A 56,209-nucleotide genomic window follows, 5' to 3' on the forward strand; every position below is an offset into this window, starting at 1 on the left:
GAGCCCCGGACGCACGGGGCGACGGACGTCCCCGCGGGCGGGGAAGCCGCGGCCGCCGCTCCTGCCCCGGACGAGACCGCCGCGGACGCCGCTGCCCCCAAGGAGCCCACGGCCGCGACCGCCACGACCACCGCCAGCCCCACGGACAGCCACACCTCGTCCACCGAGTCGCCCCCGGCCACCGGCTCCCTCTCGGGCGAAGACACCGGCTCCCGTGTCGGTGGTGGGGAAGCCGGCGCCGGGTCCTCACCGGGCGAGGGCACCGACGCTCCCGGAGGCGGGGACGTCGCCGGGGCCGCGGCAGGCGGGCCGGCCGGGGCACCCGCCCGCACGGCCCTCGCGCGCCGGGCCGGCGCCCTGCGGCTGCCGCCCGTCCGGCGGGCCTGGCGACGATGGCGGGGTGGCCATCCCGTGGCCGCCCGGTACGTCTCGCACGGGGTGACCGTCCTCGCCGTCGCCCTGCTCCTCGCCGCCCTGCTGCTGCCGAACAAGAGCGGGCAGTTCCGTCTCGCGGCGTTCACCCGCCTCCCGGTGGAGGGGCTGCTCCTCGCGGCCGTGCTGACGGCGCTGCCGCGCCGGCCGCGGGTGGCCGCAGCGGTCCTCGGCGGGATGGCGATCGGCGTGCTCACCGTGCTGAACCTGACCGACATCGGCTTCAACGAGTACCTGGGCCGCAGCTTCAACGTCGTCCTGGACTGGCAGTTGCTGGACGACGCCCAGTCGTACGTCGGGGACACGATGGGCCGGACGACGGCCCGGCTCGCCCCCGTCGGTGTCGTCCTCCTCGTGCTCGCGCTGTGCGCGGTGACGGCCCTGGCGGCGGTCCGCCTCGGCACCGTCCTCGGCCGCGACACCGGCCGTTCGACCCGTGTGCTGCTCGTCGCCAGCGTGGTCTGGATGACCTGCGCGGCGCTGGACCTGCGGGTCTCCGGCATACCGGTGGCCTCCGAGCACGCCGTGGCGATGGCCAGGTACCGCGCGGTGGCGGTGCGCACGACGATCCGGGACGAGCGGGCGTTCGCCAAGGAGGTCAAGGCCGACGCCTTCGGCGCGACCCCCGGCAGCCAGCTGGTGCCCGACCTGCGCGGCAAGGACATGATCTTCACGTTCATCGAGAGCTACGGCCGCAGCGCGATCGAGGACCCGGTCATGGCCCCCGGTGTCGACAGGACGCTCGCGACGAGCACCGAGGCCCTGGCGAAGGCGGGCTTCCACGCGAAGAGCGGCTGGCTGACGTCGGCCACCTACGGCGGCAGCAGCTGGCTCGGTCACTCCACCTTCCTGTCGGGCCTGTGGGTCGACAACCAGAACCGCTACCGCACGGTGACCGCGGGCGATCACCTCACGCTGACCAAGGCGTTCCGGAAGACCGGCGCCTGGGACACGGTCGGCATCATGCCGGGCGTGCAGAAGGGCTGGCCGGAGGCGAAGTTCCACGGCCTCGACAAGGTCTACAACGCCTTCCAGATGGGCTACCGGGGCCCGAAGTTCAGCTGGTCGACCATGCCCGACCAGTACGCGCTGGAGGCCTTCCAGCGTCTGGAGCACGGCCGGCAGCGCGACAAGCCGCTGATGTCGGAGATCATCCTGACCTCCAGCCACCAGCCCTGGGCGCCGGTCCCGAAGATGGTCGACTGGGACCGGATCGGGGACGGCTCGGTGTTCAAGGGGATCGAGGCGGCGGGCACCAGGCCGGAGGAGGTGCTGACGAACCCGACCCGTTCGCGGCAGGAGTACGGCAGGTCGATCCAGTACTCGGTGACCGCGCTGACCCAGTGGCTGGAGCGTTACGGGACCGACGACACCGTGCTGGTGTTCCTCGGCGACCACCAGCCCATCGCGCGGGTCAGCGGCGACCACGCCAGCCGGGACGTGCCGTGCGCGATCGTCGCGAAGGACCCGAAGGTGCTGGACCGGATCGCCGGCTGGGGCTGGTCGGACGGGCTGCGGCCCGCCCACGACGCGCCGGTGTGGAAGATGAGCTCCTTCCGCGACCGCTTCCTGACGGCGTACGGCTCGACCCCCCACCCGTCGGGCCGCTGACCGGCCCGGCGCGCCCCCGGACGGCGGCCGGCGTCCCCCGTCGCCCGGGGGACGCCGGCCGAGTGCCGGCGGGGACGGCCGCCGTGGAGCAGGTGCGCCGGCGGGACGGCCGCAGTACCGCTGCGGAGCCCATGCGCCGGCGGAACGGCCGCTGTACCACTGTGGAGCGGGTGCGGCGGCGGGACTCCGGGACGAGCGCAGTGCGATCCGGGGCGAGCGCGGAGGCGCGGCGGGCTCAGCCTCCCGAGGTGTCCAGCTCGGCGTCCTCGCCGATGCCCGCGCAGTCGTAGGGGTCCTTCAGCCAGCCGTCCGGCAGGACCACGCGGTTGTTGCCGGACGTGCGGCCGCGCGGCCCGTCGGCGCCCGCGGCCGGCCAGGGCTGGTCGAGGTCCAGCTCGTCCAGGCCGGACCGCAGCTCGGCCGGCGAGGACGTGATCGCGAGCCGCTTGCGCATCTCGGAGCCGACCGAGAAGCCCTTCAGGTACCAGGCGACGTGCTTGCGGAAGTCCACCACGCCCCGGGACTCGTCGCCGAGCCACTCGCCGAGCAGCCCGGCGTGCCGGACCATCACGTCCGCGACCTCGCGCAGCGACGGCCGGGCGACGTCGGCGTCGCGGCCCTCGAAGGCGGCCACCAGGTCCGCGAACAGCCACGGCCGTCCGAGGCAGCCGCGGCCGACGACCACGCCGTCGCAACCGGTCTCGCGCACCATGCGCACGGCGTCCTGGGCCGACCAGATGTCGCCGTTGCCGAGCACCGGGATCTCCGGCACGTGCTCCTTCAGGCGGGCGATCGCCTCCCAGTCCGCCGTGCCGCCGTAGTGCTGGGCGGCCGTGCGGCCGTGCAGCGCGATCGCCGTCACGCCCTCCTCGACGGCGATCCGGCCGGCGTCGAGGTAGGTGATGTGGTCGTCGTCGATGCCCTTGCGCATCTTCATCGTGACCGGCAGATCGCCGGCCCCGGCGACCGCCTCGCGCAGGATCGCGCGCAGCAGGTTCCGCTTGTACGGCAGCGCGGAGCCGCCGCCCTTGCGGGTGACCTTCGGCACCGGGCAGCCGAAGTTGAGGTCGATGTGGTCGGCGAGGTCCTCCTCCGCGATCATGCGGACGGCCTTGCCGACGGTCGCCGGGTCGACGCCGTACAGCTGGATCGAGCGCGGTTTCTCGGTCGCGTCGAAGTGGATCAGCTGCATGGTCTTCTCGTTGCGCTCGACCAGGGCGCGGGTGGTGATCATCTCGCTGACGAACAGTCCCTTGCCGCCGCTGAACTCCCGGCACAGGGTGCGGAAGGGTGCGTTGGTGATCCCGGCCATCGGTGCGAGCACGACGGGCGGCTGCACCGTGTGGGGGCCGATCTGCAACGGGGACACGGGCGTGGAGGACGGCGTGGACATGGCTCCATTGTCCCGTACGCGCGACCGTGCTCGCCCCGCCTGTGGACAAACCCGGGGCGGTGCTCGCCCCGGCCTGTGGACGAACCCGCGGGACCACCGGGCGACGGCCGGGGCGACATCCCGTGACCGCCCGGACCACCACGGCCACCCGCCAGATCCGCCAGATCATGTATTGGTCATTAGTTAGCCGCACTATCGATGAGCGCTAGCATGGAGGGCATGCCCGAGCTCAGTCACCGCCGGCGTCTGCTGGTGCTCGCGATCTGCTGCATGAGCCTGCTGATCGTGAGCCTCGACAACACCGCCCTGAACGTCGCCCTGCCGTCGATGCAGCACGACCTGCACGCCAGTACGTCCGGTCTGCAGTGGGCGGTCGACGCCTACACGCTGGTGCTGGCCTCGCTGCTGATGCTCTCGGGGTCCACGGCCGACCGGATCGGCCGCAAGCGGGTCTTCATGACAGGCCTGGTGATCTTCACCCTGGGCTCGCTGCTGTGCTCCCTGGCGCCCAGCCTGGAACTGCTGGTGGTCTTCCGCATGGTGCAGGCCGTCGGCGGCTCCATGCTGAACCCGGTCGCCATGTCGATCATCACCAACACCTTCACCGAACCCCGCGAACGCGCCCGCGCGATCGGCGCGTGGGGAGCCGTGGTCGGCATATCGATGGCCGCGGGGCCGCTGGTCGGCGGGCTGCTCGTGGAGGCCGTGGACTGGCGCGCGATCTTCTGGGTCAACCTCCCGGTCGGCCTGGCCGCCCTCCTGCTGACCCTGCGGTTCGTCCCCGAGTCCCGGGCGCCCCGGGCCCGCCGCCCCGACCCGGTCGGCCAGGTGCTGGTGATCGCCCTGTTCGGCTCGCTGACGTACGCGATCATCGAGGCGCCGGACGCCGGCCTGACCACCGTCCTGCCGTTCGCGGCCATCGCTCTGGCCGCCCTGCTCGCCCTCCTGCGGTACGAGCCGCGCCGCGCCGAACCCCTGATCGACCTGCGCTTCTTCCGGTCGGCGCCGTTCAGCGGGGCCACGGTCATCGCGGTCAGCGCGTTCGCGGCGCTGGGCGGATTCCTGTTCCTGTCGACCCTGTACCTGCAGAACGTGCGCGGACTGAGCGCCCTGCACGCGGGTCTGTGGATGCTGCCGATGGCGGTGCCGGCGTTTCTGTTCGCGCCGCTGTCCGGCCGCCTGGTCGGCAGCCGGGGGCCGCGTCTGCCGCTCGTTCTCGCGGGCTGCGCGATGACCCTGAGCGGGGTGCTCTTCGCGGCCTTCGAGGCGGAGACGTCGAACGTCACCCTCTTCATCGGGTACCTGCTGTTCGGTGTCGGCTTCGGCTTCGTCAACGCCCCGATCACGAACACGGCGGTGTCCGGCATGCCGCGCGCCCAGGCCGGCGTGGCCGCCGCCGTCGCCTCGACCAGCCGGCAGCTCGGTCAGACGCTCGGCGTCGCGGTCATCGGCGCGCTGCTCGCCTCCGGCGTGGGCTCGTCGCCGTACCGGGACGCGTTCGTCTCGGCGGCGCGGCCGGGCTGGTGGGTCCTCACGGCGTGCGGCGCCGCGGTGCTGACGCTGGGCGCGGTCACCTCCGGCCGGTGGGCCCGGCGCACCGCCGAGCGGACCGCCGAGCGGCTGGAGGAGAAGGAGGCCCGGCCGACCGCGAACGTCACCGCCGCCTGACGCCCACCGGGCGGGCCGCGCCCCACGACCGGCCGCCTGCACACGACCGGCCTTCCGCCCGCAGCCGACCGGCCGGCCGGCACGGCCCCGCGCACGACCGGCAGCCCTGACCCGGCCGGGCCGCTCCCTGCCCAGGACCGGCCCGCGCCCGGCCGACCCCCGCGCACGGCCGGTGGCCCAGCGGCGCCCTGCCGTCCCCTGCCTCCTGTGCCCGCCCTGCCGTAACCGGCCGACGACCGGCCGGCCCCCGCGCACGACCGGGCCCGTCCCAACACCCCGGGCGCCCCCCCGGCGCGCCCGACCCCCCGGTCCGACGGCCTACGACGGACCGGTCCCGGCGCGGCTCCCGCCGGCCCCGGCCCCCGGTCGGCTCACGGCCGGGCGGCATGGTCGGCTCACGGCCGCCGGTCGGCGCCGGGCCCGTCAGGTCCGCCGCTCCAGCGCGATCGCGTGCAGCTTCTCCAGCCGTGCCCGGGTCTCCTCGTCCGCCGGGACGTACGTCACCATCCGGGGACCCAGTCCGGGGCTCAGCCACAGGTCGGTGTGATCGACCACGAGGCGGCCGACGTGGCGGTTGATGATCTCCTTGCGCTTGGTGCGGTGGGCGACCACCTCGTGCCGGTCCCAGTCCTCGCAGAACGCCGGGGACTCCGTGCGCAGCCGCTTCAGCAGCGTCTTCCACGCGGGTTCGGCGAGGTGGCCGGCCATCGCGGCGCGGAAGCGGGCGGCCATCGTCCGCGTGGCCTCCTCCAGGTGCACGATCGAGGAGCGCCACTCCTCGTGCGTGTACGACAGCAGCAGGCAGTTGCGGTCCCCGGGCGGCACCGCGTCCAGGTCGCACAGCAGCAGGGAGTAGGCGCTGTTGTAGGCGAGGATGTCGTACCGGCTGTTCTGCAGGGCGGCGGGGAACGGCTCGACCTGCTCCAGCAGCGCCCGCAGCGCCGGGGTCACCGACGGGCAGACCGTGGCCGGGGAGGGGTCGGGGGCGCCCGCCAGCTGGAACAGGTGGGCCCGCTCGCTGGGGTCGAGCAGCAGCGTACGGGCGAGGGCGTCGAGCACCTGCCCGGAGACCTGGATGTCCCGGGCCTGTTCGAGCCACGTGTACCAGGTGACGCCGACCGCGGAGAGCTGAGCGACCTCCTCGCGGCGCAGACCCGGCGTGCGCCGCCGGTGCCCGCGGGGCAGGCCCACCTGCTCGGGGGCGATGTGCTCACGGCGGTGGCGCAGGAAGGCGGCGAGTTCGTGCCGCCGGATCTCGGCTTCCGCCGTCCGGGGCGGGGGCGGCGGCGTCGCGGGGACCGGGGTTCGACGGGCCAGGGTCGTCATGTCTCCAGCCTGCCGCCGCCGGCAGCCTGTTTCCAGGTGGTTCCACTACCAGGACAAGGGCTCTCTGGTACCCGTCTCGGCGCGGGCGCAGGCTCGGTGCCGTGACGACCGAAACCACCCCTTCCCCTACCGCCCGCCCCCTGGGCGCCGCCCCGGCCCCAACCGGGGGACCGCCCGCGCTCGGCGGCCCCGGCCTGTTCACGGTGCTGCTGGGCGCGGCACTGCCCCTGGTCGACTTCTTCATCGTCAACGTCGCCCTGCCCACCATCGGCCGGGACCTGCACGCGGGCGCGGCCGTCCTGGAACTCGTCGTCGCCGGCTACGGAGTGGCGTACGCCGTGCTGCTGGTCCTCGGCGGCCGCCTCGGCGACCTATTCGGCCGGCGCCGTCTCTTCCTCGGCGGTATGGCCGCCTTCGGCCTGACGTCGCTGGCGTGCGGGCTCGCGCCGGGCGCCTGGCCGCTGGTCGCGGCACGCGTGGCGCAGGGCGCCTCCGCCGCGGCGATGCTGCCGCAGGTGCTCGCGACGATCCAGGCGGCCACGTCGGGACCGCGCCGGGCGCGGGCGATGGGCCTGTACGGCGCGACCGCGGGCCTGTCCATGGTGGCCGGCCAGATCCTCGGCGGCGTCCTGGTCGCCGCGGACGTCGCGGGCACCGGCTGGCGCTCGGTGTTCCTGGTGAACGTGCCCGTCGTGGTCGCCGGCCTGGTGCTGGGGACGCGGACCGTTCCCGAGACCCGCTCCCCGCGTCCCGAGCCGGTGGACGGCGCCGGCACGGTGCTGCTCGCGGCGTCCCTGCTGGCGCTGCTGGTCCCGCTCACCGAGGGCCGCTCGGCGGGCCGGCCGGTGTGGATGCGGCTGTCGCTGGCCGCGTTCCCGTTCCTGGCGGCCTGGTTCTGGGCGGTGGAGCGGCGGGCGGACCGGCGGGGCCGTACGCCGCTGGTGCCGCCGAGCCTGTTCGCGCTGACCTCGCTGCGGCGCGGGCTGGTGCTGATCGTGCCGTTCTCCGTCGGCTTCAGCGGCTTCATGTTCGTCATCGCCGTGGCGCTGCAGCGCGGCGCCGGTCTCGGCCCGGTCCCGGCGGGTCTGGCGCTGGCGCCCATGGCCGTCGCCTTCTTCGCCGTGTCGCTCGCCGGGCCGCGGCTGGTCGCCCGGTGGGGCACGCGCGTGGTGACGGCGGGCGCGCTGGTGCAGGCGGTGGGCGTGGGGCTGCTGGCGCTGACCGCGTGGCGGGCCTGGCCCGGTCTGGGCGTCGTGGACCTGCTGCCCGGGACCGCGATCGCCGGTGCGGGTCAGGCCCTCCAGCTCCCCGTCCTCTTCCGGATCGTCCTGTCCGAGGTGCCGGCGGCGCGCGGCGGGGTGGGCAGCGGCGTCATGATCACCACCCAGCAGTCGTCGCTGGCGCTGGGCGTGGCGACGCTCGGCACGCTGTTCCTGTCCCTGGTGCCCGGCCTGGGGATGGGGGACGCGCTGGTGGTGACCCTGCTGGTCCAGCTGGCGGGCGTGGCGCTGACCGGGCTGCTGAGCCTGCGGCTGCCGCGCGTGATCGGCTAGGTCCTGGCGTGCGGATCGCCCGGCGCCGCGCAGACAGGCACCGCACCGGCAACCGGACCGCTCCGGACGGCCGGACCCGGCCACCGGCGCGTTCGGGCCGGCCGACGGTCCGGCCGCCGGGCCACCGGCGCGTTCGGGCCGCCCGTCGTGCCTGCACCCGGTCGCACGGGGCGGCCGGGTTTCAGGCCCGCAGCCCGCGCAGCACGAGCTCCACGACCGCGTCGAACTCCGCCTCGGCGTCCGGGCGCTGCCACTCGGCGGCGTGGCACGGGTCGTGGAAGCGGGTCGTGGCGTGGAAGAGGGCACCGGCGGTGGCGGCCGGGTCGGACGCGGCGAAGACGCCGGCGTCGGCGCCCGCCCGCACGATGCCGGTCAGCTGGGTGGTCAGCTCGGCGAGGTGCTCGCTCACCGCCGCGCCGCTCTCCTCGGTCAGCACCGAGTAGGTGGCGAACAGTTCGGGGTCCAGGCCCGCCTTGCGGCGCTTGGCGTGGAACAGCGCCCGGAGCCAGTCCCGCAGCCGTGCCTCCGGGTCGCGGTCCTCGGCGGCGATGCCGGCCAGCGCCTGAGACGTACGGTCCAGCCAGCGCTTGGTCACCGCCTCGCGCAGCGCCGCCTTGGTGCGGAAGTGGCGGTAGACACTGCCGTGGCTGACGCCGAGTGCGCGGGCCACGTCGACCACGGTCGCCTTCGCCGGGCCGTGGCGGCGCAGCACCTCCTCGGTCGCCTCGAGGATGCGCTCGGCGGTCAGGGTCTCGGTGCTCGGTGCCATGCCCTAGACCGTACCCGTGGCCGCCGGCGCCGGGACCGAAAGGTCCGGCGGGGTGCTCGCGGCGGCCGCTGCCGGCCGGCCGGAGGCGCGGACGCGGCACCGGCGCCGGCCGCGGCCGGACGGGCGGGAGCCGGACCGGCGGTCGGCCGAGGTGCGCGGCGATAGGCACCGCACGATCCCCGGCCTCCCCGAACCGGAACCGCCGTTGAGGATGATCATCCGAGTCGTCACCGCGCCACGGCAGGGCGCCTCGCCCGCGGTGCGGAACCGGATGTCGGCACCCGGCGCGCCGCCGCTAACGGCGTTCGCTGTCGAGGTGGGCCATCTGGGCCTGCGGGTAGCGCTCGCCCGCGGCGGCGTCCGCCGGGACCGCCTTCTCGATCGCCGCGAGCTCGGCCTCGTCCAGCGTCACGTCGAGCGCCGCCAGCGACTCCGCGAGCCGCTCCCGGGTGCGCGCCCCGATCAGCGGCACGATGTCCTCGCCCCGGGAGAGGACCCAGGCGATCGCGGTCTGCGCGACCGTGACGCCCTTGGCCTCGGCGATGGTGCGCAGCGCGTCGACGAGGTCGAGGTTGCGCTGGAGGTTGTCGCCCTGGAAGCGCGGCGAGTGGGCCCGGAAGTCGTTCGTGGCGAGCTGTCGGTCCCGGGCGAAGTGGCCGGAGATCAGGCCGCGGGAGAGCACGCCGTACGCGGTGATCGCGATGCCCAGTTCCCGGGTGGTCGGCAGGATCTCGTCCTCGATGCCGCGCGAGATCAGCGAGTACTCGATCTGCAGGTCCGAGATGGGCGCCGTCGCGGCGGCCCGGCGGACGGTGGCGGCGCCGGCCTCGCTCAGGCCGATGTGCCGCACGTGCCCCTTCTCCACCAGTTCGGCGATCGCGCCGACGGTCTCCTCGATCGGCACGTCGGGGTCGACCCGGGCGATGCGGTAGACGTCGATGTGGTCGACGCCGAGGCGCTGGAGCGAGTAGGCGGCGAAGTTCTTCACGGCGGCGGGGCGGCCGTCGTAGCCGTTCCAGTTGCCGTCCGGGTCGCGCAGGGCGCCGAACTTCACGCTGACCAGGGCCTGTTCGCGCCGGGCGGCGGGCGCGGTGCGCAGCGCCTCGCCGATCAGCATCTCGTTGTGGCCCATGGCGTAGAAGTCGCCGGTGTCGAGCAGGGTCACGCCGGCCTCCAGGGCGGCGTGGACGGTGGCGATCGACTCGGCCCGGTCCGCGTCGCCGTACAGCGCGGACATGCCCATGCAGCCGAGGCCGAGGGCGGAGACCTGGGGGCCGGTGGCGCCGAGGGTGCGGGTGTCCATGAGGGCTCCTTCATAGGGGTGCCTGACGGGTACCCACCCTTCCATGACAACTGACAGATTTCAATATCTGTCATTTGTCATCTGTCAGCCCACCCCGCGCACCCGGAACCCGGCACCTGCGCGCGCCCGTCGCGGCGCCCGCTCCCGCCGGTCCGGGCACGAACGCGACCCGGTCGGCCCGCCGCGGCACCCGGCGGACGGGTCCGGAAACGCCGAACGCCGGGCGGGCTGATTCGCTCAGCCCGCCCGGCGTTTCACCGACGGTGCCGCCCGGCCGGAGCCGGGGCCGGGAGCGCCGGCCTCGTGGACGGCGCTCCCCGGAGAGGACCTAGCAGCCGACCAGACGGGAGGCCAGGTAGCCCTCGATCTGGTCCAGCGACACGCGCTCCTGCTTCATCGAGTCACGCTCGCGGACGGTGACCGCGTTGTCCTCGAGCGTGTCGAAGTCGACGGTCACGCAGTACGGCGTGCCGATCTCGTCCTGGCGGCGGTAGCGGCGGCCGATGGCGCCGGCGTCGTCGAACTCGATGTTCCAGTGCTGGCGCAGCGCCTGGGCGAGGCCCTTGGCCTTCGGCGACAGCTCCGGGTTGCGGGACAGCGGGAGCACCGCGACCTTCACCGGGGCGAGGCGGTGGTCCAGGCGCAGCACGGTGCGCTTCTCCATCTTGCCCTTGGCGTTGGGCGCCTCGTCCTCGACGTAGGCGTCGAGCAGGAAGGCGAGCATCGCCCGGCCGACACCGGCCGCGGGCTCGATGACGTACGGCGTCCAGCGCTCGCCGGCCTCCTGGTCGAAGTAGGACAGGTCCTGGCCGGAGGCCTTGGCGTGGGCGCCGAGGTCGTAGTCGGTGCGGTTGGCGACACCCTCGAGCTCGCCCCACTCGCTGCCGCCGAAGTTGAAGCGGTACTCGATGTCGGCGGTGCGCTTGGAGTAGTGGGAGAGCTTCTCCTTCGGGTGCTCGTACCAGCGCATGTTCTCCTCACGCAGGCCCAGGCCGGTGTACCAGTTCCAGCGCTGCTCCATCCAGTACTCCTGCCACTTCTCGTCCTCGCCCGGCTTGACGAAGAACTCCATCTCCATCTGCTCGAACTCGCGGGTGCGGAAGATGAAGTTGCCGGGCGTGATCTCGTTGCGGAAGGACTTGCCCATCTGGGCGATGCCGAACGGGGGCTTGCGGCGCGAGGTGGTCTGCACCTGGGCGAAGTTGGTGAAGATGCCCTGGGCGGTCTCGGGGCGCAGGTAGGCGACGGAGCCGGAGTCCTGCGTCGGGCCGAGGTGGGTGGAGAGCAGGCCCGAGAACTGCTTGGGCTCGGTGAACTGGCCCTTGTTGCCGCAGTTGGGGCAGTTGACGTCGGCGAGGCCGTGCTCCGGGAGGCGGCCGTGCTTGGCCTCGTAGGCCTCCTCGAGGTGGTCGGCACGGAACCGCTTGTGGCAGGCGGTGCACTCGGTGAGCGGGTCCGTGAAGGTGGCGACGTGGCCGGAGGCGACCCAGACCTCGGGGGCCAGGATCACGGACGAGTCGATACCGACCACGTCCTCGCGCGACGTCACCATGTAGCGCCACCACTGGCGCTTGAGGTTCTCCTTGAGCTCGACACCCAGGGGGCCGTAGTCCCAGGCGGCACGCTGGCCGCCGTAGATCTCACTGCAGGGGAATACGAAGCCACGGCGCTTGCTCAGGCTGACGATGGTGTCGATCTTGTCGGCGGCCACGGTGCTCTCTTCATTACGACGACGGGCGAGGAAGCGAGACGCTTCAGAGCGAATGCTTCAGGGTACCGGCGGGGGCTCCCTCTCAATCAAATCGGTGCCGGTTAAGAGCCTCTTCGCCGCCGGTCGCGGGCCCCTGACCCCAGCTTGTTGACAACGGTTTCCATCTTCGCTGAAAATGACTGTCATGAACGTACGACGACGCCTCATGCCCGGGGCCGCGGTGGCGGTGGCCGCCGCCCTCGGACTCGGAGCCCTGTCCGCCTGCTCGGCCGGCCGGCCGGCGGACGGTGCGGGCGGCAGCGGCAGGTTCGACGTCGTCGCGTCGTTCTATCCGATGGCCTTCCTCGCCGAGCGGATCGGCGGGAGCCACGTCCACGTCACCAGTCTCACCGAACCCGGCCAGGAGCCGCACGACCTGGAGATGAGCGTCCAGCGGACGATCGAGCTGGAGAAGGCCGACGCGGTCCTCTACCTCAAGGGCCTGCAGCCCTCCGTCGACGACGCCGTCGCCCAGTCCGGGGTGCGGACGAAGATCGACGCCACCACCCTGACCTCGCTGGAGAAGCACGGCAACGAGGTCGGCGGCCACGCCGCCGAGCACGACGCCCACGACGGCGAGGAGACGCACGAGGACCCCGGCGGCCACCGGCACGAGGAGTCCGGCGCCGCGGACCCGCACCTCTGGCTCGACCCGGTGCGCTACGCCGAGGTCGCCCGGGGCGTCGGCGCGGCCTTCGAGAAGGCCGACCCACGGCACGCGGCCGACTACCGCAGGAACACCGCCGCGCTGACCGGGGAACTGGGCGCCCTGGACGACCGGTTCGAGACGGGTCTGGAGAACACGAGGACCAGGGTCTTCATCACCACCCACGCCGCCTTCGGCTACCTCGCCGAGCGCTACGGGCTGACCGAGGAGGCCGTCAACGGCCTGGACCCCGAGTCCGAGCCCAGCGCGGCGCGCGTGAAGGACCTGCAGGAGATCGCGAAGGCCGACGGTGTGACGACCGTCTTCTACGAGACGCTCGTCAGCGACCGGACCGCGCGGACCATCGCCGGCGACGCGCACCTGCGCACCGACGTCCTCGACCCGGTCGAGGGCATCACCGACCGATCCCGCGGCAGCGACTACTTCCAGGTCATGGAGGCCAACCTCCGGGCGCTGCGGAAGGCCCTGGGAGCCAAGTGACCGACACGCGAGTGACCGACACGGAGGACGCCATGGGCGAGCCCGTCATATCCCTGCGCGGCGTACGGGCCGAACTCGGCTCACGCCCCGTCCTGCGCGGCATCGACCTGGCCGTGCACCGCGGCGAGGTGGTCGCGCTGCTCGGCGCGAACGGCTCGGGCAAGTCGACGGCCGTGCGCAGCGTCATCGGCCAGGTGCCGGTCAGCGCCGGCGAGATCGAGCTGTTCGGCACCCCGCGGCGCCGCTTCCGCGACTGGGCGCGCGTGGGATACGTCCCGCAGCGCACGACCGCCGCCGCCGGGGTGCCGGCGACGGTGACCGAGATCGTCTCCTCGGGCCGCCTGTCACGCACCCGTTTCGGCCTCTTCCGCAAGGCCGACCGCGAGGCCGTGCGGCACGCGCTGGAACTGGTCGGGATGGCGGACCGGGCCAAGGACGCGGCGAACGCCCTCTCCGGCGGCCAGCAGCAGCGGGTGCTGATCGCCCGCGCGCTCGCCGCCCGGCCCGACCTGCTGATCATGGACGAGCCGATGGCGGGCGTCGACCTCGCCAGCCAGGAGGTGCTGGCGGGAACCCTGCGCGAGCAGGTGGCGGCCGGGACGACCGTGCTGCTGGTGCTGCACGAGCTGGGCCCCCTGGAGCCGCTGATCGACCGGGCCGTGGTCCTGCGCGACGGCTGCGTGGTGCACGACGGTCCGCCGCCGAAGGCCGTGGGCCAGCACGCCCTGCCCGGTCACGACCACGTCCACCCGCACGACGCCACGGGCGCCGCGCCGATCCGCACGGGACTGCTGAGCTGATGGAGTACCTGGACTATCCCTTCATGCAGCGGGCGTTGCTGGCCGCCGTCCTGGTCGGCATCACCGCGCCCGCCGTCGGCATCTACCTCGTGCAGCGCCGCCAGGCCCTGATGGGCGACGGCATCGGCCACGTGGCGATGACGGGCGTCGGCCTCGGCTTCCTGCTGTCCACCTCCCCGGTGTGGATGGCGACGGCCGTGTCCGTCCTCGGCTCGGTGCTCATGGAGCTGATCCGCTGGTACGGCAGGACGCGCGGCGACATAGCCCTGGCGATGCTCTTCTACGGCGGCATGGCCGGCGGCGTCATGTTCACCAACCTCGCGCCGGGCGGCTCGAACGCCAACCTGACGTCGTACCTCTTCGGGTCGCTGTCGACCGTGTCGGCGTCCGACGTGACGGCCATCTGCCTGCTGGCGGCCTTCGTCGTCCTGATCACCCTGGGGCTGCGCCGCCAGCTGTTCGCGGTCAGCCAGGACGAGGAGTTCGCCCGGGTGACGGGCCTGCCGGTGCGCGCCCTGAACCTGCTCACCGCCGTCACGGCCGCGGTGACCGTCACCGTCGCCATGCGCGTCGTCGGTCTGCTGCTGGTCAGCGCGCTGATGGTGGTCCCGGTGGCGGCCGCGCAGCAGCTGACGCGCAGCTTCGCGGCCACCTTCGCGATCGCCGTGGCCATCGGCGTGACCGTGACGATCGGCGGCACGATCACGTCGTACTACCAGTACGTGCCGCCCGGCGCGACGATCGTGCTGCTGACCATCGCGGCGTTCATCGCGCTCACCGCGCTGGCCACGCCGCTGGCCCGGCGGCGCGCCCGGGCGCTCGCCGCGGCACGGCCCGACGCCGACCCCACGGAGTGCGCGATTCCGGCCACGCGGGGGGCCGATGGGGACGTCGGCGTCTGACCGCGTGCGGTCCGGACTGGCACAATGGCCCGGCAGGCGCGAACGCTGAGGAGGCATCCGGTGACGACCGCAGGACCGCCCGTGAAGGGCCGCGCCACCCGGCAGCGTGCCGCTGTCGCGGCGGCCCTCGACGAGGTCGACGAGTTCCGCAGCGCGCAGGAACTCCACGACATGCTGAAGCACAAGGGCGACTCGGTCGGTCTCACCACCGTCTACCGCACCCTGCAGTCGCTCGCCGAGGCCGGCGAGGTCGACGTCCTGCGCACCTCCGAGGGCGAGTCGGTCTACCGCCGGTGCTCCACGGGCGAGCACCACCACCACCTGGTGTGCCGTGTGTGCGGCCGGGCGGTCGAGGTCGGAGGCCCGGCCGTGGAGAAGTGGGCGGAGGCCATCGCCGCCGAGCACGGCTACGTCAACGTGGCCCACACGGTGGAGATCTTCGGCACGTGCGCGGAGTGCGCGGCGGTCAAGGACTGAGGGCGGCCGCGAAGCTCGGCGGGCCCGCGCGGGCCCGCCCGGCCGGCGGCTCGGGCCGGGCACCGGCCGCGGCGGCCTCGTCCGGCGGGCCGTCCGGGCGGAGGCGCCGGCTGTAGCCGCATGGGCCGCCGGCGGCGGCTTCCCGTGCCAGGTTTCAGGGGGCGGCGTCGTGTCGGCGGGCGAGGACGGCCGGCGTGCCACGGACCGGCACACGCACCCGGACCCGGGGGCCGTCCGCGTGCGACGCGGACGGCCCCCGGGCCCGGGTTTCCTTCTTCCGGCAGTGGTCCCCGCGCACCCCGTGCGGTGAGCGGAGCGGATCTCCCGCAAGGTGCCGCCGCCCACGCGGACCGGTACCCCGTCCCCTGCCCGGCCCCTTCCGGCCGGAAGGGGGGTGGCTCCTCGTCAGCCGGTGCCCGACTGCTGCCGGGCCTCCTGGGCGACCTGCCGGCCCGACTCACGGGCCTGTTCGCCCACCTGGCCGCTCTGGCGGCGCGCCTCCTCCTGGGTGGTGCCGGCAGCCCCCGCGGCGGTGTCCTTGACCTCCTCGGCCGCCTGCTGCGCGACCTCCTTCACGCCCTCCTTCAGGTTCTGCGCGGACTCGACGGCGGCCTGCTTCACCGGCTCCAGCGCCTCGCCGCCGCGGTCCATCAGGCCGGCGGCCGCGTCCTGCTCGGCCCGGGTCGCCGGCAGCAGCGAGGACGCCAGGACTCCGATGCCGAACGCGACCAGGCCCGCGGCCAGCGGGCTGCCCTGGGTCTGACGCACTGCCTGCTCGGGAGCCTGCCTGACCATCTCACCCACCTGTCCCGCCGCGTCGCGCGCGGCGCCGGCCGCCTGCCCGACACCTTCCTGCACCGAGCCGGCCGTCGACTGCGCCCCGCCGGCGACCCCGTGGGCGGTCTGCGCGGCGGAGCCCATGAGCCGATCCCGGACGCCCGAGACCGCGCCACGCACCTGTTCGGTGCGGCGGCGCACCATCTGCCGCGGGCTGGCCTGGTAGGCGAGCTGGTCCACGTCCGCGGTCAGCTGCTCCCGCGTGGCTTCGATGTCAGCCCTTATCCGGTCGGGTGACGTGCCCATTCCGCGTTCTCCTTCATCGTCTCGACGGTCTGCTCGGGCTTGGGGGACACGGCGCGCATCCGGGCGCGGCCCCGCTGGTACAGCACGGCCGCGACCACGGCCCACACGGCGGTGACGATCAGGGCCGCCCATCCGCCGTCCATCACGTTGGCCAGGCCCAGTACGGCGGCCAGCGACAGGAAGAGGAGGGTCATGTGGCCGGCGACTCCGGCGCCGCCGTACATGCCGGCCGCCTTGCCCGCCTTGGTCGCCTCCTGGCCGATCTCGGCCTTGGCCAGCTCCACCTCCTGGCGGAACAGCGTCTGGAGGTCCTTGGTCACACGGGACAGCAGCTCACCCACCGACCTGTCCGCACCATGGGGATCCGCCGGGCCCGGCGGGGGAATGGCGGACACCTCACACCTCCGGGAACGGGCGGGTCGCCGGGCCGGCCGGCGGCGGGGAGACGGGCGGCGGCACCTGCGGCGGCGCGGCGGGCGGCGGGGGCGTCTGCACCTGCGGCGGCGCGGCGGGCGGCGGGGGCGTCGGAGGCGTCGGCAGCGCGGGCGGCTGCAGCTCGTACACCGCGCCGGACGCGGGAGCCGACGTGGCCGCCTCGTCCAGTGCCTGCGGCCGCGAGGGGCGCGAGGCCGTCTGGGACTGGCCCGCCTTGCCCGCCGCCTTCGCCAGGCGCCCAGCCGCCAGCCCCGCCAGCAGCGCGCCGCCCAGGAACGCGCCGGGGCGCCGCCGGGCGAAGCCCCGCAGATCGGAGACCATGCCCTCCACGCCCTGCTTCTCCAGGTAGTCCGCGGCCCGGTGGCCGCTCTCGGCCACCTGGGTGGCGAGACTGCGGGCGGGCGAGTCGCTCTGGGCGTTCTCCGCCAGACCGGCGACGTCGTCCGACCACTGGCGCAGCGCTCCTGCCGCCCTCCTGGTCTGGCCCTCCACCTCGCTCATCGCGCGGCCGCGCACCTCGTCGAGGACCGTGCCGGCCTGCTGCCGGACCTCACCGGCCACCGCCCTGGCCTGTTCCGCGGCGGTCTGTGCCACCTGCCCCGCGGCCTGCTTGGCCTGGCCGGCCGTAGCCGACGCCTGCTCCTTGGCCGTCTCGCCGGTGTGCTGCAACCTGCCTCCACCGCTGTGCAGGGGCTCACTCATCAGCCACTCCCTCGGCATCGAAAGTCCTGCCGAACGGGCGTGCGCCACCGGGTCTTTCCGACATACCGGGGATCACCGCAGGTAACTCACGGACCGTTCGTTTCTCCACGAGTGGCTGCTCCGGCGACATTTACACCTGAAGGAGCGAAAAAAAATTGCGTGCTCATGCCACCGCCCTTTCGGGGTAGACGGCGATGTCACGCTGATGGCGATCGGGCGCGCCCGGAACACCGGCGCCCCGCGAACGGCCCGCCCCCGGGGCACCGGTGACGGTCCTTCGGTGCCCCGGGCCGGCGGTCCGGGCTATTCCTGCCTGCCCTCCATGGCCAGCAGCTCCTCGTTCGGAACCGCCCCGCCGAAGCGGCGGTCGCGCGAGGCGAACTCGAGGCAGGCGCGCCACAGGTCGCGCCGGTCGAAGTCCGGCCACAGCACGTCCTGGAAGACCATCTCGGCGTACGCGCTCTGCCAGAGCAGGTAGTTGGACGTGCGCTGCTCGCCGCTCGGACGCAGGAACAGGTCCACGTCCGGCATGTCCGGGTAGTACAGGTACTTCTGAATGGTCTTCTCGGTCACCTTCGACGGGTCCAGCCGGCCCGCCCGCACGTCCTCCGCGAGGGCCTTCGCCGCGTCGGCGAGCTCGGCCCGGCCGCCGTAGTTCATGCAGAAGTACAGCGTCAGCCGGTCGTTGTCCTTCGTCTGTTCCTGGGCGATCTGGAGCTCCTTGGCCACCGACTTCCACAGCCTGGGCATGCGGCCCACCCAGCGCACGCGGATGCCGAGCTCGTCGAGCCGGTCACGGGTCTTGCGGATGAAGTCGCGGTTGAAGTTCATCAGGAAGCGCACCTCGTCGGGCGAGCGCTTCCAGTTCTCGGTGGAGAAGGCGTACAGCGAGATGTTCCCGACGCCGATCTCGACCGCGCCCTGCAGCACGTCCAGCACGCGCTCGGCGCCGACCTTGTGCCCCTCGGTGCGGGGCAGGCCGCGCTCCTTGGCCCAGCGGCCGTTGCCGTCCATGACGATCGCCACGTGCTCCGGGACCAGCTCGCTGGGCAGCTTCGGCGGGCGGGCGCCGGACGGGTGCGGCTCCGGCGTCCTGTACTCGCGGCGCTGGCGCCCCAGGAACCCGCGTACGGCCATGTGCTTCTCGTCTCCTCGAGTCGTGGATGTGCTGGTCGGGGGTGGTACTTGTGGTCGGTCGTGGATCTGCCCGCATCGTGGGCCCCGCCCGGGTCGCGGCTCGTGTCGTGGCGCTACTTCTCGACGTACCGCAGGGAGCGCAGCCCGCGCTCCAGGTGCCAGTGCAGGTAGGCGGACACCAGCCCGCTCCCCTCCCGGACGTAGCGGGACTCGCACGCGTCCGCCGTCTCCCAGTCTCCCGTGAGCAGCGCGCCGAGCAGCGTGAGGGCCTGCGGCGAGGGTACGACGCTGCCGGGGACCCGGCAGTCGACGCAGACCGAACCGCCGGACGCGACCGAGAAGAAGCGGTTCGGTCCGGGCATGCCGCACCGGGCGCAGTCGCCGAAGCTCGGGGCGTAGCCGTTGACGGCCAGCGACCGCAGCAGGAAGGCGTCGAGCACGAGGTGCGGGGCGTGCTCGCCGCGGGCGAGGGTGCGCAACGCGCCGACGAGCAGCAGGTACTGCTGGACGGCCGGCTCGCCCTCGTGGTCGGTGAACCGCTCGGCGGTCTCCAGCATGGCGGTGCCGGCGGTGTAGCGGGCGTAGTCGGTGACGATCCCGCCGCCGTACGCGGCGATCGTCTCGCTCTGCGTGCACAGCGGCAGCCCGCGCCCCACCAGCTCGCTGCCCCGCGCGAAGAACTGCACGTCGACGTGCGAGAACGGCTCCAGGCGTGCCCCGAACTTCGACTTGGTCCGGCGCACCCCGCGGGCCACGGCCCGTACGCGTCCGTGACCGCGGGTGAGCAACGTGATGATCCGGTCCGCCTCGCCCAGCTTCTGGGTGCGCAGCACGATGCCGTCGTCGCGGAACAGACTCATGCGGTCCATTCTCGCCTACCGCCGGGGCGTCCGGGCCGGGCGGGCCGTCACCCCTCCGTCAGGGCACCTCGCCGCGGCTGCGGGCGTTGGCGTACGCGGTTGCCGCGCGCAGCCGCTCCCCCTGGGTCGCCCCCCGCACGGCGTCCGGCTCCACGTCCCACTCCCGGCCCCCGCCGTGGGGCCTGAGCTGCACGTACGGTCCCTCGTGGCCCATCACCACGCCCACCCTCCCTGTGCGGACGTCGACGGCGTACGAGCCGATCGGCGGTCTCATGCCGCCTCCACGGCCCGCTGGGGACACCGGACGGCCGCGAGCCGGGCGGCGGCGCGGCCGCCGCTTCCCGCGACCGGGACGGGCGTCCCGCGCGCGGGGCCCGCCGCGGCCGGCCGGGGCGACGGCGAACGGGGTCCGGCGTCCTCGCGCGCCGGCCGTAACTGCCTCACTGCGTCCTCCGCCTCTCCGGCGCGGTGCGCCGGGTGTCGTCCCCGGGTGTTACCTCTACCGCAGCCACGTGCTCCCCTCGCTCTCCCGGGTTGTACCCTCGCGCCGCCGCGGTGACGCAGCGCATCCGCTCCCGGCAGGTGTCGTGCGCCGCAACGGGGCGGCGAGGAAAGGGCGTTGGGCCGCTGCCGGCGGCCCCGGCGGCCGGCGCGGGACCTCTTCGGCGCGGCGCGGGGGCGCCGCGGGAGAACACCGGATTCACCCGGGTGGAGCCGCGGGGCGGGCTCTTTCGGCCACAGGCGGCCGCACCGCCCGGGGGAGGCGGGGCCCGTGTCGTACGGCAGGGGTCCACCGGGCGGCGGTGGAAACGCCGGGGGTTCCCGGCCGCGGCCGCGCACGGACGCCGCTACGGTGGTCACCGTCCCGTGGAGGAGGACCGGCCGACCGCGCCCTCGTACGCCAGAGCGACCCCAGGGAGCCCTCATGACCTTCCCCGCCCCGCTGACCGGTGTCGTCCCGCCCGTCTGCACGCCCCTCACGCCGGACGGCGAGGTGGACGTCCCCTCGCTCCTCAGGCTGGTCGACCACCTGGTGGAGGGCGGGGTCCACGGGCTGTTCCTGCTCGGCTCGACCTCCGAGGCCGCCTTCCTGACGGACCGGCAGCGCCGGCGGGTCGTGGAGGCCGTCGCCGGCCATGTCGCCGGGCAGCTGCCGGTCCTGGCCGGGGCGATCGACATGACGACGCCCCGCGTCCTCGACCACGTCGCGTCCGTGACGGCGGCGGGCGCGCAGGCGGTCGTCGTCACCGCGCCCTTCTACACCCGCACCCACCCGGCGGAGATCGCCCGCCACTACCGCCGGGTCGCCGCCGGGAGCCCGGTCCCCGTCCTCGCCTACGACATCCCGCTCGCCGTGCACGCGAAACTCCCCGCCGAGCTGGTGCTGGAGCTCGCCGCCGACGGCGTGCTGGCCGGGCTGAAGGACTCCAGCGGCGACCTCGGCGGCTTCCGGGACCTCGTCACGGGCACCCGGCTGCGCCCCGAGACCACCGGCTTCAGCCTGCTCACCGGCTCCGAACTGATCGTCGACTCGGCGCTCGCGCTCGGCGCCGACGGGGCGGTGCCCGGCCTCGCCAACGTCGACCCGCACGGCTACGTCCGCCTCTACCGCTGCGGCCGGGCGGGCGACTGGGACGGCGCCCGGGCCGAGCAGGAGCGGCTGTGCGCCCTGTTCGGCATGGTGCGCGCCGGCGACCCGGGCCGGATGGGCGGCGGCTCCTCCGCGCTGGGGGCGTTCAAGGCGGCGCTGCACCTGCGGGGGGTCATCGACTGCCCGGCCACGGCGGAGCCGCAGGTGCCGCTGTCGCCGGAGGAGACCGAACGGGTGGGCAAGTTCCTGGCCGGGGCCGGGCTGCTCTGAGCCCTGCCGTTCGGATCCTCCGGCGTCGCGGGAGCCGGCAGAGAGGCACCGCACCTCACCCGGCCCCGGTCCCCGGTCCGGCCGGGACGGCTCCGGCTCCGGCTCCGGCTCCGGCTGGCGGCGCCCTCCCCCCGGCGGCCGGGTGCTGAAGGCCCACGCTGCCCTGCCCGTGCCTCCCGGTGACGCCGTCCGCCACGCGACGTCCGCACGGCGGGCCACGTCCGGCACCGATCGGCGTATCCGCACCGCCATGAACCTGCCGCAGCCGCTGAAACTGCTCGCCGTCTCCTCAGCCCTCTACGTGCTCTCCGTGCTCTTCTTCCGGTACGGGCGCAGCGAGATGGCGTGGACCCACGCCTTCCTCGTCGCCCTGGCCGCGGTGCCCGCCATGCTGCTGCTGAGCTGGGTCAGGGACCACTGGAACGACCGGGCCCGCGAGACCGGCAGGCGGTGGCGGGAGCGGCGCCACAGCTGACCGGCCGGTACGGGCCTCCGGTGGGCGCCCCGACGGCCGGTACGGTCCTCCGGGCGGCGCCCCGCGGCACCTGTGCGCATCCCGCCCTTCCCCGGACGGCGGGCCGACCGCCCGCCCGGGGACCCCTGCCTCGGGGCGTCAGGACGGCGTGCGGGCCGCCGCCAGCAGGCGCGAGACGTCGTCCGCGCAGATCGTCAGGGCCGCGCCGACGGTGGCGAGGGCGTCCCGCTCGGCGGGGGTGTACGGCCCGTCGGCCAGCGCGATACGGGCCGCCTGCAGAAGGATCGACTCGCGGCCGGCGGGGGCGAGGTGCGGGGCGAGCGGGTCGAGGGCCTCATGGAGCTCTATGGCCAGGCCCGCGCCGCACGGCTGCTCGTAGAAGCGTCCCGTGTCCGCCGCCAGTGCCTCGACGAGGGCGGCCAGCTGCTCCTCGGTGCACCCGTCGAAGCCGGCCGCGCGGACCGCGGCCGCGGCGGTCTCCAGGGACGTGCGCGAGCAGGTGCCGCCGGCCGCGAGCACGGCCAGCGCGACGGTGTGCACGGCGTCGCGCAGCATCGCGGCGAAGCGGGTGGTGGTGGGGTGGTCGAGGACGTCGGTGCCGAAGTGCCCCTCGCACGAGGCGCAGGCGACGACCGGCGCGGTCGCCCCGCGGGGCAGCAGCGGCACCCCGAGGACGGTGAAGCGCCGGCGGCCGGTCAGGCGCTGGTAGTTGCGGTCGCCGCCGCAGCCGGGGCAGAAGAACTCGCCGTCGGCGACGGCCGTCCACGCGGTCCGGGTGCCCAGCACGCGCGCACCCCGGGCAGCACGGCCGTTTCGTCCCCGTCCAGGCAGCACGTCGCACCTCCGTAACTCCCCCGTGGCGTCAGCGGCACGGGAGGCACCTGCCCGCAGGCGTCATCGCCGTACTGGCGTGATGTTAGCCACATCGCGGGCCGGAGTCAGCACCCCGGACGAGACCTGATCGTGACCTTCACGGGCCACTGGCCGGTATGCGACCGGGTCCCGCCCCCCGTCGGACGGCGGACGGGACCCGAAATGCCCGGTGGGAGTGGTCAGCGAGCGGCGCGGTTGACGGCCGAGACGACCGCCTTCAGGGACGCACGTGTCGTGTTCGCGTCGATGCCGATGCCCCACAGCACCTTGTCGTCGATGGCGCACTCGATGTACGAGGCGGCCTGCGCGGAGGCGCCCTCGCTCATCGTGTGCTCCTGGTAGTCCAGCAGGCGTACGTCGACGCCTACGGACTGCAGGGCGTCGAAGAAGGCCGAGATCGGACCGTTGCCGGAGCCGGTCAGGACGGTGTCCTCGCCGTCCACCGTGGCCTCGACGGTGAGCGTGTCCACGCCGTCGGTGTCGGTCGTCGACTGGCCGGTCCTGACCTGGATGCGGCCCCAGGGGTTCTCCGGGTTCGGCAGGTACTCGTCCTGGAAGATCGCCCAGATGTCCTTGGGCGTGACCTCGCCGCCGTCGGCGTCCGTCTTCGTCTGAATGATCTTCGAGAACTCGATCTGCATCCGGCGCGGCAGGTCCAGCTTGTGCTCGTTCTTCAGGACGTAGGCGACACCGCCCTTGCCGGACTGCGAGTTGACGCGGATGACCGCCTCGTAGGAGCGGCCGACGTCCTTGGGGTCGATCGGCAGGTACGGGACGGCCCACTCGATGTCGTCGACCGTGACGCCCCTGGCCTTCGCGTCGGCCTCCATGGCGTCGAAGCCCTTCTTGATGGCGTCCTGGTGGGAGCCGGAGAAGGAGGTGTAGACCAGGTCGCCCACGTACGGGTGGCGCGGGTGGACCTCCATCTGGTTGCAGTACTCCCACGTACGGCGGATCTCGTCGATGTCGGAGAAGTCGATCTGCGGGTCGACGCCCTGCGAGAACAGGTTCATGCCCAGGGTGACCAGGTCGACGTTGCCGGTGCGCTCGCCCTGGCCGAACAGGCAGCCCTCGACGCGGTCGGCGCCGGCCATCACGGCCAGCTCGGCCGCGGCCACGGCGGTGCCGCGGTCGTTGTGCGGGTGGGTGGACAGGCAGACGAACTCGCGCCGCGACAGGTTGCGGTGCATCCACTCGAAGCGGTCCGCGTGCGTGGACGGCGCCGAACGCTCCACCGTGGCCGGCAGGTTGAGGATGATCTCGCGGTCCGGACCGGGCTGCCAGACGTCCATGACCGCCTCGCAGACCTCCAGCGCGAAGTCCAGCTCGGTGTCGGTGAAGATCTCGGGGCTGTACTGGTAGCCGAACTCCGTCTCGCCGGCCGGGCCGAGCAGCTTCTCGGCGTACTCCATCACCAGCCGGGTGCCGTCGACGGCGATCTGCTTGACGTCGCCCCTGGAGCCGCGGAAGACCACCCGGCGGAAGACGGGCGCCGTGGCGTTGTACAGGTGGACGGTGGCGCGCCGGGCGCCCTTGAGCGACTCGACGGTCCGCTCGATCAGGTCCTCGCGGGCCTGGGTCAGCACGGAGATCGTCACGTCGTCCGGGATCGCGCCCTCCTCCTCGATGATGGAGCGCACGAAGTCGTAGTCCGTCTGGCCGGAGGCCGGGAAGCCGACCTCGATCTCCTTGTAGCCCAGCTTGACCAGCAGGTCGAACATGGCGCGCTTGCGGGCCGGGGACATCGGGTCGATCAGGGCCTGGTTGCCGTCGCGCAGGTCGGTGGAGAGCCAGCGGGGGGCGGCGGTGATCCGCTTGTCCGGCCAGGTGCGGTCGGGGATGTCGACCTGCTCGTACTGGCCGTACTTGTGGATCGGCAGAGAACTGGGCTGCTGACGGTTGACCATAGTGGCGTGGGCTCCTCGAAGACTTCCGCGGGTGGCGCGGTCCGGAAGGACGGCCGACGGCGCAACGCCGAACTCCGCGGGGAGGGGGTCGGCCTCGACTACAGGCCCTCGCCGCGGCAGCTAAGAAGAAGCAGCCCGAAACTCATGATGCCCCGCAGCCTAGCCGAGCCGCGCCCGGTCGCGCGGGGCCGTCCAGCATGCGGAACCGGCGGGACGAAGCGGAGCGACAGCCACCCCTTCGCCGGCCGGCCGTCCTTCACAGCGAGTGACACCTTTACCACTCGGCCCTGAACCAATGACCCACTTGCCCTTATATTTCCCTCATCGTGGTTGCGAGTAGTGACTTTGCCGCCACGGAGTGCGAAGGTGCCGGGCATGACGACCAACGGGGGCTTCGAGCCCGTCTTCTGCACCATCGTGCCGCCCCACGTCCTCGACCGGCTCGCCCGGCAGGAGGACCCCGCGCTCGCCGGTCCCGCGCGCCGCACCCTGGAACACGACGCCTACGAGCGCACCCACCGCCGCCTGACCACGGTCATCGGCGCCCCGAGCGTGGCCCCGCCGGCGGGCGCGGAGGCCGGCAGACCGCACCGGACCATCCACGACCTCAGGCACCACATGGAGCTGCCCGGCCGGAAGGTCAGGGGCGAGGGCGACGGGGAGACCGGGGACGCCACCGTCAACCGCGCCTACGACGGCCTCGGCGCCACCTTCGAGCTGTACCTGACGGCGTTCGAGCGGGACTCGATCGACGGCGGCGGCCTGCCGCTGACTGCCAGCGTCCACTACGGCGAGCAGTACAACAACGCCTTCTGGAACGGCGAGCAGATGGTGTTCGGCGACGGTGACGGCGAGATCTTCCTCGACTTCACCCTGCCGATCGACGTCATCGGCCACGAGCTGACCCACGGCGTCACCCAGTACACGGCGAACCTGACCTACTTCGGCCAGCCCGGTGCCCTCAACGAGTCGCTCTCCGACGTCTTCGGCTCGCTGATCAAGCAGTACGCGCTCGGTCAGACCGCCGCGGAGGCCGACTGGCTGATCGGCGCGGGCCTGCTCGCCCCGCGCGTCACCGGCGCGGGGCTGCGCTCGATGAAGGCGCCGGGCACCGCCTACGACGACGACGTCCTCGGCAAGGACCCGCAGCCGGCCACGATGGACGACTTCGTCCGCACCGGCCGCGACAACGGCGGGGTCCACATCAACTCCGGCATCCCCAACCACGCCTTCTACCTGGCCGCCACCGCCCTCGGCGGCAACGCCTGGGAGCGGGCCGGTCAGATCTGGTACGACGTGCTGACGGGCGGCCGGCTGAAGCACGACGCGCTCTTCGCGGACTTCGCCACCCTCACGGTCCAGGCGGCCCGCGAGCGCTTCGGCGACGGCGAGGAACTGGACGCCGTGAACAAGGCCTGGGAGCAGGTCGGGGTGCGCACGCTGTAGTTCCGTACTAGAAGTGACCCATGCGTATTGAGGTGAGGCGCACGGGCGGATTCGCGGGCATCGAACGGCACGCCGAGGTGGACACCTCGGGGCTGCCCGACGCCCCCGAGTGGCAGGCCCTGGCCGAGAAGGTGCTGGCCACCGGCCAGGGCACGCCGCCCGCCGGCGTCCCGGACGGCTTCAGCTACGAGATCACCGTGAACGGCAGGACGGTGTACGCGGCGGACCCGCGGCTGACGCCGGAGCAGCGGCAGCTGGTCACGAAGGTGCTGAAGGAGGGCGCCTGAGCCCTGCCCCCGGCCCCGCCGCCCCCTGGCCGTCCGGCATTCCTTCGGGAGAACAACTGCCTTTCGCCGCAGGGACGTTGACGCGCACGACCGACGGTACGGATGATCCGCGCATGGCGACGAACCCGATACCCCAGTTCCCGCCCGGCTTCCTGTGGGGCGTGTCGACGTCGGCCCATCAGATCGAGGGGGCGGCCGACAAGCGGACGCCCTCCGTCTGGGACGCGTTCACGGCCGAGCCGGGACGGGTGCGGGACGGCTCGACCGCCGCGGTGGCCTGCGACCACTACCACCGCCACCGCGAGGACGTGGCGCTCCTGGCCGGCCTCGGCGTGGACGCCTACCGCTTCTCGGTCTCCTGGCCCCGCGTGGACTCCCCCGGCGGCCTGGACTTCTACGACCGGCTGGTGGACGACCTGTGCGCGGCGGGCGTACGGCCCGTGCCGACGCTGTTCCACTGGGACCTGCCCGCGCGGCTGGACTGGCTGGACCGGGACACGGCCGCACGCTTCGCCGCGTACGTGTCGGTGGTGGCCGACCGGCTCGGCGACCGCGTCTCCCGCTGGATCACCCTCAACGAACCCGCCGAGCACACCCTGCTGGGCCACGCGCTGGGCGTGCACGCGCCCGGCAGGCGGCTGCTGTTCGACGCGCTGCCGGCCGCCCACCACCAGCTGCTCGCCCACGGGCTGGCGGTGCGGGCGCTGCGCGCGGCCGGGGCCGCGGACATCGGGATCGCCAACTCGCACGGGCCGACCTGGCCGGCGTCGGACGAGGCGGCCGACCGGGAGGCGGCGGAGTTCTACGACGTCCTGCTGAACCGCCTGTTCGCGGACCCCCTGCTGCTGGGCCGCTACCCGGACGGCGTCGGCGAGCTGATGCCGGGGACCGCGGAGCGGGTCGCGTCCGACCTGGAGGTCATCGCGGAACCGGTCGACTGGTACGGCGTCAACTACTACGCGCCCGCGCGGGTGGGTGCCCCGCAGGAGGCCGCGACCGACGCCGGCGGCGTGCACCTGCCCTCCGGACTGCCCTTCTCCCTGCGGCCGGTCGAGGGCCGCCCGCTGACCGACTCCGGCTGGCCGGTGGTGCCGGAGGGCCTGACGGAACTGCTCACGGGCCTGAGCGACCACTACGGCGACCGGCTCCCCCCGGTGATCGTCACCGAGAACGGCTGCTCGTACGAGGGACTCGACGACCAGCACCGCATCGCCTACCTCGACGGCCACATCCGGGCGCTGCACCGGGCGATGGAGGCGGGCGTCGACGTGCGCGGCTACTTCGTGTGGTCGCTGCTGGACAACTTCGAGTGGGCGGAGGGGTACACGCGCCGCTTCGGCCTGGTGCACGTGGACTTCGCGGACCCCGCGAGACTGACCCGGACCCCGAAGGCGTCGTACGGCTGGTTCCGGGACGTCCTGCGGGCGCAGCGCGCCTGACGGCGCCGCCCGGCACAGGTGCGGCGCGTGCCGCCCCGCGCACGTACGCCCGGGCAGCCGCGGGACGAGGCCGCGGCCCGCCCGGGAGGCGGGCCGGGGAACCTCAGAAGCCGAGCCGCCGCAGCTGCTTGGGGTCCCGCTGCCAGTCCTTGGCGACCTTGACGTGCAGGTCGAGGAAGACCGGCGTCCCCAGCAGCGCCTCGATCTGCTTGCGGGACTTGATCCCGACCTCCTTCAGCCGCTTGCCCTTGGGGCCGATGACGATCCCCTTCTGGCTCGGCCGTTCGATGAAGACGTTGGCGTGGATGTCCAGCAGCGGCTTGTCCGCCGGCCGGTCCTCCCGCGGCAGCATCTCCTCCACCACCACCGCGATCGAGTGCGGCAGCTCGTCCCGGACGCCCTCCAGCGCCGCCTCACGGATCAGCTCGGCGACCATGACCTGCTCGGGCTCGTCCGTGAGGTCGCCCTCCGGGTAGAGCGCCGGGCCCTCGGGCAGCAGCGGGATCAGCAGGTCCGCCAGCAGGTCCACCTGCCGGCCCGCGGTGGCGGACACCGGCACGATCTCGGCCCAGGTGATGCCCAGCTCCTCGCCCAGCCGGTCGATCGCGATCAGCTGCTCGGCGAGCGCCTTGGAGTCCACCAGGTCGGTCTTGGTGACGACGGCGACCTTCGGCGTCTTCCTGATCCCCGCCAGCTCCTTGGCGATGAAGCGGTCGCCGGGGCCGAGCTTCTGGTCGGCCGGCAGGCAGAAGCCGATCACGTCGACCTCCGCCCACGTCGTCCGCACGACGTCGTTGAGCCGCTCCCCGAGCAGCGTGCGCGGCTTGTGCAGCCCCGGCGTGTCCACCAGGATCAGCTGCGCCTCCTCGCGGTGCACGATGCCCCGCACCGTGTGCCGCGTGGTCTGGGGGCGGTTGGAGGTGATCGCCACCTTCTGCCCGACCAGAGCGTTCGTGAGGGTGGACTTGCCCGCGTTGGGGCGGCCCACGAAACACGCGAAGCCGGCCCGGTGGGCAGCCTCGGCCGGCTGCTCGGATGACTGGGTACGAACGCTCATGCCGCCCATTGTCCCTGATCCGGAAAGCCCCGCCGCACCACCGGCCGCACCGATCCCACCGGGCCGCCGCGGCGTGGCCCCGGCAGGCCCCCGCCGACACGGAAAGTCACCGCCTCCTTCCCCGGCGTGGTGTCCGCGCGAGCCGCCCCTCGGCCTGACGGCGCGCGGAGGGACCGCCTACGATCACGGAGTGCTGGGCCGGGCGCGCCGAACGGCTCGCCGCCCACCGTCTCCTCCGCCCGGAAGGCCGGCACCCAGGCATGAAGCTCATCACCGCGGTGGTCAAGCCGCACCGCCTCGACGAGGTCAGGACCGCGCTGCGGGAGCTCGGCGTCCGGGGTCTGACGGTGACCGAGGCGAGCGGCTGCGGCCGCCAGGGCGGCCACACGGAGGTCTACCGCGGCGCCGAGTACCGGGTCGACCTCGTGCCCAAGGTCCGCATCGAGGTCGTCGTCGAGGACGCCGACGCGGAAGCCGTCGTCGACGCGGTCGTCGGGGCCGCGCGGACGGGGAGGATCGGCGACGGCAAGGTGTGGACCGTGCCCGTCGACACGGTCGTCCGCGTCCGCACGGGCGAGCGCGGACCGGACGCCCTGTAGGGACCGGCCCGGCGCGGGCGGGACCCGGCCCGTGCGGGCACCGTTCCGGGGGCCGCCCGGCAGCCCCGGTCCGTCGTCCCCGTGCGCGCGCTACTGCCCGGACCCCGCCGGGACGGTCAGCCGGACGGCGCCGTCGGGGCCGGCCAGCAGCACCGGCGTCTCCGGTCCGCCGAGGTCGCCCACGGCCGCGCGGTCCTCGGGCGCGACGCCCTCGGCCTCGCTGACGACCGCCGCCGCCTCCAGCGACGTCGCCCCGGACGCCACCGCCATCGCCACCGCCGTCTGCAGGGCGCTCAGCCGGAGCGACGGGAGATGCACCGATCCGGCGGCGTACGTACGGCCGGTCTCGTCCCGCACGGCCGCGCCCTCCGGCACGCCGTTGCGGGCCCGCACCGAGCGGGCCAGGGTGACGATCTTGCGGTCCTCGGCGGTGAGCGCGTTGCTGTCGGTCATGTCCCGAGCATACGGAGGCCCGCCCCACGCGCACCGCCACGGGTCGGTCGCCCCGCACGCGACCCCCCGGGGCCGGCGGCACGGACCCTCGGGCCGCGACGGGACGGGACCGTCCGGGGAGGCCGCCGCCCCCGGGCGGCTCATCGGGACCGGCGCGGGCGGCCGTCCCTCACGGCCGGTCGAGACGGAGGCGCTCGGCACGGGGCAGCTTCGCCACCACCAGGTCGTAGGAGTCCTCGACCAGCTCCCGGACCAGGCGGTCGGGGAGGGTGCCGTCGGCCGTGACGGTGTTCCAGTGGCGCTTGTTCATGTGCCAGCCCGGGACGATCAGGCCCGCGTACTCGGCGCGCAGCCGGACCGCGTCCTCCGGGTCGCACTTGAGGTTGACCCTCAGCGGGCGGGTGCCGAGGTTCGTCAGGGCGAACAGCCTGCCCCCCACCTTGAAGACGGACGTCTCCGCGTCGAAGGGGAAGTCCTCCACCGCCGCGTCGAAGGACAGGCAGAGCGCGCGCAGCTCCTCCGGGCTCATGCCCGCTGCCCGCCCCCGGCCCCGCCCGGCCGCCTCATTCCGCCTTCTCCTCCTCGTCCCCGGCCGGGCCGGCCGCGGCCACCGGCTCCACCAGGACCGTCACGATCTTGTTCCGCCGGCCGGCCGCCGCCTCCGCCGTCAGCCGCAGCTTCCGGCTGTCGGGGAGCTCCACCGAGGACGACGCCCCGGCGATCGGCACCCGGCCCAGGGCCTTGGCCAGCAGGCCGCCGACGGTCTCCACGTCCTCGTCGTCGTACTCCTCCAGGCCGTACAGCTCGCCGAGGTCGGTGATGTCGAGGCGGGCCGTCACCCGGTACCGGTCGCCGCCGAGGTCCTCCACCGGCGGCAGCTCGCGGTCGTACTCGTCGGTGATCTCGCCGACGATCTCCTCGACGATGTCCTCGATGGTGACGATGCCGGCCGTGCCGCCGTACTCGTCGATGACGACGGCGACGTGGTTGCGCTCCTTCTGCATCTCGCGCAGCAGGTCGCCGGCGTTCTTGGTGTCGGGCACGAAGACGGCCGGGCGCATCGCGGTGGACACCAGCTCGCTCTCGGCGTCCCGGCTGATGTGCGTCTTGCGGGCGAGGTCCTTCAGGTACACGATCCCGACGATGTCGTCCTCGCTCTCCCCGGTGACCGGGATGCGCGAGAAACCGGAGCGCAGGGCGAGGGTGAGGGCCTGGCGGATCGTCTTGTAGCGCTCGATCACCACCAGGTCGGTGCGCGGGACCATGACCTCGCGGACGAGGGTGTCGCCGAGCTCGAACACCGAGTGCACCATCCGGCGCTCCTCGTCCTCGATCAGCGACTCCTGCTCGGCGAGGTCGACCAGCGCGCGCAGTTCCGCCTCGGAGGCGAACGGACCGCGGCGGAAGCCCTTGCCGGGCGTGAGCGCGTTGCCGATGAGGATCAGCAGCGACGGGACCGGCCCCATGATCCGGGCGAGCGGCAGCAGCACGTACGCCGCCGCCGTGGCCGTGTTCAGCGGGTGCTGGCGCCCGATGGTGCGCGGGGAGACCCCGACGGCGACGTACGACACCAGGACCATGACGGCGATGGCGACGGCGAGGGCCTCGCCCGTGCTGGGGAACTCCCGCAGGCAGGCGTACGTGACCAGCGCCGCCGCGGCCATCTCACAGGTGACGCGGACCAGCAGCGCCACGTTGAGGTAGCGCGTCGGGTCCGCGGCGACCTGGGCGAGCCCGGCGCTGCCGCGGCGGCCGGACTTGACGGCCTCCTCGGCGCGGAAGCTGGAGACGCGGGCCAGGCCCGCCTCCGCGCAGGCGGCGAGCCAGGCGACGACCACCAGGGCGATCGCGCCGACGACGATCTGGGGGCTCATGACACGGTGGGAGCCGGGGACGGGCCGGTCAGGCCCCTCTCCGCGCGCCAGCCGTCCACGATGGCGGCCTGCAGGCCGAACATCTCGGCCTTCTCGTCCGGTTCCTCGTGGTCGTAGCCGAGCAGGTGCAGCACACCGTGGACGGTGAGCAGCTGGAGCTCCTCGTCCATGGTGTGCCCCGTGGGTGCCTCGGCGCCCTGCCTCGCGGCGACCTCGGGGCAGAGCACGATGTCGCCGAGGAGGCCCTGCGGGGGCTCGTCGTCGTCCTTCGACGGCGGACGCAGCTCGTCCATCGGGAAGGACATGACGTCCGTCGGCCCCGGCAGGTCCATCCACTGGATGTGCAGCTGCTCCATGGCGTCGGCGTCCACGACGATCACCGAGAGCTCGGAGAGCGGGTGGATGCGCATCCGCGCGAGTGCGTAGCGGGCGATGTCGAGGATCGCCTGCTCGTCGACCTCGGTTCCGGACTCGTTGTTGACGTCGATCGACATGGTCGTGCTGGTCTACTTCCCCTTGTGCCCGTGTGCGGCGGCCCTGCCGTGGGCGCCGCCCTTGGGGGCGCCGTCCTGCGTGCCGTGCCTGCTGTCGTACTGCTCGTAGGCGTCGACAATACGGCCCACCAGCTTGTGCCGTACGACGTCCCGCGAGGACAGCCGGGAGAAGTGGACGTCCTCGACGCCCTCCAGGATCTCCTGGACCTGGCGCAGACCGGACTTGGTGCCGGTGGGCAGGTCCACCTGGGTCACGTCACCCGTGATGACGATCTTCGAGTCGAAGCCGAGCCGGGTGAGGAACATCTTCATCTGCTCGGGGCTCGTGTTCTGGGCCTCGTCCAGGATGATGAAGGCGTCGTTGAGCGTCCGGCCGCGCATGTACGCCAGCGGGGCGACCTCGATCGTGCCCGCGGCCATCAGCCGGGGGATCGAGTCGGGGTCGATCATGTCGTGCAGCGCGTCGTAGAGCGGGCGCAGGTAGGGGTCGATCTTCTCGTAGAGGGTGCCCGGGAGGAAGCCCAGGCGCTCGCCCGCCTCCACCGCCGGACGGGTGAGGATGATGCGGTTGACCTGCTTGGACTGCAGGGCCTGCACCGCCTTGGCCATGGCGAGGTAGGTCTTGCCGGTGCCCGCCGGGCCGATGCCGAAGACGACGGTGTGCCTGTCGATGGCGTCGACGTACCGCTTCTGGTTGAGCGTCTTGGGGCGGATGGTCCGGCCGCGCGAGGACAGGATGTTCTGCGTCAGGACCTCGGCCGGGGTCTCCAGGCCGTCGTGCTCTCCGCTCTCGCTCGCCTTGAGCATGGCGATCGAGCGTTCCACTGCGTCCTCCGTCATCGGCTGTCCGGTGCGGAGCACCAGCATCATCTCGTCGAACACGCGCTGGATCAGGGCGACGTCCGCCGGCGCGCCCACCGCGCTGATCTCGTTGCCCCGGACATGGATGTCGGCCCCCGGGAAGGCCCTCTCGATGACACGCAGCAGGGAGTCGCCGGACCCCAGGACGGTCACCATGGGGTGCTGGGCGGGGACGGTGAACTGTGCTCTCGCCTGTCCCTGCGCGGGGGTGCTGGTCATGGGTGTCTGAGTCATGGGCCGGCGCTTAAGGCCTGCGGTTCCTCCTCGTCACGGCCGCGTAGCTGAGGGCGGCCTCGCGGTTCCCAGGGTACGCCCAGGGGGCTGACGGGGCCGAAGGAGTTTTCGGGGCCGGGATGGCCCGGCCGCCGCCCTCCGGGTGGTCCTGCCGGGGGCCGGCGGCGCCCGGACACCGGTTCCGGCCCGGCCGGACGTCCCCCGGACCGCGGCCCCGTCCCCGGAACTGGTGGATGCCCCCGAACGGGCGGTTCATGCCGTGCGGGGTGCTCCGTCCGGGCGCCGGGCCGGGACGGCGCCCCGGGTGCGGGAGGAGGCCCGCGGACACCGCGCCGGCGTCATCCCTCCCGCAGGGCGCGCAGCGCCTTGTCGGCGCCCGGGGCGCCGCTCCTGACGAAGACCGGCGTGACGCCCAGCGGGGTGGCGTAGCCGGTGAGGGTCCTCGGGCCGCGGACCACCGTGCCGCGGTGCACGTCGTGCCACCTGCCCGCGGGCAGGTGGACCGTGCGGGCCGTGCGGTCGGCGAGCTGCGGGGCCGCCAGGACCGCCGGGCCGAGCATCCACTCGTCGGCGACCGTGTAGGCCGCCGTGTCCCGCGGGAAGTCGAAGAACAGCGGCCGCATGACGGGGTCGCCGGTCCTGAGCGTCCGTTGGACCTGGTCCCAGATGTAGGGGGCGAGCCGTTCGTGGCGGGCGGCGGCCGCGCGGTAGAGGTCGGCGGTCTCCTGGTCGTAGGTGACCTTCCGGCCGGTCGTCACGTCGACGGTGTCGACGGGTGACGTGGAGGAGTACATCAGCGGCTGGAGGGCGGCCGACTGCGCCCAGCGCACCAGCACCTGCTTGGTGGGCGCGGGCTGGGTGCTCGAGCCGCCGATCATGTCGGTGGTCACGAACGGGTAGCCGATCGTGGACAGGGCGAGGTTCTGGGTGACGGAGGCGCGCAGCGAGTCCCAGCCGGTGCCCTTGTCCACCTGGCGGGTGACGAACCCGGCCCGGTGCGCGGCGGCGTCCCAGTGGACGCGGATGCCGACGCCCTGCAGGTCGAACTCGTCGGCGAGTTCGGCGCCGAGCCGCTGGTAGTCGGTGGGCCGGTAGCCCTCGTGCGGGGCGCACTTGTCGTCGAAGAAGCGGGTGTCGAACTTCAGGCCGTCGATGCCGTAGTCGCCCATCAGGGTCCGCAGCCGGCCGGTGTACCAGGCCCGGGCGTCCGGGTCGGCGAGGTCGACGATGCCGGCCGTGCCGTTCCACCAGGTGACGGTGCAGGGCCTGCCGGTGCCGGCCGCGTCCTGGAGCAGGTAGCCGTGGTCCGCGGCGTACTGGTAGGAGTCGGAGGTCAGGTTGATCCACAGGGTCACCCACAGCCCGAAGTCGAAGCCGAGGCCGTGGATCGTGCGGGACATCGCGCGGGGGTCCGGGTACGCCGCCGCGTCGAAGGTCATGTTCCCGTAGTCGGACTCCCACTTGTCGTCGAGCTGGAGCGTGTGCCCGGTCAGGCCGGCCGCGTGCAGGTCCCGCGCGTAGTCGACCAGCCCGGCCTGGTCGACGCGGGTGTAGAACTGCGCCCAGGAGTTCCAGACGGGTCGCGCGTACTGCTCGTACGTGGCGTCGCTCCGGGCCGGCTTCCCCATGATGCCGACGTAGTCGCGGTAGACCTCCAGCGGCGCGGACTCCACGAAGACGGTCGCCCGGTACGGGTCGGCGGAGCGGACGTCGAAGCGGCCGAGGCCGTCTCCGCCCTCGTTGAGGGCCACGTCCATGAGCTGCCCGGTGTCGACGCGCAGTCCGGCCGCGCTCGCCGTGAACCAGAACGGGTCGATCATGTGGTACGACGCCGGGCCGAAGGCCGGGTGCGTGACCTCTCCGCTGTCCAGCGGCCAGGGCTGGTCGGTGTACGGGCCGCCCTTGGGCGTCTGGGCCTCGCCGTGTCCGTACCAGTGCCCGGCGGAGGCGAGGTCGTAGGCGAGCCCGAGCCGGTCGGGGGTGGCCCCCTCGACCTGCCAGTCGAGCTGGTAGCGGTCGGCGGACGGGGTGACCCGGGCCCGCACGGTGGCGCCGGCGGCGGTCGTGTCGGCGGTCAGCGCGAGGACGCCGTCCTTCCAGGACCAGCCGGTGACCCGGGTGGCGTGCTGCCAGGCGCCGTCCGCCCGGAAGCGCAGGGCGCCGGTGCCGCCGCCCGCGGTGGCCAGGACGCCGGCCCCCGAACGGCTGGTGGTCAGCCGCAGTTGAGCGGTCGTCACGTCCACGGCATAGCCCGGGGCGCCGGCGCTCGGCGGGACCGTCAGGGTGAGGCCGTCGGCGGAGGCGGTGACCCGGGGAGCCCGGACGGCGGCGGGCGCGGCTGCGGCCGCCTGCACCGGTGCGGTGAGGACGGCGGGCAGGGCGAGGGTCGGCAAGTAGGCGGCGAGCAGCGCTGTGAGGCCGCGTGTTCGTCTGCGCACGACGCATTTCCTTCGACGGAGGGATCCTGAGGGTCCTGCGGGATGCGATGCGGGGCGTGCCGGTCCGTGCCTGGCGGTACCTGTCGGCGCTTGTCCGTGCCTGGCGGTACCTGTCCGTGCCTGCCGACGGCGGCCGGGGCGGGCGGGGGCCGGGCCGTCGGGCGTCGATGCAAGAACGTGCTTGATTCCGTACGTGCTTGATTCCGTCGATGCTTGAGCAGGAAACGTCACGTGTCCATGGGCGCGGTCGGGTCCCGGACACGCGTTCGGGGACGCGTCCCGGGCGGCGGGCAGGGATGGTGGGGCGGACGGGGACCGGATCCGGCTACGGGTCGCCCGGGCCGGTCGGGCCGGTCGGGCCGGTCGGACCGACCCGGTCAGGGCTGGTCCGGTCGAGCCGGTCGGACCGGTCGGACCCACCCGGTTGGCCGAGCCGGTCAGGGCTGGTCCGGTCGGTCGGGCCGGTAGCCGGGGCCCGGTCGGTCAGGCCGGTATGAGGAGGCGCACCGGTACGGCGGTGGCGGCCGGACGGGACGCGGGCGTACGGGCGCACGCACCCGGCGAGCGCGGCAGGACGACCGGCTGCCCCGGCCCCGGCGAGCGCTCCGTGTCCCGCGCGTACGGCGGGCGGGCCGGGCCCGGGGACGCGGCCCCGTGGCGCCGGCTCACGACGACCTGCGGGGGAAGCCGATGGTCGGCACGGCCCGCCGCCGCGGCCACGCCTCGGCGCACCCGTCGGGGAGCAGCTCCTGAAGGAACGCGTACCGCCGCAGGGCCGCCGGGTCCTGGCCCGGCACGGACTGCACCCTGCGCCACCACGCGGCGACTTCGGACCAGCCGGGGGCCGACAGGGAACCGCCGAACTCCTGGACGGACAGCGCGGCGGTGAGACCCGCGAAGGCGAGCCGGTCGGCCAGCGGCCAGCCGGCCAGGGTGCCGGTGACGAAGCCGGCGACGAAGACGTCCCCCGCCCCCGTGGGGTCCAGGGCCTCCACCGCGATCGCCGGGACCTCGGCGGACTCCCCCGTGCGCCGGTCGACGGCGTAGGCGCCCTCCGCGCCGAGGGTGACCACGGCCACGGGCACGTACTCCGTGAGGGCGTGCGCGGCGGCCCGCGGACAGCCGGCGCCCGTGTAGCGCATCGCCTCCTCGGCGTTGGGCAGGAACGCCTCGCAGTGCTCCAGGTCGGCGAGGCCCGCCAGGTCCCACACCCCCGTTTCGTCCCAGCCGACGTCCGCGAAGACGCGGGTGCCCTCGCGGGCGGCCTCCGCGATCCAGGGGGCGCGCTTGCCCGGCGTCAGCGAGGCGACGGCGGCCCGCGCGCGGGGCGGGCGGTCGGGCACGGGCTCGTCCGGGGGCGGCTCGTGACCGTGGGAGACCATCGTGCGCTCGCCCTCGTAGGCCATGGAGACGGTGACCGGCGAGTGCCAGCCGGGCACGACCCGCGAAGGGGACAGGTCGATGCCCTCGCCCTGCTCCAGCGCGTCCCAGCAGTACTCGCCGTAGTGGTCGTCGCCGAAGGGCGCCGCCAGCGACGTGCGCAGGCCGAGGCGGGCCAGCGCGGTCGCCATGTTCGCCACGCCGCCGGGACTGGACCCCATGCCCCGCGCCCAGGACTCGGTCCCGCGCACGGGGGCGGTGTCGAGTCCGGTGAAGATGATGTCGAGGAAGACGGGGCCCGTGAGATAGACGTCCCAGGGCGGGTCGTCCGGCGTGCGCACGGCCGCCAGGGGGTCGACCTGGGCGTGGCCGTGCGGTGTTCCGACGATGTACTCCTGGTACTGCGGTCCCTCTCCGGTGGACGCGTTGGACGCGGTCACGGTGTGCTCCCTGACGTGGTGCGGTCCGGCCAGTGTGCACCACACCGCCGGGCCGGGGCCCCGTTCGGTCCCGGGACCGGGGGCCTGTGTCGGCGGACCCGCCCCCGCCGCCCCCCGCGCGGCGCGCCGGCCGGGTCCTGCCAGCGGGGCACCGAGGGGGTCACCCGGGCCGGGTCGGCGACCCGCAGGGCGGCGGCGTCGTCCCGGTCCCTGTACGAGCCGTCGTCCTCGACCCACCTGCGGTGCAGCGCCGCCAGCCGGTCGCGGTCCAGCTCGACGCCGAGGCCGGGGGCGTCCGGCACGGCGACCCTGCCGCCGTCGAAGGCGAGGCGCTGGGTGAGCGCGTCCTCGGACTGCCCAGATCGACGAACGGACCCCGTCAACGGGCGTCCGCCGGAACAGCGGCCGTCGGCCGGGACGGCGCGGACGCGCGGCGGAAAACGGAAGGACGGAGCGGGCGTGCGGCGGAAAACGGAAGGACGGAGCGGGCGAAGGGGGCGGACCGGAAGGGGCGGTCGGGAAGGGGCGGTTCGCGTGCCGGCTCCGCCGGGACGTGACGGGCGAAGCGCTCGCTCTTACCCCTCGACACGGTCGGCAAACAGAACGTGCTGGAGATCACATTTCCCCGGTGCGTTCGCCCAGGTAGCTGCTTGATACAAATGGCTTGCGCGTTCCTGTCAGTCGACGGTCGGCGCCCCTTCCCCCTCATTTTCCAAGCCGCTCCTTTCGCACGCCCTGGGAACGCCCGTGTCCGCCCCCCGCACCATCCTCTGGCCCCTCGTCGCCCTCTTCACCGCCGGGTACCTCGCGTCCTACCTGCTGCCGACGACCGTCGGACGGCTCGACGGAGCACTGCCCCTGTCCGCCACGCAGGCCGGGGCCGTCGGCAGCGCGCTGCTGCTGAGTTCCGCCTCCGCCGGTTTCCTGCTGGCCTCCCGGGTCGAGCGGATCGGGGCCCGCACCCTCGCCCGCGCCGGACTCGCGCTCGCCGTCCTCGGGTACGGCGGGGCCGCGCTCACCGGCACCGTGCCACTGGTGATCGCCGGGCTGGTCGTCGGCGGGTTCGGTTCCGGTACGGCCACCACGGTCGCCGCCACCGGGATCGCCGCGCAGCCGGACCCGCACCGCGTCTCCACGCTCGGTCTGCTGAGCGTCTCCGGGCTGGCGGGCGTCGTGTACCTGGCGGTGCCGCACCTCGGCGCGGGCCACGGGCTGCCACCCGCCGCGATCGCGCTCACCGCGCTCGCCGTCTGGCCGCTCACCGGCCGGCTGCCCGCGCGGAAGGCCGCGCCGGCCCACGCCATCGGCACCGGCCGGCCCGCGGCCGCTCCCGCCGGCACCGCGCGGCTGCTGCCGCACCGGCGCTCCGGGATCCTCCTCGCCGCCGCCATGCTGTGCTGGTCCCTCGCCCAGAACTCCCTGTGGGGCGTCAGCGGCCGCATCGGCCTCGACCAGGCGCACCTCTCCGAGGTGACCGTCGGTCAGGTCTTCGCGGCGGCGCTCGGCGCCGGGCTGCTCGGCGTGGTCGGCGCCGGCGCGCTCGGCCCACGGCTCGGGCGGGCCCTGCCCATCGGGGTGGGCACGGCGTTCATCGCGGCCTTCATCGCGCTGAGCGCGTCGGCGACCGACCTCACCACCTTCGCCGCGGGCGAGATCGCCTGGAACACCGTCTACCCGGTCGTCCTGTCCTACCTGATCGGCCTCGCCGCCTCCCTCGACCCGCGCGGGCGCTGGGCGGTGCTCGTCGGCTCGGCGTCGTCGCTGGGCACGGCGGCGGGCCCGCTGACCGGGAGCGTCCTGTCCGCGCAGGCCGGCTTCCCGGTCATGGGCGCGGTGCTGGCCGCCGGGCTGCTGGTGGTCGCCCTGCCGATGACCGCCGTCGCGCTGCACACCGGCGGACGCCCGCTGCTGGCCGGCACGGTCCGCCGCCGCGGGGGCACCCCGGCCGCCGTGCTCGCCGCCTCCGCCGGCACCCCGACGGGCGCGGTCCCGCAGGTGGGCGCGCCGGAGCAGCCGGTGGTGGAGATCCCGGTGGACGGCTTCGCCGTGCCCGAGCAGCCGGCCTACGACACGGCCGGCCCGCGGCACGCGGCCGCCGCACCGGCGGCCGCCACCGTCTGACACGAGGGCGGCCCGGACGCCCGGCGGCACCGGTCCGCCGTCGTCCGGCCCGCCCTCCGACGGCTACGGGAACTCGTACGCCTCGACCTCCGCCAGGTACCGCGCCCGCCGCTCCTCGTCGTGCTCCAGGAAGGCGGCGAGGAAGGAGTTGCGGGCCAGTTCCCGCAGGCGGTCCTCGGTCAGGGCGAGGGTGTCGCGCACGGCGTCGAAGGTGTCGCCGACGTAGCCGCCGAAGTACGCCGGGTCGTCGGAGTTGACCGTGCACAGCAGGCCGGCGTCCAGCATGGCGGGCAGGGGGTGGTCGGCGAGGGTGCCGACCGCGCGCAGCCGGACGTTGGACAGGGGGCAGAGGGTCAGCGGGATCCGCCCGCGCACGAGGCGGTCGACCAGCGCCGGGTCCTCCAGGCAGCGCAGCCCGTGGTCGACGCGTTCCACGCCGAGCACGTCCAGCGCCTCGGTGATGTACTCCGGCGGGCCCTCCTCGCCCGCGTGCGCGACCCGCCGCAGACCGAGCGCGGCGGCGGCCTCGTACACCTCGCGGAACGCCCCCGGCGGGTGCCCGACCTCCGCCGAGTCCAGGCCGACGCCCGTGATCCGGCCCAGGTGGGGCCGGGCGGCCCGCAGGGTCTCCATCGCCGACTCGGCGCTCTGGTCCCGCAGGAAGCACATGATCAGCCGGGTGGAGACGCCGTGGTTCTGCTCGCTGCGGCCCAGCGCCCGCCACAGCCCCTCGACGACCGTGCCCATCGCGACGCCCCGGGCCGTGTGGGCCTGCGGGTCGAAGAAGATCTCCGCGTGCCGCACGCCCTGCGCGGCGGCGCGGGCGAGGTAGGCGTTCGCCAGGTCCTCGAAGTCCCGCTCGGTGCGCAGCACGGCCATGAGTTCGTAGTACAGGTTCAGGAAGGACTGCAGGTCCTCGAACCGGTAGGCCTTGCGCAGTTCGTCGGTGTCGGCGTACGGCAGCGCCACGCCGTTGCGCGCGGCCAGCTCGAAGGCCAGCTCCGGCTCCAGGGTGCCTTCGACGTGCAGGTGCAGTTCGGCTTTCGGAAGGGGCATCGAAGCATCGTACGGCCGCGTCGCGAGCGAACCGGAATGTGGGGTTCAGCGACGCTCCGGCACGGAACCGCATCAGGCCTCGGATCGCGCGCCACGGTCCGCGCGGTTCGACAGCGCTCCGGCACGGAGCCCACGTCAGACGGCAGGTCGCGCGCCACGGTCCGCGGGGTTCAGCGGCGCTTCGGCACCGGGACCCGCAGCAGGTCCTGCGCCACGGTCAGCTCCCCGTCGAACCCGGCGGCCCTGGCCTGCCGCTCGAACTCGTCGGGCTCCGGGTAGCGCTGGCTGAAGTGGGTGAGGACGAGGTGCCGCACGCCGCAGTCCCGGGCCACGCGCGCCGCCTGACCGGCCGTCAGATGGCCGTGCTCCACGGCCAGCGCCTCGTCCCCGTCGAGGAAGGTGGCCTCGATGACGAGCATGTCGCAGCCCTCGGCGAGCGCGAGGACCCCCTCGCACAGCCGGGTGTCCATCACGAACGCGAACCGCTGCCCGCGCCGCACCTCGCTGACGGCCTCCAGCGGCACTCCCCCGAGGGAGCCCTCCCGCTGGATGCGGCCCACGTCCGGGCCCTTGATGCCGTGCGCCGCGAGCCGTTCGGGCAGCATCCGGCGCCCGTCGGGCTCGACGAGGCGGTAGCCGAACGACTCCACGGGGTGGGACAGCCGGCGGGTCTCGAGCCGGTACGCGCCGGTCGTCGCGACGACGCCGTCCGCGGCGACGGGCGCCTCGGTCAGCCGGACCGTCTCCCGGTAGGCGGTCGCGTACCTCAGGCGGTCGAAGAACCGCTGCCCGGAGCGCGGGTAGTGCGCGGTGACCTCGTGCGGCACCTGGTCGAGGTTGATCCGCTGGATGACGCCGGGCAGGCCCAGCGAGTGGTCCCCGTGGAAGTGGGTGACGCAGATCCGGTTCAGGTCGTGCGCGGCGACCCCGGCGCGCAGCATCTGCCGCTGCGTGCCCTCGCCGGGGTCGAACAGGAGCCCCTCGCCGTCCCACCGCAGCAGGTAGCCGTTGTGGTTGCGGTGCCGGGTCGGGACCTGGCTCGCGGTGCCGAGGACCACCAGTTCGCGTACGGACATGACCGCCTATCCGGGGGGCCACTCGAGGCCGCGGCCGCCGAGGACGTGCGCGTGGGCGTGCCAGACCGTCTGCCCGGCGCCGTGGCCGGTGTTGAAGACGATGCGGTAGCTGTCCAGCTTGTCCTCCTCGGCGACGGCCCGCGTCTCGCGCAGCACGTCGGCGGCGAGGGCCGGGTCGTCGGCGGCGAGCGCAGCGGCGTCCCGGTGGTGCGCCTTCGGGATCACCAGGACGTGGGTGGGCGCCTGGGGGTTTATGTCGCGGAAGGCGAGGGTCGTCGCCGTCTCGCGGACGACCGTCGCCGGCACGTGACCTGCGACGATCTTGCAGAACAGGCAGTCGTCCTGGGGCTCCCCTGCCATACGGGCCTCCTGTGGCGTCGATCGGGTACGGGGGCATGCTATCGAGCGGCGCCACCGGGCTGCGCGGCACGGAGCCCGGCGGACGGGACGCGCACCCCGGCGCACGTGTCACCGGGGTGCGACGCCCCTGGGCGGTGTCCACGAAAGTCCCGCCTGCCCCGCGACGCCCGGCACGTCCTCCGGGCGGACGACGGGACATTGGCGGACACGACCTAGGGCAGCGACGGCGGTGTCTTCGCGGGTGTCTCCTCCAGCGCGGCCAGTGCCAGCCGGACCGCCTCGTCCAGCTGTGCGTCCCGGCCGGCCGCCCAGTCCTGCGGGCGCTGCACGACCTCCACGTCCGGGTCGACGCCGTGGTTCTCCACGCCCCAGCCGTAGCCCTCCAGCCAGAACGCGTACTTGGGCTGCGTGATCAGCGTGCCGTCGACCAGGCGGTAGCGCATGTCGATGCCGACGACGCCGCCCCAGGTGCGGGTGCCGACCACCGGGCCGATGCCGAGCGCCTTGACCGCCGCGTTGACGATGTCGCCGTCGGAGCCGGAGAACTCGTTGGCGACGGCGACGACGGGGCCGCGGGGCGCGTCCATGGGATAGCTGTACGGCCGCATGCCGCGCGGCACGCCCCAGCCGACGATCCGCCGGGCCAGCTTCTCCACCACGAGCTGGGAGGTGTGACCGCCGCGGTTCTCGCGCACGTCGACGACGAGTCCGTCGCGCGCCAGCTCGACGCGCAGGTCGCGGTGGATCTGCGCCCAGCCGGGCGCCTGCATGTCGGGCACGTGCAGGTAGCCCAGCCGGCCGCCGGACTTCTCGTGCACGTAGGCGCGACGGTCGGCGACCCAGGCGTGGTACCGCAGCGGCTCCTCGTCCTCGACGGGCACGACCACGGCGTGCCGCAGCTCGCCGCCGCCGGACGGGGAGACCGTCAGCTCGACCGGCTTGCCGGCCGTGCCGACCAGCAGCGGACCGGGCCCGGTCACCGGGTCGACCGGCTGTCCGCCGACGGCGACGATCGCGTCGCCGGCGCGCACCGCCACGCCGGGGGCGGCGAGCGGGCTGCGCGCGTCCGGGTCGGAGGTCTCCGAGGGCAGGACGCGGTCGACGCGCCAGGTACCGTCCTCGTGGCGGGAGATGTCGGCGCCGAGCAGGCCCTGCCCGGGGCCGCCGCCGTTGCCGCGCGGCGTGACGTAGGCGTGCGAGGTGCCGAGTTCGCCGTGCACCTCCCACAGCAGGTCCGTCAGGTCGTCGTGGGTGGCGACGCGGTCCAGGACGGGCCGGTAGCGCTCCAGCACGCCGTCCCAGTCGACACCGCCCATGTCGGGCCGCCAGAAGTTGTCCCGCATGATGCGGCCGGTCTCGGCGAACATCTGCCGCCACTCGGCGGCCGGGTCGACCGTCTGCCGGATCCGGCCGAGGTCGACGGTGATGTTCGCGTCGCTGTCGTCGTCGTGGGGAGCGCGCCGGTCGCTGGGCACGACCTTGAGCCGTCCGTCGGTCCACAGCAGGACCCGTTTGCCGTCGCCGCTGACCTCGAAGTGGTCGGCGTCGGCGGCGAGGTGCTCCAGCCGCTGCTGGGCGAGGTCGTACCGCTCCAGCTCGGTCTTCGGGTCGGGGTCGTCCGGCGTGGCGCGGGAGGAGCCGAGGACGCCGCGCACCGGGTGGCGCAGCCACAGCACGCCGTCCTTCGCGGCGCGCAGGTTGGAGTAGCGGGCGGCCTCGACCGGGAAGGGGACGATGCGGTCGGCGAGGCCGTCGAGGTCGACGCGGGTGGTGGGGACGCCCTCGCTGTCGGGTGTCTCCTCCCGGTCGGCGGTCTCGAAGGGCCGGCCGTGCCGCTGCGGGCCGAACGGCGACGGGGTCGTCGCGGCCAGGGTGATCAGGTGCGGCCGGGCCCCCTCCACGAACGCCAGGTCGAAGACGTGCTCGTCGTAGACCGGGTCGAAGGAGCGGTTGGAGAGGAAGGCGAGGTGCTTGCCGTCGAGGGTGAACGCCGGTGCGTAGTCCCGGAAGCGCAGCGGCGTCGCCTCGCTGACCGACAGGTCGGTGGTGTTGGCGAGCTTGAGCTGGCTGAGGGGGCGCGGGCCGGGGTGCGACCAGGCCAGCCAGGCGGAGTCGGGCGAGAAGACGAGGTCGGAGACGTCGCCGTCCTCACTGCGGTCGACCTCGCGGACCTCGCCGGTCTCCCGTTCCACGAGGAGCAGCCGCCCGTCGTGCGAGGCGACCGCGGCGACGGTGCCGTCGGGCGCCATGGCGACTTCGAGCACGCGGCCGAGCCGCCCGGCCGCGAGCCGCCTCGGGGTGGCGCCGACGGGGACGCCGGTGGCGGGCGCGAACTCCAGGGCGTCGTCGCCGTCGGCGTCCGTCACCCACACCACCCACTCCTCGCCGTCGGCGCGGAAGGTGCGCGGCAGCCGGGCCCGCACGCCGGGCTGCGCGGCGAGTGCCCGGGTGGGGCCGGAGCGGTGGGTGACCCAGTGGACGGCGCCGCGCACGCAGACCGCGCTGCCGCGCGCGGTGTGGTCGGGCGCTGCGGAGCCGAACCAGCGGGCGGCGTTGACCGGGAAGGGTTGCAGGTCCACGCGGGGCCCGCCGAGCCGGATGTCCAGCCGGCGCGGCTCGGCGCCGTCGAGGTCGTCCAGCAGCCAGAGTTCACCGGCGCTCATGTAGACGACGCGGCTGCCGTCCGTGGCGGCGTGCCGGGCGTAGAAACCGCCACCGCTCCCGGCCCCGCCCGGGCGGGAGGCGTCCCCGAGGGGGGTGTGCCGGCGCAGGTCGGAGCCGTCGGCGAGCGAGGAGTACAGCGCGCCGGTGCCCTCGTGGTCGGACAGGAACGCGATCCTGTCCCCCACCCACAGCGGGTACTCGATGTTGCCGTCCAGGTCCTCGTGGAGGCGGCCGAACTCCTGCTCCTCCGGCGGGCCGCCGGCCTCCGCGGCGATCCACAGCCGGCCCGCCGTACCGCCCCGGTACCGCTTCCAGCCGGCGGCCTCGCGGCCCATCGTCGCGGACAGCAGCACGGTGCGCGGCCCGAACGCGACGTCGCCGACGGGCCCGTAGGGCAGGGTGGCGGCCGGTCCGCCGTCGAGCGGCACGGCCCGTGCCCAGGTGCGGCGCAGGCTCGCCTGGCCCTGGGTGCTGAGGGCGAGGACCTCGCCGTCCGGGGTCCAGCCGCGCACCTGGGTCCGGTTGCTGCCCCAGTACGTCAGCCGCTTGGCGGGGCCTCCGTCGACGGGCGCGACGTGGACCTCGGGGGCGCCGTCGCGGGTGGAGGTCCAGGCGACGGTCTCCCCGTCGGGCGAGATGCGCGGCTGGTTCACCGGGACGTTGTCGGCGCTGACCCGCCAGGCCCGTCCGCCGTCGACGGGCGCGAGCCACACGTCGTCCTCGGCGGTGAAGGCGACCAGCTCGCCGTGCAGGTGCGGAAAGCGGAGGTAAGCAGGCAACTGAGTCACCCGGTCACCCTACGCAGCGGTGGCGGGCGCGGACAGGGGGTTCGATCACTTCTTGCCGCCCGGCGACCGCCCGGCGACCGTCCGACGACCGGAAGCGGCCGGTCACTTGCCCTCGACGGGCCGGCAGGCGGGGTCGTTCCCGCACCAGACGGTCCGCGTGACGGTCACCGTCACCGTGGGCCCGGGCTGTCCGCGGGTGGCGGGCGGCTGGTTCGCGGGTCCTGCGGTGGCGGAGCAGTCGCCGAGGCCGTCGACGTGGAACACCGTTCTGCCGCCCACGGTCGCGGTCAGGTCGCCGCGCACGCAGGCCCCGTTGACGGCCCGGGTCACCTCGCCGGTGACGGTGATCTCCCGCCCGTCGGTGGTCCGCCCCTGGCAGTCGACGGAGGCGACGGAGGTCCGCGAGGCCGACGGCGCCTGCCCCCCCGACGCCGAGGCGTCGCCGCCGTAGCCGGCCGTGCAGGTGAGCCAGCGCACGGAGACGTTCCGCCGGTCGAGCTCCGCGGTCGCCGTCCGGTCGGTCGTGTATGCGACGGCGGCCGAGCCGAGCCCGCCGGGATCGCACGCGACGGCCGTGCCGACGACGACCACCGCCAGCCCCGCCACGCCCATCACCCGTCGCGCGCGCGGCCGTTGCCGCATCCGCCTCGATGCCCCCATGGACGGCAGACTGCCACCGGTCCGCCCGGCGCGGTAGGGCGCATACGGCCACGCGCGCGCCCCGTCCGTCCGCCGCGCGGCGGCAGCCGTTCCGCGGGTCCGCCAAGGTCGTCCTCGGCATCCCGTCCGACGGGATCGCGTGCGCCGGGCACGGTCCCGCGCCCGCGCCCCCGCCGTCACGGCCGCCGACGAGCTGACGCCCCGTCCGATTCCGTCCCCGCTCACCGGCCGGCCGCGACGGCTGCCCGGCCGTACGGCCCGGGGCGGGAGGAGGGGTCGCCGGTGATGGCATCCGGCGCGGCTGCCGCCGCCCCGGGACGCGAACGAGCGGAGCCGCCGCCGGAACCGGGGCGCCGGAGCCCGGCAGGTCCCCGGCCGGCAGGCCGGTCAGCGGTGGGGGCTCCGCGTACGCCGGCGGCGACGGCTCGTCGGCGTGCGGCCGCCCGGGACGCGGTACCTGCGGTGCGTCAGCCGGTGCGAGCCGGTCAGCGGCACTGCGCCGCAGTCGGCCGCGGGCGGCGACACCGGTGCGAGCAGCCGTGCGCCTGCCACGCCGCGCCGCCGGGGGTTCAGGACCAGCGGCCGGTCCGGCCCAGCAGCAGGGCCGCCGCCGCGGTGCCGGCGGTCGACGTGCGCAGCACGGTGCGCCCGAGCACGTACGCCATGGCGCCGGCCTCGCGGAACTGCGCCAGTTCCTCGGGTGAGATGCCGCCCTCGGGGCCGACGACCAGCACGATCTCGCCCTCGTCGGGCAGGTCGGCGGTGGCGAGGGCCTCGCTGCCGTACTCGAAGTCCGAGTGCAGCACGCCGGCGAAGTCGGCCCGGGCCAGCAGCGCCGCGACCTGTGCGGTCGTCGCCGTGTCCGCGACCTCGGGGAAGCGCACCCGGCGGGACTGCTTGCCGGCCTCCCGGGCCGTGGCGCGCCACTTGCCCAGCGCCCGCTGCCCCCGCTCGCCCTTCCACTGGGTGATGCAGCGGGACGCGGCCCACGGCACGATGACGTCGACGCCGACCTCGGTCATCGTCTCCACGGCCAGTTCGCCCCGGTCACCCTTGGGAAGCGCCTGGACGACGGTGATGCGGGGCTGCTCCGGCTCCTCCCGCACGACGGACTCCAGGTCCGTCACCACCAGGCGGTCCTTGCCCTCGGTGGCCTGCACCACGCCCTCGATCCAGTGGCCGCGCCCGTCCGTGAGCACCACGTCCTCGCCCGGGCGCAGCCGCTTCACCGAGACCGCGTGCCGTCCTTCCGGGCCGTCGAGGACGAACTGCGGACCGATGCCGTCGAGTTGCTCGACCACGAACACCGGAGCGGTCATCGCCCGTCACCTCCTGTCGTCGGGTACGTCGTCAGCGCCGCCCGGGCGGCGTCGAGTTCGGCGGCCAGCACCTCGACGAGCCGTCCGGCGGGCAGGTCCCGGGCCATGCGGTGCCCCTGTCCGGCCCACAGCGCCATGCCCTGCGCGTCGCCCGCCTTCGCGGCCGCCGCGCGCAGCGGCGACGTGAGGTGGTGCACCTCGGGGTAGGCGGCGGGCGCGTACGGGCCGTGCTCGCGCAGGAAGCGGTTGACCAGCCCGCGGGCGGGCCGGCCGGAGAAGGCGCGCGTCAGTTCCGATCGGGTGAACAGGGGGCCGGTCAGCGCCCGCTTGTGCGCGGCGTGCGCGCCGGACTCCGGAGTGGCGAGGAAGGCCGTGCCGAGCTGGGCGGCGCTCGCGCCCGCCGCGAGCACGGCGGCGATCTGGCTGCCGCGCATGATGCCGCCCGCGGCGACGACGGGGAGGTCCACCGCCTCGCGGATCTGCGCGACCAGCGCGAGCAGTCCGACGCCGGCCCCGTCGTTCTCCGGCAGGTCGCGGTGCGTGCCCTGGTGACCGCCGGCCTCCAGGCCCTGCGCGATCACCGCGTCCGCGCCCGCGCGCCGCACGGCGAGCGCTTCCTCGGCGGTCGTCGCGGTCACCAGGGTCAGGGTGCCGAGCCGGCGCAGGGAGTCCACCACGTCAGGAGTGGGCACGCCGAAGTGGAAGGAGACCACCGGCACCGGGTTGTCGAGCAGCACGGCGAGCTTGGCGTCGTAGCCGTCGTCGCGGTCGTGGTCCGTGTCACCGAGCTCGGTGCCGTACCAGCCGGCCTCGCCGGCGAGCTGCTGGGCGTAGAGGTCCACCGCGCCGGACTCGGCCGCCTCGGGCTGCGGCACGAAGAGGTTCACGCCGAAGGGACGCGAGGTCAGTCCGCGCAGCTGCTTGATCTCCTGGTACATCCCGTCGGCGGTCTTGTACCCGGCGGCGAGGAACCCGAGCCCGCCCGCGTCGGACACGGCGGCGGCGAGCCGCGGGACGGAGACGCCGCCCGCCATGGGTGCCTGCACGATCGGACACGCGAGGAGATCGCTCAGTGCGGAGGACATGCCCGCATGGTGTCACGTCCCCTGACTAGGTCCGCATCCGGCCGTCCGGTGGGCATACGCCGGGGTACGGGCGGACGGACGCGGGCAGACGACGGGCGCCGGGAGGCGACGCGCGCCGGATGCCCACCAGCGACGGGGGCCGGGAAGCGACCCGCGACGGGTGCCAGGAAGCGACGCGCGCCGGGTGCCCACCAGCGGGGAGGCAACGGGCTTCTGAGCCCCGAAAGCGACGCGCACCGGAGGCGACGGGCTCCGGAAGGCGACGGGTGCCGGGGGCGCGGAAGGTGCCGCGCTCCCGCGAGCCGACGATCAAACGGCGACTGCCCCTGGCGATGGGGCGGCACCCGGGCCGGGTGCCGCCCCACCACCAGGGGCACAGGAGTCGTCCCGCCGGGTCTCAGCGCCCGTTGAAGGCGTCCTTCAGCCGCGAGAACAGCCCCTGCTGCCCCGGCTGGAACTGCCCCTGGGGCCGTTCCTCACCGCGCAGCGCGGCCAGTTCGCGCAGCAGCCGCTCCTGCTCGGGGTCGAGCTTCGTCGGCGTCGTGACCTCGACGTGCACGACGAGGTCGCCCCGGCCGCCGCCGCGCAGGTGCGTGACGCCGCGGCCGTGCAGCGGGATCGACTGACCGGACTGGGTGCCCGGGCGGATGTCGACCTCCTCCATGCCGTCCAGCGTCTCCAGCGGCACCTTGGTGCCGAGGGCCGCCGCGGTCATCGGCAGGGTGACCGTGCAGTGCAGGTCGTCGCCGCGACGCTGGAACACCGCGTGGGGCAGCTCGTGGATCTCCACGTACAGGTCGCCGGCGGGGCCGCCGCCTGGGCCGACCTCACCCTCGCCCGCCAGCTGGATGCGGGTGCCGTTGTCGACACCGGCCGGGATCTTGACGGTCAGGGTGCGGCGGGAGCGCACGCGGCCGTCGCCGGCGCACTCCGGGCACGGCGTCGGCACGACCGTGCCGAAGCCCTGGCACTGCGGGCACGGCCGGGACGTCATGACCTGGCCCAGGAAGGACCGGGTGACCTGCGAGACCTCACCGCGGCCGCGGCACATGTCGCAGGTCTGGGCGCTCGTGCCGGGCGCGGCGCCCTCGCCGCTGCAGGTGTTGCAGACGACGGCCGTGTCGACCTGGAGGTCCTTCGTCGTGCCGAAGGCCGCCTCGTCGAGCTCGACCTCCAGCCGGATCATCGCGTCCTGGCCGCGGCGGGTGCGCGAGCGCGGCCCGCGCTGCGACGCCGTGCCGAAGAACGCGTCCATGATGTCGGAGAAGTTGCCGAAGCCGCCCGCGCCGAAGCCGCCGGCACCGGCGCCGCCCGACTGCGACAGCGGGTCGCCGCCGAGGTCGTAGACCTGCTTCTTCTGCGGGTCCGACAGCACCTCGTAGGCGGCGTTGATCTCCTTGAACCGCTCCTGCGTCTTCGGATCCGGGTTCACGTCCGGATGCAGCTCGCGGGCGAGCCGCCGGAAGGCCTTCTTGATCTCTTCCTGCGACGCGTCGCGGCGCACGCCGAGTACGGCGTAGTAGTCCGTGGCCACTTACGACTCCGCCAGGATCTGTCCGACGTACCGTGCCACTGCGCGTACCGCTCCCATCGTTCCCGGGTAGTCCATGCGGGTCGGTCCGACCACGCCGAGCTTGGCGACTGCCTCACCGCCCGAACCGTAGCCCACCGACACGATGGACGTGGAGTTGAGTCCTTCATGGGCGTTCTCGTGACCGATGCGCACGGTCATGCCCGGATCCTGCGTCTCGCCCAGCAGCTTCAGCATCACGACCTGCTCCTCCAGCGCCTCCAGGACGGGCCGGATGGTGAGGGGGAAGTCGTGCGCGAAGCGCGTCAGATTGGCGGTGCCGCCGATCATCAGCCGCTCCTCGTTCTCCTCGACGAGCGTCTCGAGCAGGGTGGACAGCACCGTCGAGACCGTGCCCCGGTCCTCGACGTCGAAACCCTCCGGCAGGTCCTCCACGAGCTGCGGCACGTCCGTGAACCGGCGGCCCGCGACCCGGCTGTTCAGGCGGGCCCGCAGGTCCGCCAGGGAGCTCTCCCCGAAGGGCGCGGGGCAGTCGACCATGCGCTGCTCGACCCGGCCGGTGTCCGTGATCAGCACCAGCATCAGCCGCGCGGGCGCGAGCGACAGCAGCTCCACGTGCCGCACCGTCGAGCGGGTCAGCGACGGGTACTGCACGACGGCGACCTGCCGGGTCAGCTGGGCGAGCAGCCGCACCGTCCGCGCCACCACGTCGTCGAGGTCGACGGCGCCGTCGAGGAAGTTCTGGATGGCGCGCCGCTCCGGCGCGGTCATCGGCTTGACGCCGGCCAGCTTGTCGACGAACAGGCGGTACCCCTTGTCCGTGGGGATGCGCCCGGCGCTGGTGTGCGGCTGGGCGATGTACCCCTCGTCCTCCAGGGCCGCCATGTCGTTGCGGACCGTGGCCGGCGAGACGCCGAGGTTGTGCCGTTCGGTGAGGGCCTTGGAGCCCACCGGCTCCTCGGTGCCGACGTAGTCCTGGACGATGGCGCGCAGTACCTGGAGCCTTCGTTCACTGAGCATCGCGCACACCTCCAGAAGTCGTCCCTCGGCTCGCCACCTGGCACTCTGCGCATACGAGTGCCAGCTTCACCCGGCCCAGTGTACGGCCGCCGGGTACGACCCGGGCAAGGCCCGTCCCACGTCTGCCTGCGCCATCGTGCCGTACCCCTGGCCGCCGGCCCGCGCCGGGGGGCGGCCCTACCCGGGACCCGGCCGCGGAAGCGGCCCGGCCGCCGGAGGGCGACCGCCGTCGGGACGGGCCTCAGAACGGTCTGTCCGCCGCCCCGGGCCCGAACGCGTGGCGGCGCAGCCCGTCCACGTCCGTGACGACGATGCGCGACCTCACCGGCGCGTCGTCGAGGAGGCCGAGTTGCTGGAGCTGCCTGATGCCCCGCCCGGCGGCCTCACGCCCCATCCCCGTCCAGTTGCCCAGGTCCTGCTGGGTGACCTCCCTGATCACGGTGCCGCCGGCGCCCGGCACGCCCTCCGCCTCGGCCAGCCGCAGCAGCAGCCGGCCGAGCCGCAGCCGGGCGGGGGCGCCGGCGACGACGACCCGGTGGTGGTCCGACTCCTTCAGCCGGGTGCACACGGAGGCGAGCACCTTCCGCAGGATGCCCGGATACTCGGCGAGCAGCTTCTCGAACACCTCCCGCCCGTACCAGCGGACGTACGTCTGCGTCAGCGTCAGCAGCGTCGCGTTGCGCGGGCCGCCGTCCAGGAGGCCCATCTCCCCCACCAGGTCCCCGTCCCGGCGGGTGGCCAGATAGGTCGTGCGGCCGTTCTCGCCGTGCCAGAGGACGCGGCACCTGCCGCTGATGATCAGCGCCGCCCGGTCCGCCCGGTCGCTCTGCCGGAGGAGCGGCTCACCGGGTTCGTAGGGCCGGCGCGGCACCCGTCCGGCCCGCTCCATGACCTTGCGCTCGTCGTCGTCGAGGATCTGCCAGAACGTCTCGTGCCTCACGGCCGAAGTCTTTCGTGAACTCGGCTGCCGCAATGAGGCAGTTGCATCATTTTGATCGACTTACTGCTGCTCTGATGTGACCCGCAGGCACATGAGTAGACAGGTATGACAGATGTCCGGACAGCAGAGTCCCTCCCCGAACCCCGAGCAGCGACAGCACACGGGGCACGGACACCACCAGATGAGCTTCCAGTCGGGCCGCGACACCCGGATCGGCCGCGGCACGAACATCGTCGGAGGCGACGCCCACTTCGGCGACAACGTCGCCGGGGACAAGATCACGTTCATCCAGAAGACCAGGCAGTGGGCGCTGGCGAACCCTGTGCTGGCCGGCGGCCTGGCGGTCGTCCTGCTGTCGGGTTCGGTCTGGACGGGGGTCTCCCTCGCCTCGGACGACACGGTCGACGTGTCCGTGGTGAACGAGCCGGGGCTCAGCGGCGCCCTCCACACGGCCGAACAGACGCGCGTCGCCGAGCGGGTCGGCGACGCCGCCGCCTGGTGCCACCTCGTGCAGCCGGGCGACGACGCCTGCCGGAGCACCATGGCGTCCGCGTTCGCCGCGAAGTCGCAGTCCTACCGGGACCGGGTCGACGAGGTCGGGCTGGGCGAGCCGGAGAAGACCGGCCAGGGTGCCCAGGTCATGCTCCGCTGGAAGGGCCGGGACCAGGGCCTCGTGCGCCTCGTCCGGTCCGGCGGGCGCTGGCAGCTGGCCTCCTCCGACTACGGCTGGCTCAAGCTCTGCGGTGTCGGAGTCTTCCTCTCCCTCGTCGACGCCAAGAGCCAGGAACTGAAGTGCGGCATGTTCCAGCTCCCCACGTCGTGACCCCGTCCGGCGGCGCGACGCCCGCGCCCCCCGCCGCCGTGCACCCGCCGAGAGAGAGCGACGCCCGTTCCATGAGCACCCACCCTCAGCACGCCCTGCTGCTCTTCGCCGACATCAAGGAGTTCAGCTCGCGCAGCGACCGCGAGCAGCTGCGCAGCCGCGAGGACCTGTACGCCGAGTTCCGTTCGGCGTTCACCGACGAGCTGTGGCAGCTGTGCCCGCACGAGGACCGGGGCGACGGCGTCCTGGTCGTCATGCCTCCGGGCGTGCCCCAGGAGACCCTGTTCACCGACGTCCTGCCCCGGCTGGAGGACGGGCTGGGCAGGCGGCGGCGCAGCGCCCCGCTGCTCCGGCTGAGGATCGCCGTGCACGCCGGTGCGGTGCACCGCGACGGCCACGGCTTCGCCGGCCGCGCCGTCAACCACGTCTTCCGCCTGTGCGACGGGGCGCCGCTGCGGCAGGCGCTCGACGAGGCCGCGAGCGACACCGCGCTGCTCGTGTCGGACCCGGTGCGCGACTCGGTGGTCTGCTCCGGCCTCGCGGAAGTGGACCCCACGACGTTCCACCCGGTCACCTTCCGCGTCAAGGAGACACAGGCGCGGGCCTGGCTGCACGTGGCCGGGGACAACGCGTGCGCCATGAGGGTGGCCGCGGAGTCGGCGGCCGGGACTCAGCAGCACGCGGAGGAGCCGCGCGGGGTGTCCATCAGCGCGGGCGGCGACGTCCGCATGGACGGCGCGACGGTGACGGGCGGCAACGCCTACCTCGGCTCACCGCCGGTTCCGCGCTCCCGCTGGTGGCGCGGCGGATGACCGCCGCGCCGGCCCGCGGGGCCGCACAGACGGTCATCAGGTACCACGGAGTGAGGAAGAACGCATGACGCACCGTTCCATAGCCCGCGCCCGGCGCGCGGCCGTCGCCGCGGTGGCGGCCGGGCTGCTCACGCTGACCGCCGCCTGCGCCACGGGGCCGACGACCCGGAAGGAGGTGTGCGGGAAGTACGACTCCCTGGGCGAGCGCATCGGCATCGGCGTCGTGGTCGGCGATCCGGTGTTCTGGGCCGCGGGCAGCCTCGCGGACGTGGCCGGACGCTACCCGGGTCCGGAGGACCTCTCGGCCGACGCCGAACGGCTCGACGACATCTCGGACTCCGACGAGACCTCCCTCGCGCAGCTCAGCGACGCCACGGAGAGCATCGCCGCGCTGTGCGGCCATCCGCTGGGGCTGGGCCGGACGACTCCGTAGGAGTGACACGGGCACGAGGGCCACCCGGCCTGCCGGGTGGCCCTCGTGCCGCCGTGCGGGCCTGTGCGGGGGCGATCGTGGCGGGGGCTGTGTGTGCGGGCGGGGGCACGGCTGTGTGCGGTGAGGGGACACGGCTGTACGCGGTGCGGGGAGGGGCGGGCTGTGCGCGGCGCCCGGGGGTGGGGTTGTGCGCGGTACGCGAGGGTCGGGGTGCTGCGCGGTGCCGGGGTCGGATGCGCCGGGTCCAGAGAGTGGCCGCCGGTACGGGGGCGGCCGAGTGCCGGTATGGGGGCGGCCGAGTGACCCGTACGCGGCGGCCGAGTCACCGGTACGGAAGCGGCCCAGTCACCAGTACGCGGCGGCCGAGTCACCGGTACGGAAGCGGCCCAGTCACCAGTACGCGGCGGCCGAGTCACCGGTACGGAGGGTGGCCGGGGGCCGAGCGGGGTGCCGGGGGGCTTACCGTCGGCGTATGACGGTCGACTGGGAAGAACTCGGCTGGGAGCGGCTGGCCGACGGGGTCGGCCGCCGCCGGCTGCCGGTGTGGGACTGCACCGTGGGCCTGGTGTGCGCGGAGGGCTCGGCGCTCCTGGTGGACGCCGGGTCGAGCCTCGCGGAGGGCGCCCTTCTGCGCCGGCAGGCGCAACGGCTCGCCGGCTGCCGTGTGGGCTCCCTCGCACTCACCCATCCCCACTTCGACCACGTCTTCGGCGCGGCGGCGTTCGCGGGCGCGCGCGTCTTCGCGGCCGGGGACGCGCGCCCGGTGTTCGAGGGCGGGCGCGAGGAACTGAGCGCCGACGCGGTGCGCAACGGGCTGGACGCCGGGGCGGCCGACGAGGCCGCGGGCGCCCTGGTGGTGCCCCATGAGACCGTCCGGGAGGCGGTGTCCCTGACGATCGGCGGCCGGGAGGTCCTGCTGCACGACGCCGGGCCGGGGCACACCGGGCACGACCTCGCGGTCGTGGTGCCGGGCGAGCCGACCGTGGTGTTCTGCGGCGACCTGGTGGAGGAGTCCGGCGCACCGCAGGCGGGCCCCGACGCCGTGCCGGCGCTCTGGCCCGCGGCCCTGGACCGGCTGCTGGAGCTGGGCGGGGAGGACGCGGTGTACGTTCCCGGGCACGGGGCGGTGGTGGACGCCGCGTTCGTCCGGGCGCAGCGCGACGCGCTGGCGGAGCGCTTCGGCGTGACGCCCGGATCCGCCTGAGGCACCGAGGCACCGAGGCACCGAACGGTCCTGACGCCTGCCGTGTCCGGAGCGCCGGGAACCGTGCGGTCCGGCCCTTCCCCGCGGGCGGGCCCGCGCACCGATCGCACGGTCGCCCCTGGCCGGCGTGTGTCGGCCGACGCGGGGTCGCGGTCCGCGGGCGCCCGGTGGCCCTGCCGGGCGACGGCCGACAGTCGCGCTCATCGGCGTGTCGCACTGATCGGACGCGGCGTTCTCCCTATCGTCACTCGAATGCGCCAGTACTCACCGGATCTGACCCCTCCGTGGAAGAAGTCGCAGCCCGTGCCGGAGGTCCCGGCGGACCCCGGCCTGGTGGTGGAGGAGCCGGGCACCGGTTTCTGCGGCGCGGTCATCCGCTGCGAGGCCGGGACGGTGACGCTGGAGGACCGCTTCGGCAAGCACCGGGTGTTCCCGCTCCAGCCCCGCGGCTTCCTCCTGGAGGGCCGGGTGGTGACCCTCGTGAAACCGTCGTCGGGGCCGGCCCGGCCCACCCGTACGGCATCCGGGTCGGTCGCCGTCCCCGGCGCACGCGCGCGCGTGGCCCGGGCCGGGCGCATCTACGTCGAGGGGCGGCACGACGCCGAACTGGTCGAGAAGGTCTGGGGCGACGACCTGCGCATCGAGGGCGTGGTGGTCGAATACCTGGAGGGCGTCGACGACCTGCCCGCCGTGGTGGCCGAGTTCGACCCGGGTCCGGACGCACGGCTGGGGGTCCTGGTCGACCACCTGGTCCCGGGCAGCAAGGAGTCCCGCATCGCGGAGTCGGTGACCAGTGAGTACGCCCTGGTGGTGGGCCACCCGTACATCGACATCTGGGAGGCCGTGAAGCC

Annotated in this window: 50 protein-coding genes and 1 pseudogene (1 of these 51 only partly in view); 19 read left to right on the top strand and 32 right to left on the bottom strand. The window is 74.1% G+C overall.

Features of this window, described 5'->3' with window-relative positions:
* The first annotated feature begins 411 nt into the window (after nt 1-411).
* Nucleotides 412-2,043 (top strand): CDP-alcohol phosphatidyltransferase, encoded by a 1,632-nt coding sequence (locus ABZ920_RS11885; protein WP_361502297.1) that lies wholly within the window; start codon nt 412-414, stop codon nt 2,041-2,043.
* A 235-nt stretch (nt 2,044-2,278) separates the two neighbouring features.
* On the opposite strand, the gene dusB is transcribed toward ABZ920_RS11885, so the two are convergent.
* Nucleotides 2,279-3,436, bottom strand: coding sequence for a tRNA dihydrouridine synthase DusB (gene dusB / locus ABZ920_RS11890; protein WP_361502065.1), 1,158 nt, complete (start codon nt 3,434-3,436; stop codon nt 2,279-2,281).
* A 219-nt stretch (nt 3,437-3,655) separates the two neighbouring features.
* On the opposite strand from dusB, the gene ABZ920_RS11895 reads away from it, so the two are divergent.
* Nucleotides 3,656-5,104: an MFS transporter gene (locus tag ABZ920_RS11895; RefSeq protein ID WP_361502068.1), complete on the top strand. Its 1,449-nt coding sequence runs from the start codon at nt 3,656-3,658 to the stop codon at nt 5,102-5,104.
* A 423-nt stretch (nt 5,105-5,527) separates the two neighbouring features.
* Here ABZ920_RS11895 and ABZ920_RS11900 read toward each other — a convergent pair whose 3' ends face one another.
* On the bottom strand, nt 5,528-6,430 hold the full coding sequence (locus ABZ920_RS11900; RefSeq protein ID WP_361502071.1) for a helix-turn-helix transcriptional regulator: 903 nt from the start codon (nt 6,428-6,430) through the stop codon (nt 5,528-5,530).
* A gap of 140 nt (nt 6,431-6,570) precedes the next feature.
* On the opposite strand from ABZ920_RS11900, the gene ABZ920_RS11905 reads away from it, so the two are divergent.
* Nucleotides 6,571-7,983, top strand: coding sequence for an MFS transporter (locus ABZ920_RS11905; RefSeq protein ID WP_361502300.1), 1,413 nt, complete (start codon nt 6,571-6,573; stop codon nt 7,981-7,983).
* 181 nt (nt 7,984-8,164) lie between these two features.
* Here the strand turns inward: ABZ920_RS11905 and ABZ920_RS11910 are convergent, their stop codons facing one another.
* The 3 genes from ABZ920_RS11910 to ABZ920_RS11920 all read right to left on the bottom strand — a co-directional run bounded on the left by ABZ920_RS11910 (nt 8,165) and on the right by ABZ920_RS11920 (nt 11,766).
* Nucleotides 8,165-8,752, bottom strand: a complete 588-nt coding sequence (locus tag ABZ920_RS11910; protein WP_361502074.1) for a TetR family transcriptional regulator — start codon at nt 8,750-8,752, stop codon at nt 8,165-8,167.
* Between the two features lie 295 nt (nt 8,753-9,047).
* Nucleotides 9,048-10,055, bottom strand: coding sequence for an aldo/keto reductase (locus ABZ920_RS11915; RefSeq protein WP_361502077.1), 1,008 nt, complete (start codon nt 10,053-10,055; stop codon nt 9,048-9,050).
* Between the two features lie 328 nt (nt 10,056-10,383).
* Nucleotides 10,384-11,766, bottom strand: coding sequence for a glycine--tRNA ligase (locus tag ABZ920_RS11920; RefSeq protein ID WP_361502080.1), 1,383 nt, complete (start codon nt 11,764-11,766; stop codon nt 10,384-10,386).
* A gap of 184 nt (nt 11,767-11,950) precedes the next feature.
* Between ABZ920_RS11920 and ABZ920_RS11925 the strand changes: the two genes are divergently transcribed.
* The 4 genes from ABZ920_RS11925 to ABZ920_RS11940 are packed head-to-tail and all read left to right on the top strand — an operon-like array spanning nt 11,951 to nt 15,131.
* Nucleotides 11,951-12,952 carry a zinc ABC transporter substrate-binding protein gene (locus ABZ920_RS11925; RefSeq protein WP_361502083.1) on the top strand — a complete coding sequence of 334 codons (1,002 nt, stop codon included), beginning with the start codon at nt 11,951-11,953 and terminating at the stop codon, nt 12,950-12,952.
* 32 nt (nt 12,953-12,984) lie between these two features.
* Nucleotides 12,985-13,752, top strand: coding sequence for a metal ABC transporter ATP-binding protein (locus ABZ920_RS11930; protein WP_361502303.1), 768 nt, complete (start codon nt 12,985-12,987; stop codon nt 13,750-13,752).
* A complete protein-coding gene (locus ABZ920_RS11935; protein ID WP_361502086.1) occupies nt 13,752-14,654 on the top strand; it encodes a metal ABC transporter permease in 903 nt (300 codons plus the stop codon). The genes ABZ920_RS11930 and ABZ920_RS11935 overlap by 1 nt, the downstream gene beginning before the upstream one ends.
* 60 nt (nt 14,655-14,714) lie before the next feature.
* Complete coding sequence (locus ABZ920_RS11940; protein WP_361502089.1) at nt 14,715-15,131, top strand: transcriptional repressor; 417 nt, start codon at nt 14,715-14,717, stop codon at nt 15,129-15,131.
* A 405-nt stretch (nt 15,132-15,536) separates the two neighbouring features.
* Here the strand turns inward: ABZ920_RS11940 and ABZ920_RS11945 are convergent, their stop codons facing one another.
* The 6 genes from ABZ920_RS11945 to ABZ920_RS11970 all read right to left on the bottom strand — a co-directional run bounded on the left by ABZ920_RS11945 (nt 15,537) and on the right by ABZ920_RS11970 (nt 19,622).
* Nucleotides 15,537-16,214, bottom strand: coding sequence for a DUF3618 domain-containing protein (locus ABZ920_RS11945; RefSeq protein ID WP_361502092.1), 678 nt, complete (start codon nt 16,212-16,214; stop codon nt 15,537-15,539).
* Nucleotides 16,190-16,555 (bottom strand): phage holin family protein, encoded by a 366-nt coding sequence (locus ABZ920_RS11950; RefSeq protein WP_361502094.1) that lies wholly within the window; start codon nt 16,553-16,555, stop codon nt 16,190-16,192. Before ABZ920_RS11950 ends, ABZ920_RS11945 begins: the two co-directional genes overlap by 25 nt.
* A gap of 55 nt (nt 16,556-16,610) precedes the next feature.
* Nucleotides 16,611-17,351: a hypothetical protein gene (locus ABZ920_RS11955; RefSeq protein ID WP_361502097.1), complete on the bottom strand. Its 741-nt coding sequence runs from the start codon at nt 17,349-17,351 to the stop codon at nt 16,611-16,613.
* 303 nt (nt 17,352-17,654) lie between these two features.
* On the bottom strand, nt 17,655-18,488 hold the full coding sequence (locus tag ABZ920_RS11960) for an isoprenyl transferase (protein ID WP_361502099.1): 834 nt from the start codon (nt 18,486-18,488) through the stop codon (nt 17,655-17,657).
* Nucleotides 18,489-18,601: 113 nt separating this feature from the next.
* A complete protein-coding gene (recO, locus tag ABZ920_RS11965; RefSeq protein WP_361502101.1) occupies nt 18,602-19,348 on the bottom strand; it encodes a DNA repair protein RecO in 747 nt (248 codons plus the stop codon).
* Between the two features lie 58 nt (nt 19,349-19,406).
* Nucleotides 19,407-19,622 carry a hypothetical protein gene (locus tag ABZ920_RS11970; RefSeq protein ID WP_361502104.1) on the bottom strand — a complete coding sequence of 72 codons (216 nt, stop codon included), beginning with the start codon at nt 19,620-19,622 and terminating at the stop codon, nt 19,407-19,409.
* A gap of 651 nt (nt 19,623-20,273) precedes the next feature.
* Between ABZ920_RS11970 and ABZ920_RS11975 the strand changes: the two genes are divergently transcribed.
* Complete coding sequence (locus tag ABZ920_RS11975) at nt 20,274-21,209, top strand: dihydrodipicolinate synthase family protein (protein ID WP_361502107.1); 936 nt, start codon at nt 20,274-20,276, stop codon at nt 21,207-21,209.
* Between the two features lie 250 nt (nt 21,210-21,459).
* Nucleotides 21,460-21,684, top strand: coding sequence for a hypothetical protein (locus tag ABZ920_RS11980; RefSeq protein WP_361502110.1), 225 nt, complete (start codon nt 21,460-21,462; stop codon nt 21,682-21,684).
* A 138-nt stretch (nt 21,685-21,822) separates the two neighbouring features.
* On the opposite strand, the gene ABZ920_RS11985 is transcribed toward ABZ920_RS11980, so the two are convergent.
* Together ABZ920_RS11985 and leuA are read right to left on the bottom strand one after the other, a co-directional pair.
* Nucleotides 21,823-22,518 (bottom strand): TerB family tellurite resistance protein, encoded by a 696-nt coding sequence (locus ABZ920_RS11985; RefSeq protein WP_361502113.1) that lies wholly within the window; start codon nt 22,516-22,518, stop codon nt 21,823-21,825.
* A gap of 218 nt (nt 22,519-22,736) precedes the next feature.
* Nucleotides 22,737-24,464 (bottom strand): 2-isopropylmalate synthase, encoded by a 1,728-nt coding sequence (gene leuA, locus ABZ920_RS11990; RefSeq protein WP_361502116.1) that lies wholly within the window; start codon nt 24,462-24,464, stop codon nt 22,737-22,739.
* A 375-nt stretch (nt 24,465-24,839) separates the two neighbouring features.
* On the opposite strand from leuA, the gene ABZ920_RS11995 reads away from it, so the two are divergent.
* The 3 genes from ABZ920_RS11995 to ABZ920_RS12005 all read left to right on the top strand — a co-directional run bounded on the left by ABZ920_RS11995 (nt 24,840) and on the right by ABZ920_RS12005 (nt 27,636).
* Nucleotides 24,840-25,910 (top strand): M4 family metallopeptidase, encoded by a 1,071-nt coding sequence (locus ABZ920_RS11995; RefSeq protein ID WP_361502119.1) that lies wholly within the window; start codon nt 24,840-24,842, stop codon nt 25,908-25,910.
* A gap of 20 nt (nt 25,911-25,930) precedes the next feature.
* A complete protein-coding gene (locus ABZ920_RS12000; protein ID WP_361502122.1) occupies nt 25,931-26,197 on the top strand; it encodes a protealysin inhibitor emfourin in 267 nt (88 codons plus the stop codon).
* 113 nt (nt 26,198-26,310) lie between these two features.
* A complete protein-coding gene (locus tag ABZ920_RS12005; RefSeq protein ID WP_361502125.1) occupies nt 26,311-27,636 on the top strand; it encodes a GH1 family beta-glucosidase in 1,326 nt (441 codons plus the stop codon).
* Nucleotides 27,637-27,739: 103 nt separating this feature from the next.
* On the opposite strand, the gene era is transcribed toward ABZ920_RS12005, so the two are convergent.
* On the bottom strand, nt 27,740-28,693 hold the full coding sequence (gene era, locus ABZ920_RS12010; protein WP_361502128.1) for a GTPase Era: 954 nt from the start codon (nt 28,691-28,693) through the stop codon (nt 27,740-27,742).
* A gap of 260 nt (nt 28,694-28,953) precedes the next feature.
* Here era and ABZ920_RS12015 point away from each other — a divergent pair, with 260 nt between their 5' ends.
* A complete protein-coding gene (locus ABZ920_RS12015; protein ID WP_361502131.1) occupies nt 28,954-29,292 on the top strand; it encodes a P-II family nitrogen regulator in 339 nt (112 codons plus the stop codon).
* Between the two features lie 90 nt (nt 29,293-29,382).
* On the opposite strand, the gene ABZ920_RS12020 is transcribed toward ABZ920_RS12015, so the two are convergent.
* From ABZ920_RS12020 to ABZ920_RS12055, 8 genes and pseudogenes are all read right to left on the bottom strand, one after another.
* Entirely contained in the window at nt 29,383-29,745 is a 363-nt protein-coding gene (locus ABZ920_RS12020) for a cytidine deaminase (protein ID WP_361502134.1), read from the bottom strand.
* A 169-nt stretch (nt 29,746-29,914) separates the two neighbouring features.
* Entirely contained in the window at nt 29,915-30,274 is a 360-nt protein-coding gene (locus tag ABZ920_RS12025) for an MmcQ/YjbR family DNA-binding protein (RefSeq protein ID WP_361502137.1), read from the bottom strand.
* Between the two features lie 34 nt (nt 30,275-30,308).
* Entirely contained in the window at nt 30,309-31,619 is a 1,311-nt protein-coding gene (locus ABZ920_RS12030; protein ID WP_361502140.1) for a hemolysin family protein, read from the bottom strand.
* The gene (ybeY, locus tag ABZ920_RS12035) at nt 31,616-32,113 is read right to left on the bottom strand and encodes an rRNA maturation RNase YbeY (protein WP_361502143.1); all 498 of its coding nucleotides are present in this window, start codon (nt 32,111-32,113) and stop codon (nt 31,616-31,618) included. The genes ABZ920_RS12030 and ybeY overlap by 4 nt, the downstream gene beginning before the upstream one ends.
* Nucleotides 32,114-32,125: 12 nt before the next feature.
* Nucleotides 32,126-33,208: a PhoH family protein gene (locus ABZ920_RS12040; protein ID WP_361502146.1), complete on the bottom strand. Its 1,083-nt coding sequence runs from the start codon at nt 33,206-33,208 to the stop codon at nt 32,126-32,128.
* 338 nt (nt 33,209-33,546) lie between these two features.
* A complete protein-coding gene (locus ABZ920_RS12045) occupies nt 33,547-35,646 on the bottom strand; it encodes a glycoside hydrolase family 31 protein (protein ID WP_361502149.1) in 2,100 nt (699 codons plus the stop codon).
* 665 nt (nt 35,647-36,311) lie between these two features.
* On the bottom strand, nt 36,312-37,415 hold the full coding sequence (locus ABZ920_RS12050) for a PfkB family carbohydrate kinase (protein WP_361502306.1): 1,104 nt from the start codon (nt 37,413-37,415) through the stop codon (nt 36,312-36,314).
* A gap of 47 nt (nt 37,416-37,462) precedes the next feature.
* Nucleotides 37,463-37,822, bottom strand: a pseudogene (locus tag ABZ920_RS12055) (glucarate dehydratase); the annotation flags it as partial.
* A gap of 391 nt (nt 37,823-38,213) precedes the next feature.
* Between ABZ920_RS12055 and ABZ920_RS12060 the strand changes: the two are divergent.
* A complete protein-coding gene (locus ABZ920_RS12060) occupies nt 38,214-39,587 on the top strand; it encodes an MFS transporter (RefSeq protein ID WP_361502152.1) in 1,374 nt (457 codons plus the stop codon).
* Nucleotides 39,588-39,650: 63 nt separating this feature from the next.
* Here ABZ920_RS12060 and ABZ920_RS12065 read toward each other — a convergent pair whose 3' ends face one another.
* The 10 genes from ABZ920_RS12065 to ABZ920_RS12110 all read right to left on the bottom strand — a co-directional run bounded on the left by ABZ920_RS12065 (nt 39,651) and on the right by ABZ920_RS12110 (nt 52,086).
* Complete coding sequence (locus tag ABZ920_RS12065) at nt 39,651-40,643, bottom strand: adenosine deaminase (RefSeq protein ID WP_361502155.1); 993 nt, start codon at nt 40,641-40,643, stop codon at nt 39,651-39,653.
* Nucleotides 40,644-40,813: 170 nt separating this feature from the next.
* Nucleotides 40,814-41,719 carry a ribonuclease Z gene (locus tag ABZ920_RS12070; RefSeq protein WP_361502158.1) on the bottom strand — a complete coding sequence of 302 codons (906 nt, stop codon included), beginning with the start codon at nt 41,717-41,719 and terminating at the stop codon, nt 40,814-40,816.
* Between the two features lie 6 nt (nt 41,720-41,725).
* Nucleotides 41,726-42,079 (bottom strand): HIT domain-containing protein, encoded by a 354-nt coding sequence (locus ABZ920_RS12075; RefSeq protein ID WP_361502161.1) that lies wholly within the window; start codon nt 42,077-42,079, stop codon nt 41,726-41,728.
* 212 nt (nt 42,080-42,291) lie between these two features.
* Nucleotides 42,292-45,531: a S41 family peptidase gene (locus ABZ920_RS12080; RefSeq protein ID WP_361502164.1), complete on the bottom strand. Its 3,240-nt coding sequence runs from the start codon at nt 45,529-45,531 to the stop codon at nt 42,292-42,294.
* Nucleotides 45,532-45,633: 102 nt separating this feature from the next.
* The gene (locus ABZ920_RS12085; RefSeq protein ID WP_361502167.1) at nt 45,634-46,191 is read right to left on the bottom strand and encodes a hypothetical protein; all 558 of its coding nucleotides are present in this window, start codon (nt 46,189-46,191) and stop codon (nt 45,634-45,636) included.
* A 569-nt stretch (nt 46,192-46,760) separates the two neighbouring features.
* Nucleotides 46,761-47,510 carry a 16S rRNA (uracil(1498)-N(3))-methyltransferase gene (locus ABZ920_RS12090; RefSeq protein WP_361502170.1) on the bottom strand — a complete coding sequence of 250 codons (750 nt, stop codon included), beginning with the start codon at nt 47,508-47,510 and terminating at the stop codon, nt 46,761-46,763.
* Nucleotides 47,507-48,595, bottom strand: coding sequence for a nitronate monooxygenase (locus ABZ920_RS12095; RefSeq protein ID WP_361502172.1), 1,089 nt, complete (start codon nt 48,593-48,595; stop codon nt 47,507-47,509). The genes ABZ920_RS12090 and ABZ920_RS12095 overlap by 4 nt, the downstream gene beginning before the upstream one ends.
* Nucleotides 48,596-48,992: 397 nt before the next feature.
* The gene (gene dnaJ / locus ABZ920_RS12100; RefSeq protein ID WP_361502174.1) at nt 48,993-50,129 is read right to left on the bottom strand and encodes a molecular chaperone DnaJ; all 1,137 of its coding nucleotides are present in this window, start codon (nt 50,127-50,129) and stop codon (nt 48,993-48,995) included.
* Nucleotides 50,130-51,146, bottom strand: coding sequence for a heat-inducible transcriptional repressor HrcA (hrcA, locus tag ABZ920_RS12105; RefSeq protein ID WP_361502177.1), 1,017 nt, complete (start codon nt 51,144-51,146; stop codon nt 50,130-50,132).
* Nucleotides 51,147-51,387: 241 nt separating this feature from the next.
* The gene (locus ABZ920_RS12110; RefSeq protein ID WP_361502179.1) at nt 51,388-52,086 is read right to left on the bottom strand and encodes a Crp/Fnr family transcriptional regulator; all 699 of its coding nucleotides are present in this window, start codon (nt 52,084-52,086) and stop codon (nt 51,388-51,390) included.
* 112 nt (nt 52,087-52,198) lie between these two features.
* Between ABZ920_RS12110 and ABZ920_RS12115 the strand changes: the two genes are divergently transcribed.
* From ABZ920_RS12115 to ABZ920_RS12135, 5 genes are all read left to right on the top strand, one after another.
* On the top strand, nt 52,199-52,909 hold the full coding sequence (locus ABZ920_RS12115; RefSeq protein ID WP_361502182.1) for a hypothetical protein: 711 nt from the start codon (nt 52,199-52,201) through the stop codon (nt 52,907-52,909).
* Between the two features lie 71 nt (nt 52,910-52,980).
* Nucleotides 52,981-53,721, top strand: a complete 741-nt coding sequence (locus ABZ920_RS12120; protein WP_361502184.1) for an adenylate/guanylate cyclase — start codon at nt 52,981-52,983, stop codon at nt 53,719-53,721.
* Nucleotides 53,722-53,785: 64 nt separating this feature from the next.
* A complete protein-coding gene (locus tag ABZ920_RS12125) occupies nt 53,786-54,154 on the top strand; it encodes a molybdenum ABC transporter substrate-binding protein (RefSeq protein ID WP_361502187.1) in 369 nt (122 codons plus the stop codon).
* A 472-nt stretch (nt 54,155-54,626) separates the two neighbouring features.
* Nucleotides 54,627-55,358: an MBL fold metallo-hydrolase gene (locus tag ABZ920_RS12130; protein WP_361502190.1), complete on the top strand. Its 732-nt coding sequence runs from the start codon at nt 54,627-54,629 to the stop codon at nt 55,356-55,358.
* A gap of 252 nt (nt 55,359-55,610) precedes the next feature.
* Nucleotides 55,611-56,209, top strand: the 5' portion of a protein-coding gene (locus ABZ920_RS12135; RefSeq protein WP_361502193.1) for a DUF3097 domain-containing protein. Its footprint extends 202 nt past the window's final position; only the first 599 of its 801 coding nucleotides appear in the window; its start codon is at nt 55,611-55,613; the stop codon falls past the right edge of the window.

The organism is Streptomyces sp. NPDC046831 (assembly GCF_040645305.1).
GTDB lineage: Bacteria > Actinomycetota > Actinomycetes > Streptomycetales > Streptomycetaceae > Streptomyces.

Excerpts from the sequence above, each read along its gene's own strand:
- ABZ920_RS11945 (WP_361502092.1), bottom strand. The coding sequence starts at position 16,214 with ATGGGCACGTCACCCGACCGGATAAGGGCTGACATCGAAGCCACGCGG.
- ABZ920_RS12065 (WP_361502155.1), bottom strand. The coding sequence starts at position 40,643 with ATGCCCCTTCCGAAAGCCGAACTGCACCTGCACGTCGAAGGCACCCTG.
- era (WP_361502128.1), bottom strand. The coding sequence starts at position 28,693 with ATGAGCGTTCGTACCCAGTCATCCGAGCAGCCGGCCGAGGCTGCCCAC.
- ABZ920_RS12020 (WP_361502134.1), bottom strand. The coding sequence starts at position 29,745 with ATGACCGACAGCAACGCGCTCACCGCCGAGGACCGCAAGATCGTCACC.
- ABZ920_RS12040 (WP_361502146.1), bottom strand. The coding sequence starts at position 33,208 with ATGACTCAGACACCCATGACCAGCACCCCCGCGCAGGGACAGGCGAGA.
- hrcA (WP_361502177.1), bottom strand. The coding sequence starts at position 51,146 with ATGCTCAGTGAACGAAGGCTCCAGGTACTGCGCGCCATCGTCCAGGAC.
- ABZ920_RS12095 (WP_361502172.1), bottom strand. The coding sequence starts at position 48,595 with ATGTCCTCCGCACTGAGCGATCTCCTCGCGTGTCCGATCGTGCAGGCA.
- ABZ920_RS12025 (WP_361502137.1), bottom strand. The coding sequence starts at position 30,274 with ATGAGCCCGGAGGAGCTGCGCGCGCTCTGCCTGTCCTTCGACGCGGCG.
- recO (WP_361502101.1), bottom strand. The coding sequence starts at position 19,348 with ATGAGTCTGTTCCGCGACGACGGCATCGTGCTGCGCACCCAGAAGCTG.
- ABZ920_RS11935 (WP_361502086.1), top strand. The coding sequence starts at position 13,752 with ATGGAGTACCTGGACTATCCCTTCATGCAGCGGGCGTTGCTGGCCGCC.
- ABZ920_RS12015 (WP_361502131.1), top strand. The coding sequence starts at position 28,954 with ATGAAGCTCATCACCGCGGTGGTCAAGCCGCACCGCCTCGACGAGGTC.
- ABZ920_RS11995 (WP_361502119.1), top strand. The coding sequence starts at position 24,840 with ATGACGACCAACGGGGGCTTCGAGCCCGTCTTCTGCACCATCGTGCCG.
- ABZ920_RS12030 (WP_361502140.1), bottom strand. The coding sequence starts at position 31,619 with ATGAGCCCCCAGATCGTCGTCGGCGCGATCGCCCTGGTGGTCGTCGCC.
- ABZ920_RS11915 (WP_361502077.1), bottom strand. The coding sequence starts at position 10,055 with ATGGACACCCGCACCCTCGGCGCCACCGGCCCCCAGGTCTCCGCCCTC.
- ABZ920_RS11980 (WP_361502110.1), top strand. The coding sequence starts at position 21,460 with ATGAACCTGCCGCAGCCGCTGAAACTGCTCGCCGTCTCCTCAGCCCTC.
- ABZ920_RS12085 (WP_361502167.1), bottom strand. The coding sequence starts at position 46,191 with ATGGGGGCATCGAGGCGGATGCGGCAACGGCCGCGCGCGCGACGGGTG.
- ABZ920_RS11910 (WP_361502074.1), bottom strand. The coding sequence starts at position 8,752 with ATGGCACCGAGCACCGAGACCCTGACCGCCGAGCGCATCCTCGAGGCG.
- ABZ920_RS11900 (WP_361502071.1), bottom strand. The coding sequence starts at position 6,430 with ATGACGACCCTGGCCCGTCGAACCCCGGTCCCCGCGACGCCGCCGCCC.
- ABZ920_RS11975 (WP_361502107.1), top strand. The coding sequence starts at position 20,274 with ATGACCTTCCCCGCCCCGCTGACCGGTGTCGTCCCGCCCGTCTGCACG.
- ABZ920_RS11960 (WP_361502099.1), bottom strand. The coding sequence starts at position 18,488 with ATGGCCGTACGCGGGTTCCTGGGGCGCCAGCGCCGCGAGTACAGGACG.
- ABZ920_RS11955 (WP_361502097.1), bottom strand. The coding sequence starts at position 17,351 with ATGAGTGAGCCCCTGCACAGCGGTGGAGGCAGGTTGCAGCACACCGGC.
- ABZ920_RS12000 (WP_361502122.1), top strand. The coding sequence starts at position 25,931 with ATGCGTATTGAGGTGAGGCGCACGGGCGGATTCGCGGGCATCGAACGG.
- ABZ920_RS11895 (WP_361502068.1), top strand. The coding sequence starts at position 3,656 with ATGCCCGAGCTCAGTCACCGCCGGCGTCTGCTGGTGCTCGCGATCTGC.
- ABZ920_RS11970 (WP_361502104.1), bottom strand. The coding sequence starts at position 19,622 with ATGAGACCGCCGATCGGCTCGTACGCCGTCGACGTCCGCACAGGGAGG.
- dusB (WP_361502065.1), bottom strand. The coding sequence starts at position 3,436 with ATGTCCACGCCGTCCTCCACGCCCGTGTCCCCGTTGCAGATCGGCCCC.
- ABZ920_RS12130 (WP_361502190.1), top strand. The coding sequence starts at position 54,627 with ATGACGGTCGACTGGGAAGAACTCGGCTGGGAGCGGCTGGCCGACGGG.
- ABZ920_RS12120 (WP_361502184.1), top strand. The coding sequence starts at position 52,981 with ATGAGCACCCACCCTCAGCACGCCCTGCTGCTCTTCGCCGACATCAAG.
- ABZ920_RS12070 (WP_361502158.1), bottom strand. The coding sequence starts at position 41,719 with ATGTCCGTACGCGAACTGGTGGTCCTCGGCACCGCGAGCCAGGTCCCG.
- ABZ920_RS12075 (WP_361502161.1), bottom strand. The coding sequence starts at position 42,079 with ATGGCAGGGGAGCCCCAGGACGACTGCCTGTTCTGCAAGATCGTCGCA.
- leuA (WP_361502116.1), bottom strand. The coding sequence starts at position 24,464 with ATGGTCAACCGTCAGCAGCCCAGTTCTCTGCCGATCCACAAGTACGGC.
- ybeY (WP_361502143.1), bottom strand. The coding sequence starts at position 32,113 with ATGTCGATCGACGTCAACAACGAGTCCGGAACCGAGGTCGACGAGCAG.
- ABZ920_RS12005 (WP_361502125.1), top strand. The coding sequence starts at position 26,311 with ATGGCGACGAACCCGATACCCCAGTTCCCGCCCGGCTTCCTGTGGGGC.
- ABZ920_RS12115 (WP_361502182.1), top strand. The coding sequence starts at position 52,199 with ATGTCCGGACAGCAGAGTCCCTCCCCGAACCCCGAGCAGCGACAGCAC.
- ABZ920_RS11930 (WP_361502303.1), top strand. The coding sequence starts at position 12,985 with ATGGGCGAGCCCGTCATATCCCTGCGCGGCGTACGGGCCGAACTCGGC.
- ABZ920_RS12090 (WP_361502170.1), bottom strand. The coding sequence starts at position 47,510 with ATGACCGCTCCGGTGTTCGTGGTCGAGCAACTCGACGGCATCGGTCCG.
- ABZ920_RS12125 (WP_361502187.1), top strand. The coding sequence starts at position 53,786 with ATGACGCACCGTTCCATAGCCCGCGCCCGGCGCGCGGCCGTCGCCGCG.
- ABZ920_RS11925 (WP_361502083.1), top strand. The coding sequence starts at position 11,951 with ATGAACGTACGACGACGCCTCATGCCCGGGGCCGCGGTGGCGGTGGCC.